Here is a 56,071-nt window from a genome sequence, read left to right as displayed (position 1 = left end):
TTGCTTTTATTGCGCTGGTCATCGTCACGGCGATCAATCTGGTTTCCGTGAAGCTCTTCGGTGAGATGGAGTTTTGGTTTGCCTTGATCAAGGTCCTTGCATTGGTGAGTTTCCTGGTCATCGGCACCGTGTTCCTGGCCGGGTCCTTCCCCGTCGCTGGACAGGTCCCGGGTCTTGGGGTTCTCGAGGCTGGGGGAGGGCTCTTGCCCAACGGCGCGCTTCCATTGATCATCACCGTCTCGGGGGTCATGTTCGCCTACGGAGGCATCGAACTGATTGGTACGGCCGCTGGGGAAGCCAAGAACCCGGAGAACGTCATTCCCAAGGCCGTCAACGCCGTCATCTTCCGCATCGCGGTGTTCTATGTCGGCTCGACCGTGCTACTTGCCCTGCTTCTGCCGTTTACGTCCTACTCCGCCGGTGTCTCACCGTTTGTGACGTTCTTTGCGTCCATTGGTGTCTCCGGCGCAGGGGACGCGATGAATCTCGTGGTGATAACCGCGGCAATGTCCAGTCTCAACGCCGGCCTGTACTCCACCGGGCGGATCTATCGTTCCCTCGCGATCGCCGGTTCGGCGCCTCGGTTCATGAACCGGATGAACAAATCCGGCGTGCCATATGCCGGGGTCCTGTTCACGTCGGCGTTTGCCCTCGTCGGCGTGGCTGTGAACGCCATTGTGCCTAAGGAAGCATTCGAGATCACTCTGAACGCCACCGCACTTGCCATTCTGGCAGTCTGGGCCACCATCATCCTGTGCCAGCTGCGTCTGCATAGCTGGGCCAAACAGGGCCTTGTGACCCGGCCGGCTTTCCGGCTTCCAGGGTCGCCGTGGACTTCTTACCTTGCCCTGGCCTTCCTGCTGGTGGTGCTTCTGATCATTGGGTTGCAATACCCCACGGGAACCTACACAGTAGGTACGCTGGTCATCATTGTCCCGGCGCTCGTACTCGGCTGGTATGCCGTGCGCGGCAGAGTCGGGGACCTCACCCGCCAACAGGAAAGCCAATCTGAGCCGGCGACAGCAGCAGACCTTGCAGGGGAGCCGCGGCAATGAGAATCGCGCTGCTTCAGGCAATGGGAGTCGTGGGAGCGGGACAGGAAAACCGCGAAACCTTGGAAGGAGCGGCCAGGTCAACCGCTAGCGGGGGAGCGGAACTGCTTCTCACGCCGGAGCTGTTCCTCAGCGGATACGATCCGCTGCGTGTCCACCAGGACGACGGAGACAGACACCGTGACTGGATCGCCGGGATCGCCGCCGCGGCAGGTATCCGCATCGCCGCCTCAACCGTGGAGCATGGAAGTGACGGAAGTTATATCTGTGCCTCCATCTTTGACAGGACCGGCCAGGAACTCACCCGCTACCGCAAGCAGCACCTCTTCGGTGCGGCCGAGACGGCGGTTTTCAGGCCAGGCAGATGGCAACCGGAATTGGTCAGAATCGGCGAGTTCACGGCTGCGCTGGGCATCTGCTTCGACGTCGAATTCCCGGAATTCGCCCGGGAACAGGCCCTCCGGGGCGCTGACTTGCTGCTGATTCCTACCGCCGTTCCCTTGCGTGCCGGCGTCGGCGGGGTGCCGCACCCCTTGGACACCACGCTGGTATCGACACTTCTTGTGCCGGCCCGTGCCCTGGAAAGCCAGCTCTTCATCGCCTACGCCAACCACGCCGGACCGAGGTTCTCAGGAACCAGCACCGTCGCTGACCCGTACGGCCGAAGAATAGCCACTGCGGGGGATGCCGGCACGGAAGTCCTTTTCGCCGACCTGGACCACGCTCTCGTCCGCCAAGCCCGGACAGACATCGGCTACCTCAACTACTTTAACCAGTAACCCCCGACCCGCCAGGAAAATGCCATGAACACACAGCCTGTCACGATGCTGACTCCCGACTTTCCCTTCCCTTATGACGAATACCTCCAACACCCCTCCGGCGTTGGATCCATCCCCGAAGCAGCCCGCGGCACCGAAGTAGCCGTCATTGGCGCCGGCCTCGCGGGCCTGGTCGCTGCCCTGGAAATGATGAAAATGGGACTGCGGCCTGTCATCTACGAATCCGGCACCGTCGGCGGCAGGCTCCGCGGTGCCACCCTGCCTGGCACCGACGGACCCGTCGCCGATATGGGAGGCATGCGCTTCCCCGTTTCCAGCCGCGCATTCTGGCACTACGCCGACCTCGCAGGCGTGGACTCGGCCCCGTTCCCGAACCCGCTGGACGCCGCCTCCCCGAGCACCGTGGTGGAACTTGGCGGAGAACAGTTCTACGCCAGCGCCAGCGACAAACTGCCCCCGTTCTTCCAGGAAGTCGCCGACGCTTGGGAACACAGCCTGGAGGAACGCGCAGAATACGCCGCCATGCAGCAGGCCATCGCCGACCGGGACTACGCCACCATCAAACGCATTTGGGCTGGCCTCGTTCCCGTTCTGGACGACACCTCCTTCTCCAACTACCTGGCCAGCTCCAAGGCTTTCTCCGACCTCCCCTACCAGTACCGTGAAGCCTTCGGCCAAATCGGGTTCGGCTCCGGCGGATGGGACGTCAGTTTCCCCAACGCGATCCTGGAAATCCTCCGTGTGGTCTACATGGAATGCGAAAACAACCAACGACGAATCCTCGGCGGGGCACGCGGAATCACTGACGGACTGTGGAACCACGCCCCTGAAAGCATGGTCCACTGGCCGCAAGGCACCACCCTGGCCTCCCTCCACGGCGGCACCCCGCACGGTGCGGTGACCAGCATCCGGCGCGCGGCAGGATCCACGGATCCAGCAGTTACCATCACTGACGCCGAAGGTTCCCGGGACTACGCGGCGGTCATTGTCACGTGCCACAAATGGCTGCTCTCTACGGAAATCGACACGGAGGAAAGCCTGTTCAGCCCGGAGCAGTGGATGGCCATGCGCCGCATCCACTACCTCCAGTCCTCAAAGACCTTCGTGGTCGTCGACCGCCCGTTCTGGCTGGACACCGACCCGAACACCGGTCGCCGTGTGATGAGCACAACCCTGACAGACAGGGTCACGCGCGGGACGTACCTCTTCGACAATGGCCCAGACCAGCAGGCACTGATCTGTCTGTCCTACACATGGAACGATGACGCGCTGAAGTGGCTGCCCCTCACGGCGAAGCAGCGCGCCGATGTCATGCTGCGCACTCTGGGTGAGATCTACCCGGACGTGGACATCAGAAGCCACATCGTGGGCGAACCGTTGACCGTGTCCTGGGAGGACGAGCCCGGCTTCGCGGGTGCGTTCAAAATCAACCTGCCCGGGCACTACCGATACCAGCGCCGGCTTTACACCCAGTTCATGGAACACGCCCAGGGCCGTCAAGCCCAAGGAATCTATCTGGCGGGCGACGACGTCTCCTGGACCGCCGGATGGGCCGAAGGGGCAGTCACCACCGCCCTGAACGCCGGCTGGGCAGTGATGGACCAACTGGGCGGAAGCTGCGCCCCGGAAAACCCGGGCCCCGGCGACAGGTTCGCAGAACTCGCCCCCGTCCCGCTGCCCGAGGCATCCGCGCTGCCGACGTCTTTCACAATCCCTGCCTAGAAGGGCTGGCTCGTGATTCCTGAGGTAGTACTGCACAATGCCCACATCCTCACCATGGACCCCGCCCGTCCAGTGCCTGCGGCATGGGCCTACCGTGCAGCCTCATTCCTCAGGGCCGGCGTCACAGTCGCAGGAAGCTCTGGCCGGCCCGTTGCTGACGTGAACGTACTGCGGGGAATACAGGCGTTCGTAGACCGCCTGACCGCCACCGGCACCGTGTTCGGCCACCCCCGCGAACGGCTCACCCGCCACCGGAGCGGCCCACCACAAGGGATCCCTTACTCCCGGAAAACTGGCCGACGCCGTCATCCTCGCCGGCAACAATTACGGACACCCCAAACCTCACAGATTTGAAGTAGAGGCAACGGTCCTTGGCGGTGCCTTAATACATTCGGCTTTGGAAGGAATCCCAGCATGAACACACCCCGACCGCTCTGCCCCCGGCCACCGCTTCAGCCGGTACGACCCATGGAGAAAACATGATCACCTACTACATCACCGCGGACGGGCCAGCTATCGGCGACATCGTCCAATTGGTCGGCGAAAACAGCGCCGACCATGAAGGCAAAGTTGAGGACGTAACGGTCGACGAAGCGGTCCTCTGGATCGCGGCCACGGCCGACTACCCACGAACGGCCTTCCTGCGCCAGGACGGCCGGAAGGTCTATACGAACAGGTAGTGCCTCATACGCCAACGGGCCGACAGGGCCTCGAGGACCGCTGCGTACAGGCCGCGTCTGACCTGCCTCATGCGGGGGTGGCGTCTGATCACCACTATGCCGACATGGCACTGAGACAAGCCAATTCTGGTCCTGGACGGACTTGAACTGTTAGCCAGATCATAGTGAAACACCCAAACGGCAATCGGTCATCCAACCGTAGTATTCAGCACCCGGGAACGTGCCACGTCTCCCGGCTGCGCCACTTAGCATGTAGACCTGCAACGGCCGCATGACCCCAACACCGCATTACATCCCAGGAGGGACGACATATGACTGTCTCCACGAAATTCACGGCCCAGGCCCTGGCTGTTCTGGTGGCCAGCGCTCTGGCCCTGACGGCATGCACCAACGCCTCCAGCACCGATGCGAACCCCAAACCCGCCAGTACCGGCTCCGCGGCCGCCACGTTTGATCCAGGCACCCTCAAGAAAGACGAAGAACTCGCAGCCCTGGTGCCGGCCGCCATCAAGTCCAAGGGCACCTTGACGATTGGTATCACGCCGACGTACGCACCGGCCCAATTTCTAAGTGGCCCCAACAACAACACTCCAGTGGGTTACGACATCGACTTCGCCAAGGCCATAGGCGCCACGCTCGGGCTGGAAATCGACCTTCGGCCTGCCGATTTCACCAGCATCCTGCCCGCACTGGGCCCCAAGTACGATCTGGGCATCGCATCGTTCACGATCACCCAGAAGCGCCTGCAGGCCGTCAACTTTGTCAGCTACTTCAGCGCCGGCACCACGTGGGCCGTCCAGAAGGGCAACCCGAAGAACTTCTCCCTCGAAGACATTTGCGGCAGGAGCGTCGGAGTCCAGACCGGCACCACGCAGGAAGAGCCGGATCTGAAGGAGCGCAACGAAAAGTGTTTTGCCGAGGGTAAGAAACCGATCGATGTCGTCTCGCTCAAGACACAGACCGACATCACCACCCGCCTGGTCAACGGCAGCATCGACGCCATGAGCGCCGACTCGCCCGTTATCGGCTATGCGGCCCAGCAGACGAAAGGCGCCGTGGAAAAGGTCGGCGACATGTACGGGGCAGCCTTTGCCGGCATCGGCATCGCAAAGGACGACAAAGCCCTCAGCGAGGTCATCCAGAAAGTCGTGACCAAGCTCATGGCCGACGGCACCTACACGAAGGTCCTCGACAGCTGGAGCGTATCCGACGGTGCGATCACTAAGTCCGAGGTCAACCCGTCCGTACCTTCATGAGCAACACATCCTCCGGGGTTCTTGAATCAGCAGAGGCTGCCGACGCCGGGAAAGGGGGCGCTCCGGAGCTGATCAAGGCTGTTCCGGTGCGCCACCCCGGCCGCTGGGTTGCTGCGGCGGTGATCCTCCTGTTCGTCGCCCTGGGTATCCAGAGCGTGGCGACCAACCCGAATTTCCGGTGGGAAACCGTGGCTGCGTACATCCTCGATGTGAACGTCTTCAAGGGTGTGGGGTGGACTCTGCTGCTGACCGTGTTGGCCATGATTATCGCGATCGTACTGGCCGTTCTTTTATCGTTCATGCGCCAGTCGGATAACCCGGTCCTGGCCTGGTCGTCCTGGTTCTGGGTTTGGTTCTTCCGGGGCACCCCCGTGTATACCCAGCTGATCTTTTGGGGCCTGATCACCGTGCTGTATCCGTCGATCTCGCTGGGGATACCGTTCGGCCCCGAACTATTGCACGTGGTCGTCTCCGACCCCACCAAAGGCTTCATCCCGGCCGTGATCGGCCTCGGGCTCAATGAGTCTGCCTACCTCGCCGAGATCTTCCGCGCAGGCCTGAAGTCCGTGGACAAGGGCCAAATGGAGGCGGCTGAGGCCCTGGGAATGGCCCGCCGGAAAGTCATGTGGCGGATCATCCTGCCCCAGGCCATGCGCGTCATCGTGCCCCCGACCGGGAACGAGACCATCAGCATGCTCAAGACCACCTCACTGGTGTTGGCAGTGCCGTTCACCCTCGACCTGACCTTTGTCACAAATGCCCTTGCCAACCGCACATACCAGCCGATCCCGCTGCTCATCGTTGCGGCGACGTGGTACCTGCTCGTCACAAGCATCCTCATGGTGGGCCAGCACCACATAGAGAAGTACTACGGCAAAGGCGTGGACAACATGACCCCCGTCGCCGTCAACCCTGCAGCAGCCAAAGCCGCAGCGGCCCCCACAACAGGAGCTGTCGCTGTCCAACCCATCGCCACCAGAACCGAGGAGGACCAAAAGTGAGCGCACACGCCGCACCCGTGAACGGGCACACCGCCCCCGCTTCCGACAAAGAGCTCGTCCGCATCGAAGGGGTGCACAAGTTCTACGGCAGCCACCACGTGTTGCGCGGGATCGACATGACGGTCAAACAGGGCGAGGTGGCGGTGCTGATCGGACCCTCCGGCTCCGGGAAATCGACGCTGCTGCGGTGCGTCAACCACCTGGAGTCAATCAGCGCCGGCCGGATCCGGGTGAACGACGAACTGATCGGTTACCGGGAGCGCGGCGGCAAGCTCCACGAGTTGCACGTCAAGGAGATCGCCCGGCAACGGCGCAACATCGGCATGGTGTTCCAGCGCTTCAACCTGTTCGGCCATAAGACCGCCCTTGAGAATGTCATGGAGGCACCGATCCAGGTCAAAGGCAAGGACAAGTCTTCGACCAAAAGGCGCGCGCTGGAGCTCCTGGATCGGGTTGGTCTGTCGGAACGTGCCTATCACTACCCGGCACAGCTCTCGGGCGGCCAGCAGCAGCGCGTCGCGATCGCCCGCGCCCTGGCCATGGACCCCGAGCTGATGCTCTTCGACGAACCCACTTCTGCGCTTGACCCGGAGCTTGTCGGCGACGTGCTCAATGTCATGAAGGACCTCGCAAGGTCCGGCATGACGATGGTCGTCGTCACCCACGAAATCGGTTTCGCACGCGAAGTCGGCGACACGCTGACGTTCATGGACGACGGCGTCGTCGTCGAGTCGGGCAACCCCCGTGACGTCATTGCCAACCCGCAGCACCAGCGTACCCAGGGCTTCCTGAGCAAGGTCCTCTAGGAAGCGCGTCCCCCAACCGGGGGTGCCCTGTCGGACAGCGTCAATCCGTAAGCCGGTAAGGCGCCCCGATCGGCCCCATCGGCTGGCCCAGGCGGGCAGAGTCCCGCCTGGGCCAGCCGATATGTTCCACCGTCACGGCCAAGCCATTCCGGCGAGACTTCATGGAAGGATCTACAGTTCAAATGACCCGTCAATCGAACATGAATCTTCGTCGGCTCCAGTACTTCCTTGCTGTTGTCGACGCCAGGACGGTGACGGGTGCCGCGGAGAGCCTGCACATTGCCCAGCCGGCCTTGGGCCGGCAAATCAAGACGCTCGAACGTGAACTGCGACTGCGGCTCTTCGAAGCCCAGGGCAACCGGCTTGCACTGACAGCTGCCGGCCGCGCGCTCGTCCCCATGGCGCGCAGGCTCATGAGGGAAACCCACGGTTTTGAAGAAGCAGCAACCGCGTTGCGTACCGGATATGTTCAGGAACTCGTCGCAGCAACAACGAGCGGCTCACTGCGGATATTCCTGGCGCCCTTCATCGCGACAATGGGGCCGGATGATCCGAGAATCATTCCCCGTGAGATCAACCACTTCGACATGACGGAATCGCTGCGCAATGGCTGCGACTTCGCAATCTCGCCGGCGCCACCGGATCCGGTGCTGCGGAATATACAGCTTGGGCGCGTGCCGGTCAGGGCTTACGTTTCGGCTGGCCACGAGTGGGCCCTCAACGGCGTCGCCGAGCTCCCCATCTCCTCCTTCGCGGGCGTTACGGCTGTTCTTCCTTCACACCACAGCGCGAGCCGCCACATCATCGACGAGGCAGTCAGCCGGGCCGACATGGCTTTCCAAGGTGTGACAGAGTGCGACGATGGGCAGACGATCGTGGCGCTTGCGGCAGCCGGTCGCGGGGTTGGTTTTTCCACAGAACGCCCGTTGTATGGAGCCCACGCGATCATTGTTCGCGAAGCGGGTGCATCCGACGGCAACAGCAACCCCCTGGCATTGCCGCTGCATTTGACATGCACACCGGGCCACTTCGCTGAGGGCGTCATCGCGCAAATCGCCGATCGTATCCGGGACTTCCTCGCCTTGCAAGGCATGGTTATGGCAGCGTGAGGATGGGCGCCCGGACTCAGAATGGCCCACAACCAAATTGTCCTAGACCCTTTCGAGTGGGCGGTCCCGGGCGGCTGGTCCCGATTGAACGGCGCAGGGCTCCGGAAATCAGCGCTCGCTCTCGCCGACGCCGGCACCGACGTCGTGATCACCTACCGATCGAACCACGAAGAAGCCGCTGCCGTCGTCACCGAGATCACCGCCCGCGGACGCCGCGCCGTCGCCCTGAAACCAGACACCACCCAGTACGACACATTCCCGGCATTCGCCATCGAGCTGGCAACCGCGCTCACCGACACCTGGGACCGGAACTCCTTCGACTACCTCGTCAACAACGCCGCGTCGCCGCATGGACCACGGTCGGCCAGACGACCATCGACGACTTCGACACCATGGTCGGCGTTCACTTCAAGGGAGTCGTGTTCCTCACCCAGGAACTGCTCCCTCAGCTCTCGGACGGGGGCCGCATCGTCAACGTCTCGACCGGACTGAACCGCTTCGTCGGCACCGGATTCAGCATCTACGCCTCCGTCAAGGCCGCCATCGACACCTACACCCGGTACCTCGCCAAAGAACTCGGCGAACGCGGTATCACCGTCAACTCGATCGCACCCTGCCCGATCGCCACCGACTTCGGCGGCGGCGTCGTCCGCGACGACGAGAACATCAACACCTACTGGACCTCCCAGACGGCCCTGGGGCGCGTCGGCTTGCCCGCCGACATCGGCGGCGCCATCACCACCCTCCTGGCACCCGGCGCCAGCTGGATCACCGGTTAACGCATCGAAGCCTCAGGCGGCACCCTGCTCTGACCCACAGCGCCATCAAGAAATGAACGCGGCCCATGCACCCACAGCGTATGGGCCGCGTACTTCTTCCCGCACCCCACAAGCCTCATGGCGAACGATTTCACGACCGTTTCCTTCCGACAACGGCCGGCGTCGACCGCCGCGAATACCGCGCCATTTGGCGTTGCGAATACCGCGCCATTTGGCGTTGCGACTCACAGTTGATGGACGCCGTTGCTGGCTTTGTATTGAAGCGCCGCAGTGCCTTGCCCGGGGAGAACCTACCGGGTGTCTTCGACCAATCTGTCGGACGGGAGCAAGCCAAGTGACGGTGCTCCGTTGGCGAAGGAGATGGTTCCTGGTCTCTGTGCTGCCGGGAATGCCCTACGGATCGCGGGGAGGGATGGCCTGCCGGCGAGTGCAGCGTCGAACGTCCGTTGCCCGGTCGTCGGCAGGACCTCTCACCCGGGGCGAGCGTCGATGATCCCGACATCCAAGTGATGACATCGCTGTCCACCCCGCATGGCTGAGCGCGAACGGCTCAACCTTCAGTGCTGCGTCAGTATGTTCGGCGCACCAAGGAGTCGAGTTGGCTCTCTACCGGCCTGCTTGGGCTCGGCCCGGGAGCGTGGCGGTGGGGCGTACAGAGTTTACGCAGCGGTCGTGACCTTGTCGATCAATTCGAGCGTCGAGTAGGCGACACCCCAGGAGGCTGTCACCCCGGATCCGCCATGGCCATAGCTGTGGATCACTGGTCGCCCGTGATCTTCCGTCAGTCCCAGGCGGACCGAGTCCCGCCCTGGTCGGAGTCCCACTCTGCTTCCGAGGAAGACCCCGCCATTCAGCACCGGTTCGAGCGACCGCACAGTGGAAAGAATCCTGTGTTCCGTCGCCGCATCGGGTTCGAGGCTGTTCTCGCCGACCTGTGCGGTGCCGCCGCACACGACTTCGTCTGATCGGGGAATTATGTAGGTGGGGCCCGCGGGGTTGGAGTCATCGATGATCCAACGAGTGGGGCGCGCATTGCCGATCCGGGCAACTTGGCCGCGCACCGGGTAGAGCCCGTCATCTGCATGCAGTCCGAGGCTGTTGAGCCCGGTAGCCAGCACAACCAGGTCGTTGGCAGGGATGTCGGCCAGTGTATGGACTGAGCGCCACTCCCAGCTCACACCTGCGTCTGTGCACTGCCGCTGGAGCCAGGGCAGGTAGCTGGACATGGTTGCAATGGGGACAGTGCAGACGATGCCCGATTCTGTGCCCGGTGGCAGTTCTTCCTCCGTGGCGGGACGATGGCCTTCGACTGAAGCCGGCCACTTAAGGGGTGCGGACCCTGCGCGTACGACGACAACCCCTTCCCGCATCTCCACACCGGATTCCGGTGAGCTGGCGGCGAGCCCGGCGAGTACTTTGAAGGTGACAGCACCCCAGGACCCCACCAATGCTTCGGGTTCCGCGTGGTATGGCGCCCAGATGGCAGCGGCCACCGCGGACACGGTGTCCTCGGGATGATGCGCAGCCGTGACCGTAACGTCGTAGCCTGCGCGAGCCGCGACGAGGGCGGTAGTCAGGCCGATGACGCCGGCACCGATAACTGCTACCTGAGGCCTATCGGAGGGGGTCATGGGTTGCTCCGGATAGCCGTTGCTTCGATTTCGAACCGGAAGGATCCAACGAGCCCGGCAATGATCGAGGTGCGGGCCGGTTTGGCGTCAGGGAACCACTTGATGTATTCGTCATTGAATGCCGCAAGGTATGCGGTGTCAGTCAGGATGCAGAAAGTCCTCATGACGTCCGACAAGGTGCAATCGGCGGCCCGGAGCACTTCCTCGATGTTCCGCAGGGCCTGTCGGACTTCGTCGGTGAAGTTTTCAGGGACGTGCCCGGTGTCGGGATCGGCTCCCACTTGGCCTGATGTCAGCACCAGATCGCCGGCTGCGACTGCCTGGGATAGCCAGGGCAGGGCAGGGGCGTGGGGAGTGTGGACGGTAGAGGAACGGGGCATGGACATCCCTTCATGCTTCTGGCAGTGCACGGTGCAGCTGCGCGTTCTGGAAAGTGAAATGCTGACGGGCACACGGCAGGTTTATGAAGTCATCCCGAGTGGGCAGACAGTAAACGAGACCGCTCGGGGGCGAACTCCTTGAACCAGACAGCGCCATGGGTAAGGGTTCTTTCGATGTGCCATGGAACTATTTCCACTGCACGCTCTCATCACTATCGTGTTCATCGGCTATGCGGTCAAAGACCAAATTGGGCTTGATTCCATGCTCTACAGGCATGGAATCAAGCTGGCGGGCCCGGTGTGGGCGTGCCGAGCCAGGGCACTTGCAGGGGTTCTGGCGCCACCTCCGATGTATCGCCGCCATCGAGACCGTCGGGCACTGTGCCGGATCAGGCTGTCCGGCGCGTCGTGGCGTGGGCATGACCCTCGTTGGCGCCCAACCGAAGCGGACGACGACGGGAACCTCCCGCCGTCGTCCGCTTCCGTTCTGGCAGCCAAAGGCTGGAACCGACAAGAGGGTGACCGGAAGGATGACATGTCGGAGACGATAACGGCCGGGCTGCTGGGCGAAGTGATGGCCGAGCTGGCCGTGCTCGAGGACCCGAAGATGCGCGAGGCGAACCAGAAGCGCGGCGACGACCACGGGGTGAACCTGTCCAAGCTGCGCGCTGTCGCGAAGCGGCTGAAAACGCAGCAGGAACTCGCGCGAGCTCTGGGCGACGAACGACTCTCCGGCGAGGTTGGTGGCGCTGCTGGTCTGCCGGCCGAAGGCCTTCGAACGCGACGAACTGGACACCATGCTCCGCGAGGCGCTTGCGCCCATTGCAATGGCATCCATAATCGGCCGGAACGCCGTGTTATTGCAACGGAACTGCAGCACGGACACCAACGCCGGCAGCATCCGGCGGTAGTGGTTCGAATACGAACTTCGCAACACGATGCGGACCTTGCCCTGGAACACTGTCTCGTTGGCCTTTGCTTCCTTCACGAGTTGCTGCAAAGTCTTCTCGCTCACCACAGGGAACACCGCATCCCGGACTGTCTCATCCGGGTGTTCCACCGCTGTTTCTGCCAGTTTGAACAGCAGCTCCGTCTTGCCCCGCACCCGCTGGAGATCCTGAGTGAGTTCCTTCTCGACTTTCTTCACCGCGCTGGTATTGATCTTCAACACCAAAACCAGGAGCAGATCGACCAGGCTGTCCGTGATCTCCGCTGTCCGTTGATGACACAACGCCGCCAGCAACGCCAGCCGCACAGGTTTAGGCGCGTCCCAGAAATCCGACGGATACATCCGGGAAGCCCGCGCCCTCCAAACTCCTACGACCTTCTCAGACACCCCCGCAGACAGGTCAGCAGGAACCTCCAAAGACTGTGCCGCTGAAAGCTTCTCGACCTCAGCCAGCAAGGATTCCAACCCTGCCGGCCCAGGATCCGCCTTCAACACCGCAAGCAACGAACCTGCTGATCCGTCCGCGATCAAGGCCTCCAGCCTGGCAGCACCATCAGAAGAAAGCCGTTCAACCACGCCCGCGCAAAACTCCTGTTCAAACACATACACTCCCAACGGCCAGTTGAGAGGGGCTTTTTGGCTCCACTGGGAGGCTCTCCCCGTTTTGTCGCATGGCGATCCTGCTATTGCTCTTCGCCGGCTCGTTGGCGGCGTTCCTTGGTTTTCGCCTCGCGGGCTTGGGTTAGTTCGGCGCGCAGTTGGTCGATTTGGCGGCTGTAGGTGTCGTGAAGGTCTTTGACGCGTTGTTCACCATGGATGCGCTCACGCTCGACGTCGGCCCTGGCCGCTTCACGCTCCGCCGTCAGCGCCGCCACGTTGCTGCGCAAATCGGCCGCCGCCTCGCGGACGGCCTCAAGGTCGGCACGGACTCCCGCCAGCTGACCCCGCGCCTCGGCGGCCGCGGACTCCTCGCGGTCAGCGCGCGCCGTCTCCGCCTCAGCGCGGCTCTCGGCCGCTCCCGTGCGCCGCTCTGCCGCAACCCGGGCCCGTTCCTCTGTTCCGGCCCGTTCGGCGGCGGCGTAATGGCGGGCAATCCCCGGCCGCTGGGCTTTTCGAGGACTACATAATCCCGCTGAACCTCTTGAAAATCGGGGCGTTCATCGCCGACACCGGGCTCTCCGACCTCGACGACATCACCAAGATCCAGGCCCACGACGCGGAGCAGCAAACCGACTACCTGGACACCCTGCGGGCTTACCTGGCTTCCAACGGAAATATCTCCACGATGGCAGCACGCCTCCACGTGCACAACAACACCGTCCGTTATCGGGTGGGACGCCTGGCCAAGGACTTTGACCTCGATCTGGACGAGCCGCAGCAGCGGCTCTGGCTCTGGCTGCGCCTGACAACCATGGATCTCACACCTCAGGCAAAACCAACCATGCCGAAGTAGCAGCGGAAATACTCAACTTCTGAGCCGAAAACAGGCCACCCGCCGAGATTCGGATCAGCCCGACTGAGAAATGAATGGTCGAATCCCTGGAACCGTGCTTTCGTGGACATATATGCAACTCCATCTGGGGGTCATATGAGACGCCGTTTGGATCCGAAGAGTGTTCGCCAGATCATTGCCTTCTCGCTCACGATTGCTGTAGCCCTTGTCTTCCTGCTGGTTCCCGTATACAGCGAAGTGAAGCTGATAAATGGCGGGCCAGACCAGGTCACTACCTCGACCCTGCTTGAGACCGTAGGGCCCTCCGTCTTGGTGCCCTTGCTCATCCCCGTGGCTCTGACCGGACTGCCGCTCGTGCTAAGGGGACGGGCACAGGTCTATGCATCCGTCACGACTACCGTTGCTCTCGCCATCTTCACCGTCATCGCTTCCGCAAGCATCGGCTGGTTCTACGTGCCGGCCCTGGCTGCTGCGTTGGCCTCCCTATTGGCCCCATCGAGAAAGCCGTGGAACGCCAAAGGTCAACCCTTCATGGCCGGCCAGCGTTGAACACAAGGCTGCCCAGTAGCGGCGGGGGAAGGAGCAGCCTTACGACGGCGGCCGGTTCCAGCGGTATTCGTTCTCCGGCCGCCCGGGCGCGCCGTAGCGCGCCGTGCGGGAAACAGTTCCGGCGTCGGCGAGGTACTCGAGGTAGCGGCGGGCGGTGACCCGGGACATGCCCAGTGCCTCCATCACCTCGCTGGCTGACACCGCCCCGGTCTGCAGCTTCATGAAGTCCTGAACGGAATCCAGCGTGGACACTGCCAGGCCCTTGGGCAGCGGCAATTCGGATGGTGCCCGCAGGCTCGCAAACGCCTGGTCCACATCACTTTGGGAGGCGCCGGGCCCGGAAGCCCCGGTCCCCGGCGAGGCCAGCTGTTCACGGAACAGCCGGTAGCTGGCAAGTTTGTCCGCAAAAGTGGCGTAGGTGAACGGCTTGATCAGGTACTGGACCACGCCGGTGGCCACCGCGCTGCGGACGATGTTCAGTTCCCGCACGGCGGTGATCGCGATGATGTCCGCGAAGAGTCCGGCCGCCCGCATCCGGCGTGCGATGTCGAGCCCGTGTAGGTCCGGGAGGTTCATGTCCAGCAGCACCAGCTCCACCGGGTTGCCTGCCGCCGAGAATTCCGTCAGCAGGCGCAGGGCCGACTGCCCGTCGGGCGCGGATCCGGCCAGGGTGAATCCGTCCAGCCTGTCGACATAGGCGGCGTGGGCCGCGGCGGCGATAGGTTCGTCTTCTACGACGAGCACCCGGATATCGCTCATGGCTGTCCCTCTGTTGTGACCGGCAGCGTGACGTGGAACAGTGCTCCGGCCGGGCTGGTGATAGTCATGGTACCGCCCAGGCGCTGCACCGCCTGGCGGACCAGGGCCAGGCCCAGGCCCCGCCCGAACGGCCCCGGCGCCTTGGTGCTGAATCCGTGGCGGAAGACGTCCTCCACTGCCTCCGGGTCGATTCCGGGGCCGCTGTCCTCGACCATGATCTCGAGGGCCGCATCGTTGGTCTGGACCGACAGTTCCACGAGCCTGGGTGCCGGTGCTTCGGCGGCGGCGTCGATGGCGTTGTCCAGCAGGTTCCCGAGGATGGCCACGAGATCCTGGACGGCCAATCCGGTCACCGCCGTGGAGCCGCCGGTGGTGAGGATCAGTTCGACGCCGCGTTCGTGCGCTTCGGCGGCCTTGCCCATGATCAGGGCGCCGAGCACGGGTTCCTCGATGGAGCTCACGAGGTCATCCGTCAGCCGCTGGCTGAGCTCGAGGTCTTTGGTCGCGAAGTCCAGGGCCTCCGGCGCCCGTCCCAGTTCCATCAGCGAGACGATCGTGTGGAGCCGGTTGGCATGCTCATGGGTCTGGGCACGGAGGGCGTCGGAGAGCGTGCGCATGGTTTCCAGTTCGCTGCCGAGGGACTCGATTTCGGTGCGGTCCCGGATGGTGGCCACCGTGCCGAAAACCGCAGCGCGCTGGCGGGCCGCGGCGGAGCCAGGGCCCACCGCGGGTCCCTGGTTGACCACCAGGATCCGGGAGCCCGTCAGGTGGATCTCGTCGAGCGCGGTCCGCCCCGACTCGAACAGTTCCTTGAGGCTGGGAGCCAGCGGCAGCTCCGCCAGCGACGGTGCCGCCTGGCGGCCGCCTGCTGCTGTTCCGCCGCCGTCGCCGTACCCGGTGGAGCCCGTGCCGGTAGCCGGAGCGCCGGCAACTGCAGCGCCGTCGGAGGAGCGCTTCGTCAGCCCCAGCAGTTCGGCGGCCTGGTCGTTGTACATCACCACCTTGCCCTTGGAGTCGATCAGGATCACGCCCTCGCGGACTGAATGCAGCACGGATTCGTAATAGGCGAAGAGCTGGGCCAACTGTTCCGGACCCCAGCCGCGGGTGACCCGGCGCAGGTACCGGCCCAGCAGCCAGGATGCCACCGAACCGCCTGCCAGCAGCGCCACGACGATGGCCAGCAGCGCCGGCAGCCTGCCGGAGACCGCAATGTCCACGGTCCGGACCGTCACGCCCGCCGCCACAAGGGCCTGTACGGTGCCGTCGGCATCCTTGACCGGGGCGATGGTGCGGACCGAGGGCCCGAGGGTGCCGGCCACGACCTCCGTGAACACCTGGCCTTTGAGGGCTGCGTCGATGGAACCGATATAGGGCTTTCCCAGTTCCTCATCCCGGGGATGGGTCCACCGCGTGCGGTCCGGGGCCATGATCGTGATGAAATCCGCGTCCGCGTCCTTCATGATTTTCAGGGCATACGGCTGGAGCAGGGCTGACGGATCGGCGGCGCTCGCCGCCTCCAGCACGAGGGGGGTGTCGGCCACCGTGACGGCAATGCCGGCCATCCGGAGGCCGGCCTCCTCGTAGGCATGATCGCGCGCGTCAACGAAGGTGGCCGTGCCGACGATGGCCGTCAGTGCCACCATGAACAGCAGATGGGCCACAAAGAGCCTGCGGGCGATGCTCCAGCGGTGGATCATCAACACCTTCCATGACCAATATGAACGCAACGGTGAGCTAAATCACTTGATCGCTAATGATGGATATCACACCCCATCGACGTGATCAGCTCAGAGCCTGGGCCGCAGCGTCTTCCAGATTATCCCTAAGGAGACAACCATGGCCTCTCAACGAGGAGAGTCAGCGGCACCGGCCGCGACGACGGTCAAGAAGCGCAAGGGGCTCGACAAGTCCCACTACCTGTACATCGCGGTCATCGTGGCCGTGATCCTGGGTGCCCTCGTGGGGCTGCTGTTCCCCGAGGTCGGCAAATCGCTGAAGCCGCTGGGCGACGGCTTCATCAAGCTGATCAAGATGATGATCGCTCCGATCATCTTCTGCACCATCGTGCTGGGTATCGGCTCGATCGCCAAGGCCGCCACGGTGGGCAAGGTGGGCGGGCTGGCCCTGGGCTACTTCATCGTCATGTCCACCTTCGCGCTGGCCATCGGACTGGTGGTAGGCAACCTGATCCACCCGGGAGAAGGCCTGAACCTGACGCCGTACGACCCAAACAAGAAGGCGGCCACTGACAGCACCGTCGACTTCCTGCTGGGCATCATTCCGGGCGACATTCCGGTGCTGCCGACACTCCTGGCCGCCATCCTGGTCGGCTTCGCCCTCCAGAAGATGGGCCCGCAGGGCGCCCCCGATCCTCAAGGCCATCGGCCACGGCCAGGCCCTTGTCTTCCGCATCCTGATCATGATCATGTGGCTGGCCCCGGTCGGAGCCTTCGGCGCGATCGCCGCCGTCGTCGGTGCCACCGGCTTCCAGGCCATTGTCAGCATGTTCACCCTGATGATCGCCTTCTACATCACGTGTGCGCTGTTCATTGTAGTGATCCTCGGCGGATTGCTGCAGGTCGTGGCAGGCGTGAACATCTTCCGGCTGATGAAGTACCTGGCCCGCGAATACCTGCTGATCTTCTCCACCTCATCTTCCGAAGCCGCGCTGCCCCGCCTCATCGCCAAGCTGGAACACCTGGGTGTCTCCAAGCCTGTCGTCGGCGTCACGGTCCCCACCGGTTACTCCTTCAACCTGGACGGCACGGCCATCTACCTGACCATGGCGTCCCTCTTCGTCGCCAACGCGATGGGCACCCCGCTGGATCTCGGTGCGCAGATTTCCCTGCTGATTTTCATGATCATTGCCTCCAAGGGTGCCGCCGGTGTCACCGGTGCCGGCCTGGCCACCCTGGCCGCCGGCCTGCAGGCTCATGCGCCCCAGCTGCTGGGCGGCGTCGGTATGATCGTCGGCATCGACCGCTTCATGTCCGAGGCCCGCGCGCTGACCAACTTCACCGGCAACGCCGTGGCCACCGTGCTGATCGGCACCTGGGTCAAGGAGATCGACGGCGGACAGGTTGAGCGTGTCCTGTCCGGAGCCGAGCCTTTCGACGAGCAGACCATGATTGCGGCCCACGGCGTGCACGAGGCAGCTGAGGAGCCCGCCCGCCCGGTACCGGCGAACGCCTGACCAGCAGCTTCACTGCCGTCACACCGCAGCATCAGCCGCGTTGATCACCGATAAAACCGCCCGGACGCAGACTAGTGTCCGGGCGGTTTTTCGCGGCAAAACGCCAACCTTCGACTTTTACCAGAAGGTTCAGGCTCAAGTAAAGGCCGCTGTCAAGGTCCGCGGAATACCGTGTCGGGCGCTGTAGCCTTGGGAGGAATAAGATCGGCGCTGGGGGTCCAGCGGCAGCAATTTCAAGCACGACAATCACCGTCATCGAAAGTGTGGATAGATACGTGAGCAGCGAACAGGGTTCAGCAACTCTGGAAGGCACCGAACTCGATCTGGAAGACGCCGTCATGGGCCCCACCGGGCGCCCCAAACGCGACTTTCCGGAGCCCGCGCCGCTGTCATCCCACGGCCCTGCGCGGGTCATCGCCATGGTCAACCAGAAGGGTGGGGTGGGCAAGACTACTTCCACCATTAACCTCGCCGCTGCGCTGGCGGAATACGGCCGCCGGGTGCTCCTGGTCGATTTCGACCCGCAGGGTGCGCTGTCCGCGGGACTGGGCATCAACCCCCACGAACTCGATCTCACGGTCTACAACGTGCTGATGGACCGTAAGGTCGACATCCGTGACGCCATCCACAAGACCGACGTCGAGAACGTGGACCTGCTGCCGGCCAATATTGACCTCTCCGCCGCGGAGGTCCAGCTGGTCAATGAGGTGGCCCGCGAACAGGTTCTTGACCGCGCGCTGAAAAAGGTCGAGGACGATTACGACATCGTCCTGATCGACTGCCAGCCCTCGCTAGGCCTGCTCACAGTCAACGCGCTGACAGCTGCCCACGGCGTCATCATTCCGCTGATCTGCGAATTCTTCGCCCTGCGTGCGGTGGCGCTGCTCGTCGAAACCATCGATAAGGTCCAGGACCGCCTGAACCCGCGGCTCCAGGTCGACGGCGTGCTCGCCACGATGTACGACGCCCGCACCCTGCATAGCCGCGAGGTCATCTCCCGTCTTGTGGAGGCCTTCGGTGACAAGGTCTTCGAAACCGTCATCAAGCGGTCCATCAAGTTTGCCGATGCCACCGTGGCCGCAGAGCCCATCACCACCTACGCCGGTAACCACATCGGTGCCGAGGCCTACCGCAACCTCGCCAAAGAACTCATTTCGCGCGGCGGCGCGCCCTAGTCAGGTCCGTGGCAGAGTCGGGTGCTCCCACAGCGGAGCTGAGTGTGCCAGCGGAGCTGAGTGTGCCAGCGGAGCTGCATATGCCGGCGGGTGCGCCGGCGGGGAAAAAGCCCGGCTTTGAAGTCCGGCTGGCCAACTTCACCGGCCCGTTCGACCTCTTGCTCGGCCTGATTTCCAAGCACCAGCTGGACATTACCGAGGTGTCACTGTCCACGGTCACGGACGAATTCATCAAGTACACCAAGGGGCTGCAGCAATTGGGGGAGGAGTGGGCCCTGGATGAGGCCAGCGAATTCCTGGTGATCGCCGCCACCCTGCTGGACCTCAAGGCGGCCCGGCTGCTCCCCGCCGGCGAGGTCGAAGACGATGAGGACATCGCACTGCTGGAAGCCCGTGACCTGCTCTTCGCCCGGCTGCTGCAGTACAAGGCCTTCAAACATGTCGCCGGGATGATGGGGTCCACCCTGGAGCTCGAGGCCTGCCGGTTTCCGCGCCAGGTTACGCTCGAGGAACACTTCGCCGCACTGCTTCCTGAACTTATCTGGCGGCACAGCCCTCAGCAGTTCGCCGCCCTGGCCGAGGCGGCCCTTAAGCCCAAGGCGGCCGCCCCCACCGAGGTGGGCCTGGCGCACCTTCACGGCAGCCCCGTCAGCGTCAAGGAGCAGGCCGAACTGCTGGGCCAGCGCTTGCGCCTCGGCAATCCGCTGACTTTCCGGGCGCTCATCGCCGACGCCGAATCCACCCTTGTCGTAGTGGCGCGGTTTTTGGCGCTGCTGGAGATGTTCCGCGACCGCGCCGTCGCTTTCGACCAGCTGCTGCCGCTGGGGGACCTGACCGTCCATTGGACCGCCGGGGCAGCGGCCTGGAGCAGCGGGAACCTGAGTGAAGAATATGAGGAACAGCCTTGAGTGACATGAGTTCCGGCCCGGCCCGCGAAGAGGCTGCAGCCGAGGGCGCGAGCGACGCCGGACCCGACGTCGCCAGCCTGCCGGGCGGCGCCCGCGCTGCCCTCGAGGCCGTGCTGATGGTGATCGACGAGCCGGCCACGGCCACCGGGCTGGCGGCGGGGCTGAACCTGACGGTCGACGTCGTCGAGGGTCTGCTGGCGGAACTGCAGCGGGAGTATAACGGTTATACTGTTAATGCCCCGGATGTGGACGACGCCAGTTTGAACGGCTTCAGCTCCACCGCCCGGGGTTTTGAATTGCGGAATATCGCCGGAGGCTGGCGGATCTATTCCCGCGCTGAATTCGCCGATGTCGTCGGCGGTTTCGTGCTGGAGGGACAGACAGCCAGGCTGACGCAGGCGGCGCTCGAAACGCTCGCCGTCATCGCTTACCGCCAGCCCGTATCACGGGCGCGGGTGTCTGCAATTCGAGGAGTCAATGTTGACTCTGTCGTGCGGACGCTGACGCAGCGCGGGCTGATCGAGGATTCGGGAACGGATCCCGAGTCCGGGGCCATCCTGTACCGTACGACGTCGTATTTCCTGGAGCGAATGGGAATCGGCTCGGCGGCTGAATTGCCGCAGCTTTCACCCCACCTTCCGGGGCTGGAAGGCATCGAAGAGTTCTACGACGCAGGAAGAATGTAGGCAGGAACAACTGCCTGCGCACGAGTATCCACCGGGGCAGAACCATTTTGCCCTCGTTGGCGGGTGTTGTCGGGAGACAGCGGCCGTTGGCCAATAAACGAAGGACGGGTCATGACACAGGCGGGACGCCAGGGTTCACCACGTAACAGTTCGGGACGTAACAGTGCCGGACAAAACAGTGCCGGACAAAAACCGGCACAGGGTTCAGGTCGCGCGGCGCAGGGCTCAGGCCGCGGCGCACAGGGCGGTTCAGGGCGCCTGGCGCAGGGCGGTGACGGCCGCAGTTTCCAGGGCGGCGGAAGCCGCAGCGGGGGAGCCGGCTTCAAGGGCGGCGGAGACCGCCCCTTCAAGCACCCCAAGCCTCGCGAAGAGGCATTCATCGACCCGGACCTGCAGGGGTCGGACGGCACGCCGTCGGCGAGCCGGCCGGCTTCCGGCGACTGGAAGTCCAAGGCGCCGTCCGGCAAGGAAGCAGCCCGCAAGGCCGCCGCCCGCAAGCCCGGCTTCGGCAAGGCCCCCGGCACTCCCGGCGCCCTCAAGCCCAAGCCGCGTACCGGGGCCGCCAAGTTCGCCGGCCCCCGCGCGTTCGGCAGCGAACGCTTCGGCCAGAACCTGGGTCCCGTGCGCAAGCCTGCCCGCAAGCGCGGACCGCGCGCCGAGGTACCCCAGTCCGAATTGCACGACCAGGACGGCATCCGCCTCCAGAAGGTCATGGCTTCGGCCGGCGTCGCCTCACGGCGTGTCTGCGAGGAAATGATCGCCGAAGGCCGCGTCGAGGTCGATGGCCAGGTCGTCACCGAGCTCGGCGTACGCGTCGATCCGAAGACCGCCGTGATCCATGTCGACGGGCTCCGCATCCAGCTGGACGAGAACATGGTCTACATGGTCTTCAACAAGCCCAAGGGCGTTGTCTCCACGATGGAAGACCCGGACGGCCGTCCCTGCATCAGCGACTTCGTCCGCAACAACCACGGCGAGCGGCTTTTCCACGTGGGCCGGCTGGACGTCGCCACCGAGGGCCTGCTGCTGCTGACGAACGACGGCGAACTCGCCAACCGGCTGACGCACCCCTCCTACGAAGTGCCCAAGACCTACCTCGTGCAGGTCCGCGGGCCGTTCCCGCAGGGCATCGGTGCCGAGCTCAAGGGCGGCGTCGAACTCGAGGACGGCATCGCCTCGGTCGATTCCTTCAAGCTCGTTGACTCGACCCCGGGCCACGTGCTGATCGAGGTCATACTGCACTCGGGCAAGAACCGGATCGTCCGGCGCCTCTTCGACGCCGTCGGCTTCCCGGTGCTGCGCCTGGTCCGCGTCAAGGTCGGACCCATCGGCCTGGGCGACCAGCGCCAGGGCAGTATCCGCAACCTCGGCAAGCAGGAAGTCGGCCACCTGCTGGCATCCGTAGGGCTGTAGGGCATGTCCGCTTTTCGTACCCACGGCCGCGGCCACCTCAACGGCCCGGTGGTGGTCGTTGGAACGGGGCTCCTCGGCACCAGCATCGGGCTGGGGCTGCGGGGTCGCGGGGTCCCGGTGTTCCTCTCCGATCCCTCGCCCACCAACCAGGCCGTCGCCGTCGACATCGGCGCAGGCCTGCCGTTGGCGCGCCTCGACGCCGAGCAGCCTGAACTCGTGGTGGTTGCCGCTCCGCCGGATGTCACCGCGGACGTGGTGGCGCAGGCCCTGACGGACTACCCGCAGGCCGCCGTGATCGACATTGCCAGCGTCAAATCCGGCATCCAGGCCGAACTACGCGCCCGCGGGGCCGACCTCGGCCGCTATGTGGGGACCCACCCCATGGCGGGCCGTGAGAAATCCGGTCCGGTGGCCGCCCGCGGTGAGCTGTTCACCTCGATGCCCTGGGTGTTGTGCCCTTCGGCGGAAACGTCGCCCGAGGCCCTGCAGACGGCGCGCGCGCTGGCAACGGATCTTGGCGCGGTTGTGTCCGAATTCGGGGCCGAGGAACATGACGAGGCCGTGGCGCTCGTCTCGCACCTGCCCCAGGTCATGTCCTCGCTGGTGGCCAGCCGCCTGCAGGGTACGCCTCCGCATGCGCTGTCCCTCGCCGGGAACGGGCTGCGGGACGTGACGCGCATCGCGGCCAGCGATCCCACCCTCTGGGTGCAGATCCTCGGTGCGAACGCGGGCAAGGTTGTCGGCATCCTGAACGGGGTCCGCGAGGACCTCAACCGCCTGATCGGCACGCTCGAGAACCCGGCCGCCCCCGGCGCCCGGCTCGACCTGGCCCAGCTGATCAGCGAAGGCAACGCGGGGCAGTCCCGGATTCCGGGCAAGCACGGCGGACCGCCGCAGGCCTACTCCTGGCTGACGGTCCTGGTGGATGACACTCCGGGCCAGATCGCCAGGCTCCTCACGGAGATCGGCGAGATCGGCGTCAACCTCGAGGACCTCCGCCTGGACCACTCCTCGGGCCAGAACGTGGGCATGGTGGAAATCTCCGTACTGCCGAACAAACATGACCTATTAATCGAAGCCCTCAACGATCGCGGATGGCGGGTACTCCAGTAATGACCCAGGAACTCATAGAAACGGTGGACGTTGTCCGCCCCGGAAAAAACCTTGTCGTGGCTATCGACGGACCGTCCGGATCGGGCAAGTCCAGCGTCAGCAAGGAAGTCGCACGGCGGCTCAGGCTTGCCTATCTCGATACCGGCGCCATGTACCGCGCCCTGACCTGGTTCTGCCTGGATTCCGGGACCGACCTGGAAGACGGGGCTGCGGTTGAGGCTGCAGCCGAGAACCTTCCGCTGGAGATCAGCACCAGCCCGCAGGAAGAGTACGTCCGGGTCGGCGGCGTCGACATCACCCTCGCCATCCGGGAGCCGGCGATCTCCGCGGCCGTGAGTGCCGTGGCCACCACCCTCGGCGCCCGCACCGAACTGATCCGCCGCCAGCGTGAGCTGATCGAGCAGCACCACCGCCGCATGGTGGTCGAGGGGCGTGACATCACCACCGTCGTCGCCCCGGGCGCCGAAGTCCGGATGCTCCTCACCGCGAGCGAGGAGGCGCGCCTGCGCCGCCGGGGGATCCAGCTTGGCGGCAGCCAGAACGCCGAGCAGCTCGCCGCCCAGGTGACCCAGCGTGACGCCAAGGACTCCACCGTGGTGAACTTCACCCAGGCCGCCGACGGCGTGGTGACCCTGGACTCTTCGGACCTGGACTTCGCCCAGACGGTCGACGCCGCCCTCGGCATCGTGGAAAGTGTCATCAACCACACGGTCACCAAGGGTGTCTGAGCCGCAGCAGGCAGTGCCGGGCCGGTGGACGACGGCCTGGAGCCGGCCCGTGGGCTGGCTGCTGGACCACGTCGTGTACCGGACCTCCGTGACGGGGCGCGCCAACGTCCCGGCCTCGGGCCCGGTAATCTTTGCCGGAAACCACATCAGTTTCCTGGACGGACCCGTCATGTTCGGCGCCGCACCCCGGCCCATGCACATCCTGGTCAAGAAGGAGCTGTTCACCGGCTTCCTCGGCCGGGTGCTCACAGCCTCCGGCCAGCTGGCCGTTGACCGTGCGGGCGACCGCGCGGCGCTGCAGAAAGCCAGGAGAGTCCTCGACGCCGGACGGTGCGTCGGGATCCTCCCCGAAGGAACACGGGGGAGCGGCGAAGCCGCGGCGATCAACAACGGAGTCGCCTGGCTCGCGCTGACCGCCGGCGCCACCGTGGTCCCCGTGTCCATCCTCGGCACCCGGATCGGCGCCGAGCACCTGGACGCCGTCCCCGGGCTGCGCCGCCGGCTGCATGTCAGCTTCGGCGGGGCCCTCAATGTCAGCCGCCGGCCGGGTGAGACCGGCCGTGTTTCAATGGACAGGGCGGGAACCGAGATCCGCGCTGCGCTGGCCCGGCATGTCCAAGACTCCATTACATACAGTGGGCAGCCCTTGCCCGACGCGGATTCCCCGCAAGAACGTCATGAAGCAGTAGCCGGGACGCCGGCAGATCACCCCATAAGGAATGTGCAATGAGCGATACGACTCAAACCTCCGGCCAATTTGGCGCCGGCGAAGACGAATACACGCCCACCGGCACGGACCAGGTGGCTGAGCATCTCGCCGCCCTGGACGACGAGGAAGCAGAGGTCCGCGCGGCCTCCCTCCGTGCCGGCCTGGACGACTACGAGCTGGATGAAGACGACGCCGCCCTCCTGAGCGGCGAGTACGACGACGAGGACTTCGACGGTCCGGTCAAGCTTGATCCCGTGCTGGCCATCATCGGCCGTCCGAACGTGGGCAAGTCAACCCTGGTGAACCGAATCCTCGGCCGCCGCGAAGCCGTGGTGGAAGACACACCTGGCGTCACCCGTGACCGTGTCATGTACTCGGCCACCTGGAACGGCCGGAACTTCACCGTGGTCGACACCGGCGGCTGGGAGCACGATGCCCGCGGCATCCACGCCCGTGTGGCCGAACAGGCCGAGATGGCCGTGGAGCTCGCCGACGCCGTGCTGTTCGTCGTCGACTCCGCCGTCGGCGCCACGGCCACGGACGAGGGCGTTGTGAAGATGCTGCGCAAGTCCAAGAAGCCGGTCATCATGGTGGCCAACAAGGTGGACGACTTCGCGCAGGAAGCCGACTCGGCGACGCTCTGGGGCCTCGGCTTCGGCGAGCCGTACCCGGTTTCGGCGCTCCACGGCCGCGGCGTCGCCGACCTGCTGGACCACGTCATGGACACGCTGCCCGAGTTCTCCACGATCGAAGGGCTGGAACGCTCCGGCGGCCCGCGCCGCATCGCCCTGATCGGCCGGCCCAACGTCGGCAAGTCCTCGCTGCTGAACAAGCTCGCCGGATCCGAGCGCGTGGTGGTGGACAACACCGCCGGCACCACCAGGGACCCGGTCGATGAGTTCATCGAACTCGGCGGCCGGACCTGGCGCTTCGTCGACACCGCCGGCATCCGCCGCCGGCAGCACATGGCCCAGGGCGCGGATTTCTACGCCTCGCTGCGGACCCAGAGTGCGCTCGAAAAGGCGGAGGTCGCCGTCGTGCTCCTCGCCGTGGACGAAGTCCTCAGCGAGCAGGATGTCCGCATCCTGCAGCTGGCGATCGAATCCGGCCGCGCACTGGTCCTCGCGTTCAACAAGTGGGACCTGCTCGACGACGAACGCCGCAGCTACCTGGAGCGTGAGATCGAGCAGGACCTGGCCCACGTGGCGTGGGCGCCGCGGGTCAACATTTCGGCGCTGACCGGCTGGCACAAGGACAAGCTCGTCCCTGCCCTCGACACCGCGCTGGAAAGCTGGGACAAGCGCATCCCGACCGGACGCCTCAACGCGTTCCTGGGCGAACTGGTCGCGGCACACCCGCACCCGGTCCGCGGTGGCAAGCAGCCCCGCATCCTCTTCGGCACCCAGGCCTCCAGCCGCCCGCCGAAGTTCGTGCTGTTCACCACCGGTTTCCTGGATCCGGGCTACCGCCGCTTCATCACCCGCCGGCTCCGCGAGACCTTCGGTTTCGAGGGCACCCCGATCGAGGTCAACATGCGCGTGCGCGAAAAGCGTGGCAAGAAGCGTTAATCCCGACACACCGCGCCCGTGGCATTTTCAGAATGTCACGGGCACCCTCCGGGATCGTGTAAGCTTTTGGAGGTGGTTCGGCCGGACTGCTCAGATGGAAATCTTCGGATGACATCGAGGCGGAGAACGGCGGAACCAGCGGGCTGTAGCGCAGCTTGGTAGCGCACCTGACTGGGGGTCAGGGGGTCGCAGGTTCAAATCCTGTCAGCCCGACCAGCAGGAAACCGCTCCATCACCGGGAATCATCCTGGTGGTGGGGCGGTTTTTCTTTTTGCCCTCCGGTCTTCACCCACCGTCTGACATGGCGGCGCGGGTCCACACTGCGGCAAGACCGTCCCTGAAGACCGGAGACGGCGGAATTCTCTTGTAGCATGTGAATTGGTCCCTGCCCGTCCGCGGTGGGATCACTACTTGGGGGAAAAATTGAAGAGAACACTGTCGTGGTCGGCTCCTGCCGTCGGCGCCGCCATTATTCTGGCCACCGTCAGCTTCGCCGGGCCAGCCGAGGCTACTTACGCCTGCTGGAATTCCGCATCCGGACAGCACTGCCGCGAATTCCATGATAATGCCGCGAGCAACGACACCGTTCGGGTAGCCGGCAACCCGATCTTCACCGGCATCCTCAAAGCGGGGCAGATCCTTTCATCCGACCCAGGCGACTGGGATCGGGCCCAAACGCTGAAGATCCAGTGGCTACGCGATGGTGCCGTCATCCCCGGCGAAGAGGGCAAAACCTACGCGATTTCCGCGACCGACACTGGCCATTCCCTGGCGCTGCGGGTTACCGCTTCCGCCGAAGGGCTCAAGGACGGCGTGGCGACCACCCTCCCGTCCCCGAAAGTCAGCGACGGCAACACTACGGAGTACACCGGCCGGCCCGGCTTGACCATCAGCGGCGAGGCTCCGGTGGTGGACGGCTCCTCAAGAGTCGGGTTCACGCTCGAAGTCGATAGTCTCGGCACGTGGTCGCCCGACCGTGTCGCTTTGCAGTGGCAGGCCGACGGCGTGGACATCGAGGGCGCCAACGGGGACGCCTACCGGATCAGGGTGTCCGACCTGGGCAAGAGGGTCACGCTCAAGGTGACCGGCAGTTGGCCGGGACTGGAGAGCGTCTCCAAGTCCAACACCGCCCCAGTGGTCACGCCCGGCTATATACACCCCGGAAACGGCGAGCTGTATCCGGTCGGTGGGACGAAGGTCGGGGACGTCCTCGGCGTGGGACCTTTCGGGTGGTATGCCGACGGCGAACCGATGTCATTCCTCTACCAGTGGAAGCGGGATGGCCAGCCGATAGCGGGGGCCACCGCGAGCACCTACAAAATTGTCGCTGACGACAAGGGCCACCAGATTGCCGTCGTCGTCACAGCAACGGCAGTAGGATATGGGCCGAACCCCCAATCTTCGTTGTATGTGGTGATCGACGGCGACACTGACCCGACGCCTGCCCCTGCAGTCCCGACTGCGACTGCATCTCCGATGGCCACCGCCACGGCGGCTCCAACGCCGTCCGCCACGCCGACGGCCACCGCGTCGCCATCGCCGACGCCGACGGCCACCGCGTCGCCATCGCCGACGCCGACGGCCACCGCGTCGCCATCGCCGACGCCGACGGCCACCGCGTCGCCATCGCCGACGCCGACGGCCACCGCGTCGCCATCGCCGACGCCGACGGCCACCGCGTCGCCATCGCCGATTCCGACGCGGACGGCCGTGCCGGAAGGGTCCTCTGATAACGGTGGCCCGGTGGTCTCCACCGTTCCGGCACCGATCGGTGGCGGAACCATAAAGCCGCAGGCCTCCGGCGCCGCACCGCTGGCCAGGCTTTCGCCCGGTACGGCCTCCGGCACGGACCCTGGCTATTCAGCCGGGGAGTCCCAAGTTGAAGCGGCGCCTTCGGTGATAGCACCGGCGACTCCTGCCGAAGCAATCTCCGCGCCCGCGGTGCCGGTGGCCAAGCCAACCCCCAGCCCCAGCGCAGCGCCGTCCGAACCGGTGACGGTGTCAGCGGAGCAGGCATCTGACGCGGGATCCTTCCGCCCCTTGCCGCTCGTCCTGACGATCGGCGGGGCCATGCTGGCGGCTGCACTGGTGTGGTGTGTCCGCCCGGTCCGTGCCGCGGCTGTCCGGCTCGTGACCAGAAAACGGCCTTCAGGTTCCTGAGGACACCCCCGTCATCCCGCAAAAGGTGTGGCGGGGGTTTCTGCGTCTTCCAAGAGGCGCGGTTCTGCCGCGGCGCCTATTTCAGGAACTTTGACGTCCGGCGGTCGGCCAGGATCTTTCCCTTCGTCTGGCAGGTCGGGCAGTATTGCAGAGCAGTGTCCGCAAAGGAAACCTCACGAATGGTGTCCCCGCACACCGGGCATGCTTCGCCGGTCCGGGCATGGACCCTCAGGTGGCTCCGCTTGGTGTCTTTGAGTTCACTTGGCGGTTTGCCTTGGGCTTCCTGCAGGGCTGTCCCGAGAATGCTGTGGATGGCATCGTAAAGCCGCAGGACCGCGTCACGGTCCAAGGACTTCGCCGTGGCGAATGGTGACGTCTTGGCCGCATGCAGGATCTCGTCGCTGTAGGCATTCCCGATGCCCGCAATCACGCTCTGGCTCCTCAGGAGACCCTTGACTTGCTGGGAACTGGATCCAAGGATCTCCGCCAAGGCATCGACGTCGAACCCGGGGCTGAAGGGATCCGGTCCGAGAGCAGCGATCCCGGGAACGTCGTACGGATCCCGCACCACATAAACCGCCAGGCTCTTTTTCGTGCCGGCCTCGGTCAGATCCAGGCCAAGCGGGCCGGCCGGGCCGGAAAACGCCAGCCGCGCCGCTATGTGTCCCTTGCCCATTTTCAGTTGGATATCAGTGGGGGAGTCGGTGAACCGGACCCAGCCGGCCCTCGCCAGGTGGAAGACAAAATACAGCCCGTCGGCGTCCAAGCTGACAAATTTCCCAAAGCGGCGCACCCCTGTCACGGCCCTGCCCTGAAGTTCGGAGAAGGGGGGATCCGCCGTTTTGAGTACCGCGAACGAGACGATCTGGATCTGCGTCACAACAGCACCGCGCAACTGCTCGTCCAGAAAGTCCGTCAGGCCAGCCACTTCCGGAAGTTCGGGCATCGGCTAGCCGTTATCGCCTTGTTCTGTCATCGCACCATCATGTCAGAACCCACCCCGGGCACCGGCTGAATATGCCTATACTTTCAGCGGCGGGCAGTTCGATTGGCCGCCGTCGACATTGGTGATTGACCCGATGAAAGGCCCGTCATGAGCATCATTCCCGAACAGCTGTCCTACACCGCAGAACACGAGTGGGTTTCGGCCCCGAACGCCGACGGGGTCGTGCGCGTGGGCATCACCGATTTTGCCCAGGACGCCCTCGGAGACGTCGTTTTTGCCCAGATGCCCGAAGTAGGCACCACGATCAAGGCCAACGACGTCGTCGGCGAAGTCGAGTCCACCAAGAGCGTGAGCGACATCTACGCCCCGGTATCGGGCGAAGTGGTGTCCCGGAACGAGTCGCTGGACACCGATTCTGCCCTGATCAATTCGGATCCGTACGGCGAGGGCTGGCTGATTGAAATCAAGCTTGCGGAGGCCGACGCGGTCGAGTCGCTGCTCAGTGCGTCGGAGTACGAACAGCAGGTAGGCTAAAGGAAACGATCTTTCAGGCCGGGCCGTTGGAATACTAACGACGGCCCGCCGGAGGACCGAATACCGGATCTGCCAGGCATTTCCGGACGGCATGCGTTGTTTGCAGGGGGGACACCTGCAACGAATGAGGAGGACTCAATGTTTCGGCACGAACGGAACCACCCCGGTGACGGTCACGGCACGCGTGGAGTGAAAGCTTCGGAGACCACATCGATCAACCTCACGCCGGTCCGCGACGAGCCCCACTTCACACCGAAGCTTTCCACCGAGGAGCGGGCTGCAGTTGAGGCGCTGCCGTACGGCTCTGCCCTGCTGGTCGCCCACAGCGGGCCCAACACGGGCGCGCGCTTCCTGCTGGATTCGGACACCACGGCGGCGGGCCGCCACCCGGACGCCGACATCTTCCTTGACGACGTCACGGTTTCGCGCCGTCACGTCGAATTCCGCCGCACGGCACGCAGCTTCGAAGTCGTGGATACCGGAAGCCTGAACGGCACGTACGTGAATCATGACCGCGTCGACAGCGTGGAGCTGAAGTCCGGCAACGAAGTGCAGATCGGGAAGTTCCGCCTCACCTTCTACCTGAGCCCTGCCCGCGCAGCAGGCAACGTCTGATTCCGGGGTAGCTGCCTGTGGCAATGGCACAAGCGGAACGGCGCGGACCCCAGGTCCTGAACATCGGAGAAGTCCTGGCTCAGTTGAGCGACGATTTCCCGAACATGAGCGCGTCGAAAATCAGGTTCCTGGAGGAAAAGGGACTCATCAACCCGCAACGGACGCCTGCCGGCTACCGGCAGTACGCGGAGAGCGACGTCGAGCGCCTGAGGTTTGTCCTGTCCCTGCAGCGGGACCAGTATTTGCCGCTGAAGGTCATCAAGGACTACCTCGACGCGATCGACCGCGGCGAACGCCCGGACAACCTGCCCCCGGGCGTCACGGTGTCACCCCGGATCGTGTCCGCGGAGCTCGCCTCCGAACTGCAGAACCGGGTGCGGCGGCTGAGCGAGGAACAACTCCGGGCCGAGTCCGGCGCGAGCGTGCCTCTGCTCGAGTCGCTGCTCAGCTATGGCCTGATCGGTCACGTCAACGGCAAGTTCGACGAACACGCCCTCCAGGTGGCGCGCGCCTGCGTGCAGCTGGAGAGCCACGGCCTGGAGCCACGTCACCTGCGGCCCTTCCAGGCGGCCGCGGAACGCGAATTCGGGCTCGTGGAACGCGCGGTGGCAACCCTGACCTCGCGCAAGGACGCCGCCTCCCACGCCCGTGCCGCCGAGGCAGCGCGGGAAATCAGCGAGCTCTGCCTCTCGCTGCACCAGGCCCTGGTCCAGGACCGCATCTCAAGAATGGACATCTGATGATTGAGGTGGAGATTGTCGGCGTGCGGATTGAGCTGCCGTCCAACCAGCCGCTTGTCCTGCTCAAAGAGATCCATGGGGAACGCCACGTGCCGATCTGGATCGGGACGCCGGAAGCCAGCGCCATCGCCCTGGCCCAGCAGGGTGTGGTCCCGCCCCGCCCGATGACCCACGACCTCCTCGTCGACGTCGTCGAATCCCTGGGACACTCCATTGTCAGTGTCAACATCGTGGCAGTGGAAGACAACATTTTCTACGGCCAGCTCCAGTTTGAGAACGGCACCACCGTCAGCTCCCGGGCCTCGGACGCACTGGCCCTCGCCCTCCGCGCGAAATGCCGGATCTGGTGCGCGGACGCCGTCATGGAGGAGGCCGGGGTCCGGATCACCGAACACGACGAGGGCGAGGACACACACCCTGGCCCGGCCGTCGATGAAGAAGGCGAGCTGCGGCGGTTCCGCGAGTTCCTGGACGACGTCGAGCCTGAAGACTTCGCCGGTTGAGCCGGCGGGGGTCACGTTAAGGTTAAAGTCGAGGATTAGAGTTTCGACACGCCCCCCCAATATCGCGAACGTCTTTGACCTTGGGCCCCGGCAGGCCTAACGTCGGAGGTACAAGTTCCCATTGCATACAACAGCCGCGCAAGTCACACTGAAAGTGCGGCCCGGCCGAATTACACGGATGAATTTCGCGGATGAATTTTACTGCTGAATTTCACTCCCTGGCCTGGTTACGTAGCCGGTCAGATGACCGGCGTTGCTGCAACTTCCCTCGGGGAGCCATGACAAGGAGGATCCACGTGAGTCCGAAAGGCGAAGCGGGCGAGCTCAAGCAGACCTCGACGGCTGGTATCGCCGTACCTGCCAGCGGTGCCCAAGGCCTGCTGTTCACCGAGGATCTTCCCGTCCTGGACGAGGACGCAGGCTACCGCGGGCCCACCGCATGCAAGGCCGCAGGCATCACCTACCGCCAACTGGACTACTGGGCCCGGACCGGACTCGTTGAACCTGCCGTGCGCGGTGCCGCCGGATCCGGTTCCCAGCGGCTCTATGGCTTCCGGGACATCCTGGTCCTCAAGGTCGTCAAGCGGCTTCTGGACACGGGCGTCTCGCTGCAGCAGATCCGCGCCGCCGTCGAGCACCTTCGGGAGCGCGGCGTCGAGGATCTGGCCCAGATCACGCTCATGAGCGACGGCGCCAGCGTCTATGAGTGCACCTCGGCGGACGAAGTCATCGACCTCGTCCAGGGCGGACAGGGTGTCTTCGGCATTGCCGTGGGCCGGGTGTGGCGCGAAGTGGAAGGCAGTCTCGCAGCTCTTCCCAGCGAACACGCCGCAGTCCAGTCCTTTCCCGACGATGAACTCAGCAAGCGACGGACCGCGCGCAAGACCGGCTAAGCCCCGGATTAACAGGACCTAGACGAAGGCCGCCTCCCGAAGGGGAGGCGGCCTTTGCCGTCCGGAGGAGGTTGTGCCGGAGCCCCGGATCCTAGCGCTGGCTGCGGTTCCGGACGCTGCCGTTGGACTTCAGCAGGTTCGCCAGCAGCGCATCGAAAAGCGCAGCGGCGTTCTTGGCCGAGTCGCCGGGCCAGTGATGGATGGCGTGGGCCGCACCCTGGATCTGCTGCCAGTTGGCCTGCTCCGGGATGTGCGGGGCCAGGAGAAGTTCACCGAACATGGACTGCATTTCGGAAAGCCTGAAGGTGTGCTCGGCGGAGCCGCTGCGCACCCGGTTGGCAACAATCCCCGCCGGAGACAGGTTCGGGGCGAACTCGTTCCGGAAGAGCTGGATCGCCCGCATCGTGCGTTCAGTGCCGGCAACGGAGAAGAGGCCCGGTTCGGCCACCAGGGTCACCTTGTCACTCGCGGACCATGCCATCCTCGTGAGGCCGTTGAGCGAGGGCGGGCAGTCGACGAGGACCAGGTCGTAGCCTTCGGCCCCGGCCAGCACCGCGGAGAGCCTGCGCAGATCGCGGCGGCCAAGATCCGGACGGTCGTAGATGCCGGTGTACGCGGAACCCACGGCCACATCCAATATAGATACGCCAGAGCCGGCGCGGGAGGAGCTGTTGGCACGCGCCCGTTCCACCCAGCCGCTGGGAACGACGTTTTCGGCCAGGCGTGCGCGCCGGGGTGACCTGAGCATCCTGCCGATGTCCAGCTGGTCTCCGGGCCGGACAGCGAGAGCCGTGCTCGCATCGGCATGGGGGTCAAGGTCGACGACGAGGGTGGGGATGCCGGCGGCCAGGGCCGCGGACGCCAATCCGGTGGTCACCGATGTCTTGCCGACACCGCCTTTGAGGCTGCTGATGCTGACTACTTGCACTTGAAAAACCAATACCTAACGCCGGTTGCCGGGACGGGGTCCTGCCGGCCCCTGCGTTCTGGAGCCGGGGCGTGCATGCGCCACCCACCCACTCATCATATGTTGATGGTCCGCCGAATCCTGTCTCATCGGGTGGAAGTGCGGCAGATCGTCAGGAAGGTTCGGCCGGGCCGCCCGTTCCCCTGCCAGCAGGCGGACTTGCGCGCAGGCGGGCTTGCGCGCAACCGGCATCCGTGACGGACATTGCTGTGACGGTGACCACAATGATTTGTATTTGCCCACGCCGGTCTTAGACACTGTGAGCACTTACCGATACGCCCGCGATGATGCAGGAGAAGTATGTTTTCCAAGATTCTGGTGGCCAACCGCGGCGAAATCGCGATCCGTGCCTTCCGCGCCGGCTACGAGCTGGGTGCCAAGACTGTAGCAGTGTTCCCCAACGAGGACCGTAATTCGATCCACCGCCAGAAGGCCGACGAGGCCTATCTGATCGGCGAAGAGGGCCATCCGGTCCGGGCCTACCTGGACGTCGACGAGGTGGTGCGGGTAGCCAAGGAATCCGGGGCCGACGCCATCTACCCCGGCTACGGATTCCTCTCCGAGAACCCGCGGCTGGCCCGGGCCGCCGCCGCAGCCGGCATCACGTTCGTCGGACCGCCGGCTGAAGTCCTGGAACTCGCCGGCAACAAGGTCGCGGCCCTCGAGGCGGCCCGCAAGGCCGGCGTCCCGGTGCTCAAGTCCAGCCAGCCGTCCAAGGACGTTGACGAGCTGATCGCAGCCGCGGACGAGATCGGCTTCCCTATCTTCGCCAAGGCCGTCGCAGGCGGCGGCGGCCGCGGCATGCGCCGCGTCGACACCCGGGAGGGACTGCCCGAAGCGCTGCAGGCCGCCATGCGCGAAGCCGACGCAGCCTTCGGTGATCCCACCATGTTCCTCGAGCAGGCGGTGCTGCGGCCCCGCCACATCGAAGTCCAGATCCTGGCCGATGCCGAGGGCAATGTCATGCACCTCTTCGAGCGTGACTGTTCCATCCAGCGCCGGCACCAGAAGGTCATCGAGATCGCGCCCGCACCGAACCTCGACGAGGGCATCCGGCAGGCGCTTTACCGCGACGCCGTGAAGTTCGCCAAGGCCCTGAATTACGTCAACGCCGGCACCGTGGAGTTCCTGGTCGACACCGTCGGGGAGCGCGCCGGGCAGCACGTGTTCATCGAAATGAACCCGCGCATCCAGGTTGAGCACACCGTCACCGAGGAAGTCACCGACGTCGACCTCGTCCAGGCGCAGCTGCGTATCGCCGCCGGCGAGACGCTCGCGGACCTGGGCCTCTCGCAGGAGACCGTCCAGCTCAAGGGCGCCGCCCTGCAGTGCCGCATCACCACCGAGGACCCGGCAAACGGCTTCCGGCCCGACGTCGGAAAGATCACCGGCTACCGTTCGGCCGGCGGCGCGGGGGTCCGGCTCGACGGCGGCACCGTGTACTCGGGTGCCGAGATCAGCCCGCATTTCGACTCGTTGCTGGTCAAGCTGACCTGCCGGGGCCGCGACTACCCGGCCGCCGTGGCCCGGGCCCGCCGCGCGCTGGCCGAATTCCGCATCCGCGGGGTGTCGACGAACATCTCCTTCCTGCAGGCCGTGCTGGACGATCCGGACTTCGTCGCCGGCAACGTGGCCACCTCGTTCATTGACGAACGCCCCGAACTGCTGAAGGCACGAGTCTCCGCGGACCGCGGAACCAAGCTGCTGACGTGGCTCGCCGAGGTCACCGTCAACAAGCCCAACGGCGAGCTCACGGTCCACAGCGACCCTGCCCACAAGCTCCCCGCCCTGGACGACTCGGCGGCCCCGGCCGGCTCCCGCCGCCGGCTGCTGGAGCTGGGCCCGGAAGGCTTCGCGAAGGCCCTGCGCGAACAGGCCCCCGTCGCCGTCACGGACACCACCTTCCGTGACGCGCACCAGTCCCTGCTCGCCACCCGGGTCCGCACCCGCGACCTGGTGGCGGCCGGCCCGGCAGTGTCCAAGCTGCTCCCCGAGCTGCTGTCCGTCGAAGCCTGGGGCGGTGCCACGTACGACGTCGCGCTGCGATTCCTGGGCGAGGACCCGTGGGACCGCCTGGCCGCGCTGCGCAAGGCGCTGCCGAACATCTGCCTGCAGATGCTCCTTCGCGGCCGCAATACCGTGGGCTACACGCCGTACCCGGAAGAAGTCACGGTGGCGTTCGTGAATGAGGCGGCCGCGACCGGCATCGACATTTTCCGCATCTTCGACGCGCTCAACGACGTCAACCAGATGGCGCCGGCCATCCGGGCCGTCCGTGAGACCGGCACCGCTGTCGCGGAGGTCGCCCTCTGCTACACCGCGGACATGCTTGATCCGGAGGAAAAGCTCTACACCCTGGACTACTACCTTGAGCTGGCCCAGAAGATCGTCGACGCCGGCGCGCACATCCTGGCAATCAAGGACATGGCCGGGCTGCTTCGCCCGGCTGCCGCCGCGCGCCTCGTGACTGCGCTGCGTGAACGGTTCGACCTCCCGGTCCACCTGCACACCCACGACACCGCAGGCGGTCAGCTGGCGACGCTGCTGGCCGCCGTGGACGCCGGCGTGGATGCGGTGGATGTGGCCTCGGCCTCCCTGGCCGGCACCACGAGCCAGCCCTCGGCCTCGGCCCTCGTCGCCGCGCTGGCCCACACGCCGCGCGACACCGGGCTCAGCCTCGCGAGTGTTTGCGCCCTGGAACCCTACTGGGAGGCCGTCCGCCGGGTCTACGCGCCCTTCGAATCCGGGCTGCCGGGCCCCACCGGCCGCGTCTACCAGCACGAAATCCCTGGCGGCCAGCTCTCCAACCTGCGGCAGCAGGCGATAGCGCTCGGCCTCGGCGAACGGTTCGAAGCGATCGAGGACATGTACACCGCCGCGGACCGGATCCTCGGCCGCCTCGTGAAGGTCACGCCGTCCTCCAAGGTGGTGGGTGACCTGGCCCTGCACCTTGTCGGCCTCAACGCCGACCCCGCGGACTTCAACGAGAACCCGCAGAAGTACGACATCCCGGATTCCGTGATCGGGTTCCTCTCCGGTGAGCTCGGCGACCCGCCCGGAGGCTGGCCCGAGCCCTTCCGGACCAAGGCCCTGCAGGGCCGCACCGTCAAGGTGCGCGACGTCGAGCTCAGCGCCGATGACAGCGCCGCGCTCGGCTCGGATTCCAAGACACGGCAGCAGACGCTCAACCGGCTGCTTTTCGCCGGCCCCACCAAGGACTACCAGAAGAGCGTTGAAACCTACGGAAACCTCTCGGTGCTGGACACCCGGGACTACCTCTTCGGCCTGCAGCGCGGCGCGGAGCACGAGATCGAGCTGGAGAAGGGCGTCCGCCTGATCGCATCCCTCGAAGCGGTCTCCGAACCGGACGAGAAGGGCATGCGCACCGTGATGTGCACGCTCAACGGCCAGTCCCGGCCGGTGGTGGTCCGTGACCGTTCCGTGGTGAGCAACGTGAAGGCCGCCGAACGCGCCGACACCTCCCAGCCGGGCCAGGTGGCCGCACCGTTCGCCGGAGCCGTCACACTGACCGTGAAGACCGGAGACACGGTCAAGGCCGGGGACGCCGTCGCCACCATCGAGGCCATGAAGATGGAGGCCTCCATTACGACGCCGGTGGCCGGCACCGTGTCACGGCTTGCCGTGGGCGCCGTCGAACAGGTCCAGGGCGGGGACCTGCTGCTGGTCGTCGAATAGCAACAACCGTAAGGCAACGCGGGGTCAGATCCGGCCCGTCCGATGGTGGCGGATGGGCGCGGAGTGACCCCGCGTTGCTGTGGAACCGATGATGCTGTGGAACCGATGAGGCTCAGGCGTGGGTGGGACGCTGGGCGCTGTACATATCCTCGATCACGTCCTCGAAGTCCTTCATGACCTGGGCGCGCTTGACCTTCATGGACGGGGTCAGGTGTCCCGATGCCTCGGTGAAGTCGGCCGGCACAATCCGGAAGGACTTGATGGCCTCCGCCTGCGACACCGACTGGTTGGCGTGGTTGATGAGCTCCTGCACTGCCGCTTTGATGGCCGCGTTTCCGGTCGCCTCGTTGAGAGTCGTCGAGACCGGCAGTCCGTGGCGGTGCAGCCAGCCCGGCAAGGCCTCCTCATCGAGGGTGACGAGGGCGCCGATGAACGGGCGGTTGTCACCGACCACGAGCACCTGCGAGACGAGTGCGTCGGCGCGGATCTGGTCCTCCAGCAGGGCAGGCACCACGTTCTTGCCGCCGGCCGTGACAATGATTTCCTTCTTGCGCCCCGTGATGGTCAGGAACCCCTGCTCGTCGAGCTGACCGATGTCACCGGTGCGCAGCCAGCCGTCTTCAAAGGCGTCCCCGGAGAGATCCTCGCGCTGGTAGTAGCCGTGCATGACGCAGACGCCCTTGGCGAGGATCTCGCCGTCGTCGGCAATTCTGACGGCGTTGCCGGGAATCGGGGCGCCGACGGTGCCGATCTTGATCAACTCCGGGGTATTGACGGTGACGGGCGCCGTCGTTTCGGTCAGCCCATAGCCCTCCAGGATCTGCATTCCGATGCCCTGGAAGAAGTGCCCGAGCCGTTCGCCCAGCGGACCGCCGCCGGAAACGGCGTGCGCCACCTGTCCGCCCATCGCGGCGCGGAGCTTGCTGTAGACGAGTTTGTCGAACACCTTGTGCTTGAGCCTGAGCCCGAGGCCTACCTTGCCGGCCTGCCGGGCCCGCGAGTAGGCGATAGCGGTGTCCGCGGCCCGGTGGAAGATGGCCCCCTTGCCGCCGTCCTCGGCCTTGGTCAGGGCCGAGTTGTAGACCTTCTCGAAGACCCGCGGTACCGCGAGGATGAAGGTGGGCCGGTAGCTCTGCAGGTCCGGCAGCAGGTTCTTGATGTCGGGCGTGTGCGCCACGGTCACGCCGGCCGCCACGGCGAGCACCGAGATGAAGCGGGCGAAGACGTGCGCCAGCGGCAGGAACATGATGGTCTTGGCATTTTCGTGGACGACGTTGCCCAGTGAGGTGGCCAGCACATTTTCGGAGAGCTCCACGAAGTTGCCGTGGGTCAGCTCGCAGCCCTTGGGGCGGCCGGTGGTGCCGGAGGTGTAGATGATCGTGGCGATGTCCAACAGGGACGCCTTGCTGCGCCGCGCCTCCAGCTCCTCGTCGCTGATCCCGGCGCCGGCGGCGCGGACCTCGTCCAGGCCGTTGCCCTCAAGCTGCCAGACGTGCGCCAGCGCGGTCAGGCCTTCCGACGCTGCGGCCTGCCGGATGACGTCCTCATGGTGGGCCGATTCGCCGAAGGCGGCCACGGCTCCCGAGTCGCCAAGGTTCCAGGCGACCTGGGAGGGGGAGGACGTCTCGTAGATGGGAACGGAGACGGCGCCGGCGAACCAGATCGCGAAATCAATGAGGGCCCATTCGTACCGCGTGCGGGACATGATGCCGACCCGGTCGCCAGCGGTAACTCCGCTCGCCATCAGGCCCTTGGCGAGCAGCGACGCGTCGGCCAGGAAATCGGTGGCCCGGACGTCCTGCCACTGGCCCGCCGCGTCGAGGCGCGAGAACAGGGCGGGGTTTGACGCCTTGGCGGCCTGGCGCAACACCAGGTCCGTGACGTTCGATTCCGGGGGGACGAACACCTGGGGCGGGACACTGACTTCTCGCACGATAGCTCCTTTGATATCCATAGACCCGCAAGGGGTAGAGGGTACAGCTAAGACTAGTGTGTGGTCCGCATCGAGTGTGTTCCACAACACCTACTGGCGGGTAACTCTATGGTTAAGGCTGCTGCCGCGCCAACCCGGGGGCGCGGCCGGCGCCAACCGGGGGCCGCCGCTGGCTCCCCGGGGGAGCCGGCCTCCGGGGAACCGGGCGGTCCGATGAATAGAATAAGGAACCATGCACACACCGACGCCCGGCCCGCAGCCAGCCCCCTACCGCCGGACGGCCGCGTGGCGGCGCAGGATGCACGGTGGAGCAGGCGCCGGCGGCGGTGCCCCAGCCGCGGGGCAGGGCCTGCGGGAGCACCTGAGGCTGGGGCGCAAGGGCCTGGCGATCGGCGTCGACATCGGGGGCACCAAGGTGGCGGCGGGCGTCGTGGACGCCGAGGGGCGGATCCTGAGCCAGGCCAAGCGCTCCACACCGGGCAATGACCCCCGGGCGGTGGAACAGGTCATCGTGGAACTCGTCGAAGAACTGGGCCAGGGGCACCGCATCTGGTCTGTCGGTATCGGCGCCGCCGGCTGGATGGACCTCGACGGCGGGACGGTGCTGTTCAGTCCGCATCTGGCTTGGCGCAACGAACCGCTAAGGGACAATCTGCAGCGGCTTCTGCGCCGTCCCGTGCTGCTGACCAACGACGCCGACGCGGCCGGCTGGGCCGAGTGGCGCTTCGGGGCCGGCCGGGGGGAGAACCGGCTGGTCTGCATCACGCTGGGCACCGGCATCGGCGGCACCATGGTGATGGACGGACGGGTGGAGCGGGGCCGCTTCGGCGTGGCCGGGGAATTCGGGCACCAGATCATCATGCCGGGCGGCCACCGCTGCGAATGCGGCAACCGCGGCTGCTGGGAGCAGTATGCCTCCGGCAATGCGCTCGGCCGGGAGGCCCGCGAGCTGGCGGCCGCGAATTCCCCCGTGGCCCAGGAGCTGCTCAAGGCCGTCGACGGCCACGTCGAAGGCATCACCGGGGTGATCGTCACCGAACTGGCCGAGGCCGGGGATCCCACTTCGCGCGAGCTCATCGAGGACGTCGGCGAGTGGCTCGGGCTGGGACTGGCCAATCTGGCCGCCGCGCTGGACCCGGGAGCGTTCGTCATTGGCGGCGGTCTCTGCGACGCCGGCGAACTGCTCGTCGCGCCGGCGCGGAAGGCCTTCGCCAGAAACCTGACCGGACGCGGGTTCCGGCCGGCGGCGCGGATTGAACTCGCGGCACTCGGTCCCAACGCCGGACTGATCGGTGCCGCCGACCTGTCCCGGGTCAGCAGCCGGATGCACAGCTAGCGGGAAGCTGCCACCGGAAGGGAACAGGCCTAGACGCGGGCGCCGTCGTCGTGCTCGTCCTTCTCGCCTGGAAGCTTCATGATCAGGAAGACCACTGACGCCGCAAAGGCCGCGACCATGCCCAGGATTGCCGTCAGCGGCGCGGAGCGCCAGAACATGGCGGACATCACGAGCGCAATCGGCCCGCCCACCGCGCCAAGCCAGGCAAGGACCGTCAGCGGGTCAGCCCCCGCCAGGCTGGGCGGATCCTCCGGCACAAATGCTCCGTCGTCCTCGGCCTCGTAGTCCCGGGGCCCGGCAAGAGGCGCTGCATCACCCGCGGCAGCACCCCCGCCCGCGGAACCCGGGGAACCCGCGCGCGGGGCTTCCGGGGGGAGGGCAAGCCGTTCCCGGGCGGAGAGTTCGACCGGCGGGGCGCCGGCGAGGCGCAGCGGGTCGAAGTCGCTGAACGGCCTGGCCGGAGCGGATCCCTCGGCCGGGCCGCCGGTCGCTTTGTCCTTCGGGTCTGCCGGGCTGGAGTCGGCCTCCAGCCTGGCCACCAGGTCCAGCCAGACGGCGTCGTCCTGGTTGGCGCGAGAATCCGATGAATCAGGGTCAGGAGAGTCGGGGTCCGGTCTAGTCATCTGCCGTGTCCTTCCGGCTAGCGTTGGCGGCGTCCTGAGTACCCGCGGCTACCACCGTGCGGATGAACTCGGCCGAGCCGCGGAAGATCTCAGGCGCGTCGTTGTCCATGGTAGCCACGTGGTAGCTGTTTTCCAGCCGGATCACCTCCAGCGGGGCATGGGTCAGCCCGCGGCGCAGGGCGAGCATGCTCGAATCGGAGACCACATGGTCCACTGCGGAGCGGTACACGCGGACCGGAGCCGTGATCCGCGGCAACAGGCGCACCGTGTCTTTGAACATCTTGTTCAGCTCGTGCGCCGCCGCGACCGGCGTCCTGGGATAGGCGCCCTCATCGATGCCTTCCTTGAGGGTGTCATTGGCGATGGCCGGGGTGCTCTTGAGCACGAGTTTGAGGATGCCCGCCAGCGGGGCGCGGCGGTCATCGATGACGAGGCCCGGGTTCACGACAACGACGCCGGCCACGGGACGGGTGGCGGCGATCCGGAGCGCGAGTGCCCCGCCCATGGACAGGCCGGCCACGACGACGTGTTCGCATTCGTCCGCGAGTTCGAGGTAGGCGGCGTCCAGGGCCATGTGCCAGTCCTGCCAGCGTGTCCGGGCCAGCTCCTGCCAGCTGGTGCCGTGGCCGGGCAGAAGCGGCATCCGCACGGCGTAACCGGCGTCCGCGAGCGACCTTGCCCAGTCCCGGACGCCGTGAGGGCTGCCGGTGAAGCCATGGGACACCACGACGCCGGTCCGGGGGCCGGTACCCGTGAACGGGCTGCTGAACGGCGTGTGATCGGGGCTCATGCTCATGGGGTCTCCAGGGCTGTTGTGGTCGACGACGGGGCTTTCGGCACGGCCGGTGCCGGTGCGTGCTGCAGGAAAAAACGGGCGGATCGCTCGAAAATCAGGGGCGCCTCGACGTCGAGCGTGGCCACGTGACCCGCTGTCCCGCAGCGGCACCACGTCCAGCTCGCGGGAGCCCAGGCGGTTCCGCAGCAGCTCCAGGGAGGACGGCGGGACCACGACGTCGGTGTCCGACTTGAAGACGAGCGCCGGCGCCTCGACGCCGGAAAGGTCCCGGACCGTGGCCTTGAACAGCCGGCTCAGTTGATGGACCGCCGCCAGCGGGGTCAGCGAGTAGTCGCCGTCCTCGGTGGGCGACGCGGTCGGGTTCTGTTCCTGGACCGGCACGGTGGTGCGCTGGACATACTTCAGCAGGCCGATGTACCGCACCCGGCGGTCGTAGAAGCTCAAGCCCGGGTTCACGACGGCGACCCCGGCTAGGTTGTGCCGGGCGGCGTTGTGCCGGGCGGCGGTGCGCAGGGCAATCGTCCCGCCCATGGAGAGCCCGGCGACGAAGCAGCCGCGGGTTCCCGCGGCCAGTTCCAGGTACGCGGCCTCGAAAGCCGTGTACCACTCCTGCCAGCCATGGCGGGCGAGGTCGCGCCAGTCGGTGCCGTGGCCGGGCAGCAGCGGTACGGACACGGCGAAGCCTCGGGCGGCGAGGTACTCGGCCCAGGGAAGGACGCTCAGGGGGCTGCCGGTGAAGCCGTGGCAGATCGCCACCCCGATGCCCGCGTTGCCGCCGTGGCCGTGGTAACTGAACGCTGCCGGCGCCACGGGAGTGCTGCTTCCGGTCATGTGCCCATCGTGTCACTGTTCGGCACAAAACTCACTAGAGTAGGGTGTCATTGAAGCCCTGGCCGGACCCGACGGAGGGCCGGCCAGACGCCTTCCGGAGAGGTACACCCAGTGTTCTATTGGTTCATGAAGACGTTCGTTCTCGGGCCGGTGCTGAAGCTGCTGTTCCGGCCCTGGGTCAAGGGTCTGGACCATGTTCCCGCCGGGGGCGCCGCCATCCTGGCCTCGAACCACCTCTCCTTCTCCGATTCCATCTTCATGCCGCTCACGGTGCCCCGTCCCGTGGTGTTCCTGGCGAAGTCGGAGTACTTCACGGGCAAGGGGATCAAGGGCAGGCTGACCGCCGCCTTCTTCCGGCTGACGAACCAGCTGCCGATGGACAGGTCCGGTGGAACGGCCTCGGCGATGTCGCTCAACGCCGGCATGGACGTGCTTAACAACGGATCGCTTCTCGGGATCTATCCCGAAGGCACGCGCAGCCCCGACGGCCGGCTCTACCGCGGCAAGGTGGGTGTGGCACGGCTGGCGCTGCAGGCCCGGGTCCCGGTCATTCCGGTGGCCATGATCGGCACGGACAAGGTCCAGCCGATCGGCAAGCGGCTGCCCAACATCCGGCGCATCGGAATGATCTTCGGGGAGCCGCTCGACTTCAGCCGCTACTACGGCATGGAGGATGACCGGCTGATCCAGCGTTCCGTGACCGACGAGATCATGTACGAACTGATGCGGCTCTCCGGCCAGGAATACGTCGACGAGTACGCCGCCGTCGTCAAGCTCCGGCTGGCCGGAAAAGCAACGGACAAGCCCGACGACGGAGCCGCCGGAGACCCGGCAACACCCGGAACTGTGTGACGGTACCCGTCCTGTCGATGACGGGCGGCTCCGTCGATCACCGCGAAGGCAACTATCCTAAGAAGGTGACTGAGTTATCTGCGCCTTCGGCCTCCCCGTTCACCGGTTCCTCCCTGAGCAGCACTGCCCAGAGTGGTGCCGCCAACTATCCCGGCCTGGACCGCTGGCGGGAGCTGCCGGCCTCCCAGCAGCCAAGCTGGTCGGACGGGGCAGTCTTCGAAGCCTCGGTCAAGGAACTCTCCGTCCTTCCGCCGCTCGTTTTTGCGGGCGAAGTGGACATCCTGCGGGAACGGCTCGCAGCGGCGGCGCAGGGCAAGGCGTTCCTGCTCCAGGGCGGCGACTGCGCGGAGACGTTCGAGGCCGCGACGGCGGACAGGATCAGCGCCCGGGTCCGCACGATCCTCCAGATGGCTGTCGTTCTCACCTACGGCGCGGCCATGCCGGTCATCAAGATGGGCCGCATGGCAGGCCAGTTCGCCAAGCCGCGCTCGTCCAATGACGAGACCCGCGACGGCGTCACGCTGCCGGCGTACCGCGGCGACATCGTCAACGGCTACGACTTCACTCCGGAGTCCCGGGCGCACGATGCCAGCCGGATGCTCAACGCCTACCACACCTCCGCCTCGACCCTGAACCTGATCCGTGCCTTCACCCAGGGTGGTTTCGCGGACCTGCGCCTCGTGCACCAGTGGAACAAGGGCTTCACGGAGAACCCGGCCCATGCCCGCTACGAGTCGCTGGCGCGGGATATCGACCGTGCGATCAAGTTCATGGCCTCCTGCGGGGCTGACTTCGAGGCGCTCAAGCGCGTGGAGTTCTACGCCAGCCACGAGGCGCTGCTGCTGGAATACGAACGCGCCCTCACCCGGATCGATTCGCGCACCGGATTCCCCTACGACACCTCCGCGCACTTCCTCTGGATCGGCGAGCGGACCCGCGAGCTGGACCACGCCCACGTCGATTTCCTGTCCCGGGTGCGCAACCCGATCGGTGTGAAGCTGGGGCCGTCCACGAGCGGCGACGACGCACTGCGCCTGATCGACAAACTGGATCCGGACCGCGAGCCCGGCCGCCTCACGTTCATCACCCGGATGGGCGCGTCCAATATCCGCGAGAAGCTGCCACCAATCGTGGAGCGGGTCACGGCCTCCGGCGCGCAGGTCCTGTGGGTTACCGATCCCATGCACGGCAACACGGTCACTTCGCCCAACGGCTACAAGACCCGCAACTTCGACGACGTCATCAACGAGGTGCGCGGCTTCTTCGAGGTACACCACGCCCTCGGAACCGTCCCGGGCGGACTGCACGTGGAGATGACCGGAGACGACGTGGCCGAGTGCCTCGGCGGGGCGGACCCGATCGACCAGGAAGCCTTCCTGGACCGCTACGAATCCGTCTGCGATCCGCGCCTGAACCACATGCAGTCGCTGGAGATGGCCTTCCTGGTGGCAGGCGCCCTGTCCAAGCGCTAGGGACCCTTCTCAAGCAGCAGAAAGCTCCGCCCGGCTGGTTTCAGCCGGGCGGAGCTCGTTAACTGCTGATCCGGCTCTGGTCAGACCACCTTCAGGGTGACAACGGAACCCTCGGGGGCTTTCTCATTCTTCGGGTCCTGTTCCCGGACCGTGCCGAAGAATCCGCCAAAGATGTTCTCCACGCGGACTTCAAACCCGAGCTCCTCGAGGGCCTCTTGCGCTTCCTTGGCCTGCTTCCCGACGAAGCTCGGGACGTCGACGAGCTTGGGGCCCTTGGAGATCGTGAGGTTCACGGTTCCGCCCTTGGTGAGGTTGCCGGAGGCCGGGTCCTGTGCCACGACGGAGCCCTTCGGGATCTTCCGGTCGTTGACCGTTTCCGGCGAGATCACGGCTTTCAGCCCGGCCGCTTCCAGGGCCTTGACCGCCGCGCCCTGTTCCTGGCCGCGCACATCCGGCACCGGGATGGGCTGGGGGCCCTTGGACACCGTCAGGTCCACGGGGGTGCCGTGCCGCACCGGATTGCTGCTGCGGGGAGCCTGGGCCAGGACAGTGCCGGCGGCTGCCGATTCGTCGAAGGTCTCGGTGATCAGCCCCAGCGCCATCCCGGTGCCGTTGAGGGCCGTCTTGGCCTCGTCCAGGGTCTTTCCGGTCAGCTCCGGTAGGGGGAACAGCTCCGGCCCCTTGGAGACGGCAAGGGACACGGTCTGGAACTTCCGGATGACCTGTCCGGCTTCGGGTTCCGAGCCGACGACGAGCCCTGGCGGGACGTTGTCGTCGTAGACGTCCTTGGTGGTGGACTGGAAGCCGGCCGTCCGCAGCAGCTGCTGCGCTTCCGCCACGGTCCTGTTCGCCAGTTCCGGAATCGTCCCCGGGGCGCCGGGACCCATGCCGAAGAACCAGCCGGCGCCGGCGGCCAGCAACGCTGCAATGACCAGCAGCACAATCCACAGCAGCCCCCGGCGTCGTGCATTGCCCCCGCGCAGGCTCCGGACGGGCGTGGCCGCGGCCCGCTGGCGGGCCCTCTCCTCATCGCGGTCCTGCTTTCGTTGGGCACGCTTGCCGGCGGGGGCCGCCACGGGTTTCAGACCGTCATCGCTGTACGTTTCCCGGTCCGGGAGCTCCTCCGGGGCGGACAGCGGGCCGTAGGACGGGCGCCGGGGCGGCGCGGACATCACGGTGGTGGGATTGCTGCCCCGGGAGATGACTTCGGTAGGCCGTTGGATCCCGCCGATCACCTCGGTCCGGGACTGGGCAGCGTAGTCCTCCGGGGGACCTTCCGAGCGATCTTGCCGGGGGTCCGCGGAGGCGGCGACGCCGGCCGGCGTCGCCGGTGCGGCCGCAACCGCGGGCAGGGCGCTGCGGCCCGCCGGGGGCTGGATATCGAGTTCGGCGTCGCTCAGGTTGGTCCTGATGTGGCGCAGCTCAGACAACAGTGCGTTCCCGTCCACGGGCCGTTTATCGGGATCGTTGGCGGTGCACCACTGCACCAGTTCATCGATTTCGTCGGCCAGGCCCGGCACCAGCTCCGAGGGTGCCCCCACGGTCGAGTTGACGTGCTGGTACGCCACCTGGATGGGAACCTCGCCGTCGAACGGCTGCCGGCCGGTGATCATCTCGTACAGCATGATGCCGACGGAGTAGATGTCGCTGCGGGCGTCAGCCTGCTTGCCGAGCACCAGTTCGGGGGAGAGGTAGGCCACCGTTCCGATCAGCGCGCCGGTGCTGGTCGAGGTGGACACGGCCCGGGCCAGTCCGAAGTCGCCGACCTTGATCCGGCCGTCGTCGGCAATAAGCACGTTTTCGGGTTTGATGTCCCGGTGGATGAGGCCGGCCTCGTGGGCGGCCCCCAGACCTTCCACGACGGGGGCGATCAGTGCCAGGGCGAGGCGCGGCGCGAGCGCACCCTTGTCCGTGATGACGTCCCGGAGGGTATGGCCCTTGATGTACTCCATCACGAGGTAGGCGATCCGGCCGTCCTCGCCCTGGTCAAGGACGCCGACGACGTGCGGATGGGACAGCCTGGCCGCAGCCTTGGCTTCGCGGCCGAGGCGGTCCAGGAATTGGGGGTCGCCGGCCAGATGGGGGTGCAGCACCTTCAGCGCGACGCCGCGCTCGAGGCGGCGGTCCATGGCCAGATAGACCGTGGACATCCCGCCGCTGGCCAATCTGGACTGAATCAGGTACCGGCCATCCACCAAGGTGCCAACGAGAGGGTCCGACGTGTAATCCTGCACCTTACGATCCTAGTCGCTGCACGGAAACGGGTCCGGATCAACATGCGATCCGGACCCGTATCGTTACCCTTCGAGGGCTTGGCGGAGCGCCTTAACACCCCACCGGTTCTGTCCCGGGACTTAGCCGAAGTTCTGCTGGTTGGCCTTGATGGAGGCAACGTACTGCTTGGTGTCCTCGTACATTCCGTACTTGCTCACCGAGTACTGGCCCTGGTAATAACCCGCAATGGCGTCGTCCAGGTCGCTGCTGGTGCGGATGAGCTGGCGGATGATGGCGACGCCGGCGGTGGCGTTGTCATAGGGGTCCAGCAGGTTGAGCTTGCGGCCCACGAGATCCGAGGCCCACTCGCCCGAGGACGGGATCACCTGCATGGTGCCGATCGCGTTGGCGGGGGACACCGAGCGGTGGTTGAAGCCGGATTCCTGAAGGGCAAAGGCCAACGCCAGCGAGACGTCGACGCCCATCCGGCGGGCTGTGTCGGCCACAATCGACTTCATCTGCTCGCGGCTCGGGACCGGGGAAGCGTTCAGGACTGCCTTGTTCTCGTTGGCGGAGCTCACCACGGCGGCCGGGTAAGTGAATCCGAGGAAGGTGCTCGGCACCAGCGGCGTCACCGGGGCCGGAGGCTGGCTCGAAGCCGGTGCGATCGATCCGCCCGGAAGCACCAGCTTCTGGCCGGGGTAGATCACGGTGCTCATGGTCAGCCGGTTGGCGGAGAGGATGTCGGACAGCTTGACGCCGTTCCTGGCCGCGATGCCGGAGAGGGTGTCACCGGCCTTGATGGTGTACGAACCGGAGGCCGGTGCCGGGGCCGTGGGAGTCGAGGCCGGTGTCACCGGAGCCGGCGCGGACGGTGCGGGAGCGGACGGCGCCGTGGTGCCGGAGCCGATCGTGATCTTCTGGCCGGGGTAGATGATGGAGCCCATGTTGAGCCCGTTCCAGCCGAAGACCTCGGAGAGCTTGACGCCGTGGCGGGCTGCGATGGCGCCCAGGGTGTCTCCCGGCTTGACGGTGTAGGACCCTCCGGTGGAGGACCCGCCGGGGGAGGCCGGGGCCGCTGGAGTCGAGGCCGGTGCCACCGGAGCCGGCGCTGCCGGATCGGCAGCGGACGGCGCCGTTGTGCCGGGGCCGACCTTGATCTTCTGGCCCGGGTAGATGATGGAGCCCATGGTGAGCCCGTTCCAGCCGAAGACCTCGGAGAGCTGGACGCCGTGGCGGGCCGCGATGGCGCCCAGGGTGTCTCCCGGCTTGACGGTGTAGGACCCGCCGGCGGAGGCCGGGGTGCTCGGCTGAGCCGCCGGAGCAGGTGCCGGGGCAGGTGGTGTGTTGCCGCCAAGCTTGATCCTCTGCCCGGGGTAAATGATCGTGTTGGCCTGCAGATTGTTCAGCGCCAGGACGGCGTCGGTGTCCAGACCGAATTTGCCGGCGATTCCGCTGACCGTGTCACCGCGCGCGATCGTGTACTCGGCGGGGGCCGTCACCTGGGCCGGGCGGAACGAGCTGGGGATGGCCGCCGAGACGGAGCTGGACGGAATCATGGCGGATGCCGGCAGGGTTGCCGACTGTGCCTGCGCGCGCATGGCAGCTGCCAGCGTCGCCGGGATCGCGCGGCTGCGGACTTCTGCCGACGCCGGCTGGGCGATCGCCAAAGAGGAAAGGACGACGGCAGGCAGGGCGGCGGTCGTGGCCGCAATCATCGGCAGGCTGGGCCTCGCCTGGTGCTTCGGCGAACGTGACGTCGTCATGGGAAAAATCCTCTTCTCAGCGGCGAACGCTGCGGGTCAGGCCGGTGTTACTGGTGTTACCAGTGTGACCAAAGTTATTGCTGTTACAAATGTGATCTATGTGAATCTCTCATGAATTGGGAGTTAGCACAAGAACCCCCGGACATTCTGCAAACAAACACTTGCGGAGTGTCGGTGGAAATGCCGATTCGGATGCGTTGAACAAAGCATGTCGATCCGCGTGAGCGTGGCAAGGGCCTGCCGCCAGGGTCCGGCACCGGTATCAACGACTGCCAAACAGGTGCCCGCAGTAATCGCTCAGCCTCGACTAGGCGCAGAAGCGTCCGCCATGGCAATCTTGATCCGTGAGTACTGTAGAAAGCCTCGTTCTACAATCCCGCCCGGGCCGGGCAACGAAAAAGCGGCACCTGACCAGCGAAAACGCTGATTGGGTGCCGCTTTTTTTGTGCCCAAAAACAGGGCAGGGGCCACAAAAGGGCCGGTTATTCGGGCCTCAGTTTCCGCATCTCTGCCCGTAGCCGCACCACTCCCTCCGGGTCAAACTCAATCTCTGGTGCGTACCGGAAGTATTCGGCCCGCGCCGTCTGGTAGGCCAGGCCGGCGGATAGAGTGGCGATCTGCTGGATGTGCGGTTGCAGGTCCGCTTCGGGCAGCGCCGCGGCGTCCGGCATAACCTCGCCCGCGATCGGCGCGAACTTCTCCGCCCACTGATTCACTTCCCGAGTCGCGTTGCGCAGCACGTCACGTCAGTCATGCCGAGCTCCTAGTTTGTCTTGCGATCGAGAACCGCAGTGTTGTCCTGCGTGAGTTTCTGCTTTTCGATGTAGTGCTTCCTAGTCACGGCGTCGGACGAGTGCCCAAGCTGCCCGGCCGCGGCCTCCGCGCCGGACTCCCTGGCGATCAACGTCGCCACGGCGGTACGGAAGTCCCGCTGCTTCACACCAGCCCATTCCTGCCCGCACGCCTGCCGCCACAACTGCGTCACGTTCGACGGCTCCAACCATGCGCCGAAACGGTTCGGGAACACCATCTCAGCCTTCGCCGCGAGCTTCCGCCTGGCGAGCATCGGCCACACAAAGTCCGGGACCGTGATAGTTCGTTCGCCGGCCTCCGACTTCGGATGATCCTGCCGGTGCAAGCCTTGCACAGTGTCCCGCTTCAACGTCCCGGTCACGGTGAGTGTCCGGGCCTTGAAATCGAAGTCTGTCCACAGCAGCCCCAGCATCTCGCCCGGCCGGAGCCCGGTGGCGATGAACAGGTCCGTCATGTCCGCGAAGTACGCACGCCGCGGATCCGTCTTGGCCCATTCCGCGATGTGCGCCCGCAGCTTCTCGCCTTCCTCAACCGTCATGGCTTTCACCTTGCGCTTCTCCACGGAGACTTTCGTTTCCCGGATCGGGTTCACCTGCACCGCGTCATACCGTGCGGCCAAAGCGAACATGAGGGACAGGACCACCCGCGACTTCACAGCCACGGACGGTGCGTCCTTCTTCCCCTGCAGGAACGCATCGACCCTGCCCACTGTGACCTCGCGGCACCGCAGAGCACCCATGCCGGGGATGATGTGGGACCGGAGGACTTGTGCGTAGGAGTCTTTGGTCTTCTGGCTCGTGGTGAGCGTTGCTTGCCATGCCTGGGCAAGTTCCGTCACTGTCGAGTCTGCAGTCACCACCCCGGCCGTGCCGAGCGCGCGCCCGTCAAGCCTTGCGTCGAGCGCGTCCCGGGCCCGCTGCGCCGACGCCGCCGACGCCTTCACGCGCCGCGTCACCCCGTCAACGTCCCGGTAGTAGCAGTACGCGGTGTGCGTCTTCCCGTCCCGCCGCGTCCACACCTGGCCCTTGGAGCCGATCGGCAGGCTAGGCCGGCCGCGCACAGAACGTGCCTATCTGCTTAAACGTTGCCACTTGGCACGTATCGCTACGCACAACGTCACGCCCGAGCCTTGCGAAGGCGCTCCACGACGGCGGGCGCGAACTCTGCAGCTTCCGGCCGGCTGATGATGGAGCGCAGCAGCGTCTCATACATTGAGTCGTTCTCCGTGAAGTTCTCTCGGACGCCGCGCCGATACTCGGCCGCGTTGCGGTGCGGCTGGCCCTCATAGGTGAGGATGTTCTTCTCCAACTGGCTAAGCATGGATAGTGCCTTTCCCGGCTTCTTCACAAGCCGTGTGTATAGTTGCTTCCTCTTGCGGCGTGAGTGTCCTAATGCGGGCCCTCACGTCATGGATTGTTACGCCTAAATGCTCGGCCAATCCGTGGATGGTCATGGCTGATGCGAACCCAACGATCAATTGGGCCAGAGTGATGTGCATTTTGTGACGGGTCCCCAAGCGTTATCTGGTATTTAATAAGTCTGATTAGATCAGTACCCGTATCCTACGACATCATGCTGACACTTTAGGGCCACCTGGTTTAGAACGGATCCTTGCCGGCCAGGATCTCATCCGCACTCGCCATTAGCTGAGACATGGGCATGTTCAGTGCGATAGCGATGAGCCTGACTTGGTTCAAGTCCGGCTGGCGCTTGCTGTTGACGATCCGGGAGAGCGTGGACCTGGGGATTTCTGTCAGGCGGGCGACGTCAGCGATGTTCAGCTGCAGCATTCCCATCTTGGCGCGGATCACCGTCATGAGAGCGTCTGTGAAGGCGTCTGGTTGGTCTTTTGATCCTGTAGGCATGCGGACAGTCTTACATATCCCGCACGATGCGTGCAATAGGTGGGCAAGCTGGCCCAAGTGGCACACAGCGTACCAAGTAGTACAAACCCAACACTGAGTACACAAACAGGTAATTTCGTAGCGAAACGTGCGTAGTGGGTTGCAATCGTGCCAAGTGGGACGTATTGTTCATGTCATGACCTTCCCAACGATGACCCAAGTCGCCGGCCACTTAGCCGCCGAACGCAACGGGCAAGGGCTCACCAATAAGGACTTAGCAGCAGCCACGGGCATCAGCCCGAGAATGGTTGCCGCGAAGCTCGAAGGTGAGCGACCGATCAGCACAGGCGACCTCGCCCGGCTGACCGAAGCACTAGGCACCACCCCCGGCCAGGTTTACACCGCACTGGCCTAAGACCCGAACAGGGCAAGAATTAGCCACCCGGACACGCTTGACGGCGCGAGGGCAGGCGACCGTTGTTTGAGAACTCAATAGTGAACGCGAACCAAGACATCCATAGTGACCCGCCTGGACGGTGAATGAGGGATGTCACACCCCGCCGCGTCATTTTCCCAGGACGCAGGGCCGCATAGTACGGCGTGCCATATGGCACGGACGGCAGCGCGGCGGGGGCCCTGAGCCGATTTGGCGGTTGACCGGGTTCGATCCCCGGCAGGGCACGAAGTAACCAACAAATCAGGGGGGAACAAATGCAGAAAACACCAACGCAACTCTTATCGGATCTGCTCGCCGCACTCGGCGGGATCCCGGAGGACGCCGCGAATTACCGTTCCGTCAGGGAAGCTACCAAGCTGGCGACAGACGCGCTGGCGCTTCTCACCCCAACCCCCACCACCTAGCAGAAGGAGCGTGCCATATGGCACCCGCAGTAACCAAAGAACAGATGATGACCACCGTGGAGGCGGCACAGTTCCTCTCCCTCTCCCGGAAGACGCTCGAGAAGTGGCGCACACAATTAGTGGGCCCGCCGTACCGGAAGCTCGGCACCGCCGTCCGGTACAAGTACACCGACCTCGAGGCATGGCTGGACGAGTCAGAACAGGCCGGCAACCCGTGAAGGACTGGATAAACATGGACGACCTCTTGAACACCGAAGACGCAGCCCAATACCTGACCGACCTCGGGATCCCTACCGTGCGTCGGACGATGGAGAATTGGCGGTACAAAAATTGCGGGCCAACGTATTTTCGCGTCGGCCGACGCACCGTGTATGCACCTAAAGAGCTCAATCAATGGGCCGAGTTGCAGATCGCGCGGGTAACGCCATGAGAGGCATCGTCCCCCGCCTGTATGACCGCCGCCTCGCACTGGGGCGGGTCCGAGTGTGCCAGTCCCCAGCTAGCGGACTGTGGTGGGCAGAGCGTCGCCTCCCCATCTTTGACGGAGACATAGAAACGCTAGGCACTCACCAATGCAAGGTATTCAACACCCACGCAGAAGCGATCGCCCAGGCGACCGCGTGGGCCCCGAAGAAAGCAGCCAAGCCGTGAACGGCATTTTCGTACTCGTCCTGGCAGTCACGATCATCATCGGCTTCCAGATCATCCCCGCAATCAACCACGACAGGAACAACCGATGAGCACTGCATACACCGAGCCGCCGAAGGTTGCGGCGAAGATGTCCTTCCACTCCGAAGCCGCCGCCGCACGCATGAACTCGGTTCACCCGCCCACGCCGGCGCAGATCGAAGCAGCGAAACGTGTCGTGTTCCGCGAACCCGACGCCGACGTCCTGGGCATGATGATCTTCAACGAGGCGCTATGAGCCTCCACGCCGAGCTCCGCGAACTGATCGCGGCCGCAGACCAGATTGTCACCGTCGCGCATCTGCGTGGCATCCTCGCCCGTCACCCCGAGCCCGCAGTCCCGGATCCGGCCGTGCGTTGGGGAGTGCGCTTCAAGCAGACCGGCAACATGTGGCGCCAGTTCATCCCCGAGTACCAGGCCCGCGACATGTGCGACAACCTGAACAAGATCAGCCACGACTCAGTAGAAGTCGTGACCACCACCCACACCCCCGGCGTCCGCCCGGCACCCTGGGTGCCCGCCTGATGTGCAGCCTCCAAGAGCACATCGAACGCGAACGACGCGCCCGCATCGAACTCGAAGCAGCGGAAGACCCCACACCCCACGGCGGGGAACTCGTCACCGACCCCGGCGACTCACCCAGCTACCAGAACATGAGGACCGAATGAAAGTCCACGAAGCAGTCACCGCCGTCATGGAAGACGTCGGAGCCGTCCGTAAAGACGGCCGCAACACCCAGCAGAACTTCAACTTCCGCGGCGTCGATGCCGTTGTGAACGCGCTCTCCCCGGTCATGCGGAAGCACGGCCTCACCGTCCATTCTTCCCGGGTGACGAAGGAGGCCAGCGGGAAACAGTTATCCGGGGGAAAGTCGGCAACCTCAGTTGATGTGACGGTTGACTACACGTTCACCGGCCCCGAAGGCGACACGTTCACCGCGCAGGTAGTCGCGGAAGCCTTTGACATGGGCGACAAGGCAACAGCCAAAGCGATGTCCGTCGCCTACCGCACATGCCTGCTGCAGACGTTTGTTCTCCCCACGGACGACAAGGACCCGGACGAGCAGAACTACGAGCAGGAACGCCACCCGCAGCAGCGCGCCGACCAGGGCCCGAACCGGGCCGAGCAAGCACTACTGAACGCCGCTGGCGACCTCACGAAACTGCAGGCAGTCCGCAACTGGGCCAACCGCTCCGGCGCACCCGCCGAATACATGGCCCGCCTCGAGAAAGCCATCACCGAAGCCACCCCCGTCGAAGGGAACGTACAGCCATGACCACCTTGAAGGAACAGAACCTCCGCTTCCTACTCATGAAGACCCTGACGGACATGGTGAAGACGGAGACGGACGCCGGCCGCGGCGAACTCATGGAAGTCCTCCTGGCACAGTTCGAGGAAACGGGCACGAAGTCGTTCAGTGTCGGCATCCCGGGCGCGGAGAAGGTGGCGACGTTCACGATCGCGGAACCGAAGCCGGGCCATAAGGTCAACGACGCCGAATTGTTGGAATGGTGCCAGGCGAACCGCCCCGACCTCATTGAGAAGGTGGAGCACCCGCAGATCGACGCATGGACGGAACTGCGGCTCGCTGACCGCACAGAGAAGTGCATCACCACCGAATACAAGCTCGCCAAGGACACGTACATCACGGAGGACGGCGAACCGATCCCCGGCGTCGAGTACATCCCCGCCGGCACCCCCAAATCATTCACCGTCCGGTACGAGAAGGGCGGGCAGGAGCGCGTCATCGAAGCGTGGCGCTCCGGCGAACTCGGCACCATCGAACCCGGGAAAACTCTCCCGCAGATCGGTGGCGCAGCATGAGCGCCATCCATGTAGAAAACAGCGTGACCATTAACCACAAGAAGCTAGGCGCCGAAGTGTGGGAATGGGACGCCGACCAGCAGGCCGATTTCCTGGCTGGATTTGCCAAAGCGTTTCGAGGCGCAGAAGGCACGGGCATCTTCCAGATCAGCTACATAGCGGATGAACTCCACCGCGAACCAAGCAACCTGGAGGCTGTCCGATGGCTGAACGACCGGCTGACCGAATATCTCGCGGAGCCGGTATGAGCCTCCCACGATGCTGCATACAGACCCCGGCCTGCGGCGCGTGCGGTGACGATACCGCGCACGACGGCGACTCGTTCTACTGCGACGACTGCGGCCTTGACTACGGCAACGGAGACGAATCCGACCCTGCCGTATTCCGGGATGAAGAACTCCCGCCATGCGGCGAGGCGTGCGACAACAACTGGCACATCAAGTTCGGGCTCACATGCACCCCATGTGAACTGCCCGCCGGCCACACATCCGACCACTGGACGGACTGCAAATGAGCATGGACACGCTGAATCCGGTAGCGATCGAGCAGCGGATCCGGGACATTAGCAACCGGATCGCACTAAGCGCCGGCGTCTGCAACGACAGGTACGTGGCGGTCCTCCAAACCGATCACACCTACGAGCAGGCTTTCGCCGCCGCCTACATGTCCCATGAGGGCCCGGCGCACGAGAAGAAGTACGCGGCCGAGCTCGCCACGGCGGCCGAGCGCACAGCCAGGGACATCGCAGACGCGGCCTACCGTTACGC

The 56,071-nt window shown here is 65.3% G+C and carries 56 protein-coding genes, 1 tRNA gene and 3 pseudogenes (2 of these 60 cut by a window edge); 44 read left to right on the top strand and 16 right to left on the bottom strand.

What is annotated here, in order from left to right; all coding sequences use genetic code 11:
• From ACVWZ8_RS22105 to ACVWZ8_RS22060, 10 genes are all read left to right on the top strand, one after another.
• A protein-coding gene (locus ACVWZ8_RS22105; protein ID WP_456505865.1) for an amino acid permease crosses the window boundary here: on the top strand, positions 1–1,055 show its 3' portion. It extends 415 nt beyond the left edge of the window; only the last 1,055 of its 1,470 coding nucleotides appear in the window; the start codon falls outside the window, past its left edge; its stop codon occupies positions 1,053–1,055.
• Entirely contained in the window at positions 1,052–1,831 is a 780-nt protein-coding gene (locus ACVWZ8_RS22100; RefSeq protein ID WP_456505864.1) for a nitrilase-related carbon-nitrogen hydrolase, read from the top strand. Before ACVWZ8_RS22105 ends, ACVWZ8_RS22100 begins: the two co-directional genes overlap by 4 nt.
• Before the next feature lie 24 nt (positions 1,832–1,855).
• Positions 1,856–3,553: a flavin monoamine oxidase family protein gene (locus ACVWZ8_RS22095; RefSeq protein WP_456505863.1), complete on the top strand. Its 1,698-nt coding sequence runs from the start codon at positions 1,856–1,858 to the stop codon at positions 3,551–3,553.
• Positions 3,554–4,032: 479 nt separating this feature from the next.
• On the top strand, positions 4,033–4,233 hold the full coding sequence (locus ACVWZ8_RS22090; protein ID WP_456505862.1) for a hypothetical protein: 201 nt from the start codon (positions 4,033–4,035) through the stop codon (positions 4,231–4,233).
• Between the two features lie 311 nt (positions 4,234–4,544).
• Positions 4,545–5,489, top strand: a complete 945-nt coding sequence (locus ACVWZ8_RS22085) for an ABC transporter substrate-binding protein (RefSeq protein ID WP_456505861.1) — start codon at positions 4,545–4,547, stop codon at positions 5,487–5,489.
• On the top strand, positions 5,486–6,490 hold the full coding sequence (locus tag ACVWZ8_RS22080; RefSeq protein ID WP_456505860.1) for an amino acid ABC transporter permease: 1,005 nt from the start codon (positions 5,486–5,488) through the stop codon (positions 6,488–6,490). The genes ACVWZ8_RS22085 and ACVWZ8_RS22080 overlap by 4 nt, the downstream gene beginning before the upstream one ends.
• Positions 6,487–7,296 carry an amino acid ABC transporter ATP-binding protein gene (locus tag ACVWZ8_RS22075; RefSeq protein WP_456505859.1) on the top strand — a complete coding sequence of 270 codons (810 nt, stop codon included), beginning with the start codon at positions 6,487–6,489 and terminating at the stop codon, positions 7,294–7,296. The genes ACVWZ8_RS22080 and ACVWZ8_RS22075 overlap by 4 nt, the downstream gene beginning before the upstream one ends.
• A 182-nt stretch (positions 7,297–7,478) precedes the next feature.
• The gene (locus ACVWZ8_RS22070; protein ID WP_456505858.1) at positions 7,479–8,405 is read left to right on the top strand and encodes a LysR family transcriptional regulator; all 927 of its coding nucleotides are present in this window, start codon (positions 7,479–7,481) and stop codon (positions 8,403–8,405) included.
• A 21-nt stretch (positions 8,406–8,426) separates the two neighbouring features.
• Positions 8,427–8,897 carry an SDR family NAD(P)-dependent oxidoreductase gene (locus tag ACVWZ8_RS22065; protein ID WP_456505857.1) on the top strand — a complete coding sequence of 157 codons (471 nt, stop codon included), beginning with the start codon at positions 8,427–8,429 and terminating at the stop codon, positions 8,895–8,897.
• Positions 8,798–9,184: an SDR family NAD(P)-dependent oxidoreductase gene (locus ACVWZ8_RS22060; protein ID WP_456505856.1), complete on the top strand. Its 387-nt coding sequence runs from the start codon at positions 8,798–8,800 to the stop codon at positions 9,182–9,184. Before ACVWZ8_RS22065 ends, ACVWZ8_RS22060 begins: the two co-directional genes overlap by 100 nt.
• Positions 9,185–9,843: 659 nt before the next feature.
• On the opposite strand, the gene ACVWZ8_RS22055 is transcribed toward ACVWZ8_RS22060, so the two are convergent.
• Entirely contained in the window at positions 9,844–10,815 is a 972-nt protein-coding gene (locus ACVWZ8_RS22055; RefSeq protein ID WP_456505855.1) for an FAD-dependent oxidoreductase, read from the bottom strand.
• Positions 10,812–11,195: a RidA family protein gene (locus ACVWZ8_RS22050; protein WP_157768987.1), complete on the bottom strand. Its 384-nt coding sequence runs from the start codon at positions 11,193–11,195 to the stop codon at positions 10,812–10,814. Before ACVWZ8_RS22050 ends, ACVWZ8_RS22055 begins: the two co-directional genes overlap by 4 nt.
• Positions 11,196–11,730: 535 nt before the next feature.
• On the opposite strand from ACVWZ8_RS22050, the pseudogene ACVWZ8_RS22045 reads away from it, so the two are divergent.
• From ACVWZ8_RS22045 to ACVWZ8_RS22030, 4 genes and pseudogenes are all read left to right on the top strand, one after another.
• Positions 11,731–12,016, top strand: a pseudogene (locus ACVWZ8_RS22045) (DNA alkylation repair protein); the annotation flags it as partial.
• Positions 12,017–12,929: 913 nt separating this feature from the next.
• Entirely contained in the window at positions 12,930–13,271 is a 342-nt protein-coding gene (locus tag ACVWZ8_RS22040; RefSeq protein ID WP_456505854.1) for a hypothetical protein, read from the top strand.
• Between the two features lie 14 nt (positions 13,272–13,285).
• Complete coding sequence (locus ACVWZ8_RS22035; RefSeq protein ID WP_456505853.1) at positions 13,286–13,597, top strand: PucR family transcriptional regulator; 312 nt, start codon at positions 13,286–13,288, stop codon at positions 13,595–13,597.
• Between the two features lie 147 nt (positions 13,598–13,744).
• Positions 13,745–14,146 (top strand): hypothetical protein, encoded by a 402-nt coding sequence (locus tag ACVWZ8_RS22030; RefSeq protein WP_456505852.1) that lies wholly within the window; start codon positions 13,745–13,747, stop codon positions 14,144–14,146.
• Positions 14,147–14,185: 39 nt separating this feature from the next.
• Here the strand turns inward: ACVWZ8_RS22030 and ACVWZ8_RS22025 are convergent, their stop codons facing one another.
• Both ACVWZ8_RS22025 and ACVWZ8_RS22020 read right to left on the bottom strand, forming a co-directional pair.
• Entirely contained in the window at positions 14,186–14,905 is a 720-nt protein-coding gene (locus tag ACVWZ8_RS22025) for a response regulator (RefSeq protein ID WP_456505851.1), read from the bottom strand.
• Positions 14,902–16,602, bottom strand: a complete 1,701-nt coding sequence (locus tag ACVWZ8_RS22020; protein WP_456505850.1) for a sensor histidine kinase — start codon at positions 16,600–16,602, stop codon at positions 14,902–14,904. The genes ACVWZ8_RS22025 and ACVWZ8_RS22020 overlap by 4 nt, the downstream gene beginning before the upstream one ends.
• A 139-nt stretch (positions 16,603–16,741) precedes the next feature.
• On the opposite strand from ACVWZ8_RS22020, the pseudogene ACVWZ8_RS22015 reads away from it, so the two are divergent.
• The 11 genes and pseudogenes from ACVWZ8_RS22015 (at position 16,742) to ACVWZ8_RS21965 (ending at position 28,558) form a co-directional block, all read left to right on the top strand.
• Positions 16,742–18,098, top strand: a pseudogene (locus tag ACVWZ8_RS22015) (cation:dicarboxylate symporter family transporter).
• A gap of 275 nt (positions 18,099–18,373) precedes the next feature.
• Positions 18,374–19,273 carry a ParA family protein gene (locus tag ACVWZ8_RS22010; protein ID WP_456505849.1) on the top strand — a complete coding sequence of 300 codons (900 nt, stop codon included), beginning with the start codon at positions 18,374–18,376 and terminating at the stop codon, positions 19,271–19,273.
• Between the two features lie 8 nt (positions 19,274–19,281).
• On the top strand, positions 19,282–20,181 hold the full coding sequence (locus ACVWZ8_RS22005) for a segregation and condensation protein A (RefSeq protein ID WP_456505848.1): 900 nt from the start codon (positions 19,282–19,284) through the stop codon (positions 20,179–20,181).
• A 5-nt stretch (positions 20,182–20,186) separates the two neighbouring features.
• Complete coding sequence (scpB, locus tag ACVWZ8_RS22000; RefSeq protein WP_456506001.1) at positions 20,187–20,867, top strand: SMC-Scp complex subunit ScpB; 681 nt, start codon at positions 20,187–20,189, stop codon at positions 20,865–20,867.
• A 111-nt stretch (positions 20,868–20,978) separates the two neighbouring features.
• Positions 20,979–22,280, top strand: coding sequence for a pseudouridine synthase (locus tag ACVWZ8_RS21995; protein WP_456505847.1), 1,302 nt, complete (start codon positions 20,979–20,981; stop codon positions 22,278–22,280).
• Between the two features lie 3 nt (positions 22,281–22,283).
• A complete protein-coding gene (locus tag ACVWZ8_RS21990) occupies positions 22,284–23,393 on the top strand; it encodes a prephenate dehydrogenase (protein WP_456505846.1) in 1,110 nt (369 codons plus the stop codon).
• Entirely contained in the window at positions 23,393–24,121 is a 729-nt protein-coding gene (gene cmk / locus ACVWZ8_RS21985) for a (d)CMP kinase (protein ID WP_426976974.1), read from the top strand. The genes ACVWZ8_RS21990 and cmk overlap by 1 nt, the downstream gene beginning before the upstream one ends.
• A 49-nt stretch (positions 24,122–24,170) precedes the next feature.
• Positions 24,171–24,851, top strand: a complete 681-nt coding sequence (locus ACVWZ8_RS21980; RefSeq protein WP_426979865.1) for a lysophospholipid acyltransferase family protein — start codon at positions 24,171–24,173, stop codon at positions 24,849–24,851.
• Positions 24,848–26,398, top strand: a complete 1,551-nt coding sequence (der, locus tag ACVWZ8_RS21975) for a ribosome biogenesis GTPase Der (RefSeq protein ID WP_456505845.1) — start codon at positions 24,848–24,850, stop codon at positions 26,396–26,398. The genes ACVWZ8_RS21980 and der overlap by 4 nt, the downstream gene beginning before the upstream one ends.
• A gap of 139 nt (positions 26,399–26,537) precedes the next feature.
• Positions 26,538–26,614, top strand: a tRNA-Pro gene (locus ACVWZ8_RS21970).
• Positions 26,615–26,821: 207 nt separating this feature from the next.
• Positions 26,822–28,558 (top strand): hypothetical protein, encoded by a 1,737-nt coding sequence (locus tag ACVWZ8_RS21965; protein WP_456505844.1) that lies wholly within the window; start codon positions 26,822–26,824, stop codon positions 28,556–28,558.
• 76 nt (positions 28,559–28,634) lie between these two features.
• Here ACVWZ8_RS21965 and ACVWZ8_RS21960 read toward each other — a convergent pair whose 3' ends face one another.
• Positions 28,635–29,504, bottom strand: coding sequence for an Fpg/Nei family DNA glycosylase (locus ACVWZ8_RS21960; RefSeq protein WP_456505843.1), 870 nt, complete (start codon positions 29,502–29,504; stop codon positions 28,635–28,637).
• A gap of 147 nt (positions 29,505–29,651) precedes the next feature.
• Between ACVWZ8_RS21960 and gcvH the strand changes: the two genes are divergently transcribed.
• From gcvH to ACVWZ8_RS21935, 5 genes are all read left to right on the top strand, one after another.
• Complete coding sequence (gene gcvH, locus ACVWZ8_RS21955; RefSeq protein WP_426976980.1) at positions 29,652–30,038, top strand: glycine cleavage system protein GcvH; 387 nt, start codon at positions 29,652–29,654, stop codon at positions 30,036–30,038.
• 138 nt (positions 30,039–30,176) lie between these two features.
• Positions 30,177–30,653 carry an FHA domain-containing protein gene (locus ACVWZ8_RS21950; RefSeq protein ID WP_426976982.1) on the top strand — a complete coding sequence of 159 codons (477 nt, stop codon included), beginning with the start codon at positions 30,177–30,179 and terminating at the stop codon, positions 30,651–30,653.
• A gap of 23 nt (positions 30,654–30,676) precedes the next feature.
• Positions 30,677–31,393 carry a transcriptional regulator FtsR gene (ftsR, locus tag ACVWZ8_RS21945; protein ID WP_426976984.1) on the top strand — a complete coding sequence of 239 codons (717 nt, stop codon included), beginning with the start codon at positions 30,677–30,679 and terminating at the stop codon, positions 31,391–31,393.
• On the top strand, positions 31,393–31,896 hold the full coding sequence (locus tag ACVWZ8_RS21940; protein ID WP_426976985.1) for a bifunctional nuclease family protein: 504 nt from the start codon (positions 31,393–31,395) through the stop codon (positions 31,894–31,896). The genes ftsR and ACVWZ8_RS21940 overlap by 1 nt, the downstream gene beginning before the upstream one ends.
• 296 nt (positions 31,897–32,192) lie before the next feature.
• A complete protein-coding gene (locus ACVWZ8_RS21935; RefSeq protein WP_426976986.1) occupies positions 32,193–32,789 on the top strand; it encodes a MerR family transcriptional regulator in 597 nt (198 codons plus the stop codon).
• Between the two features lie 91 nt (positions 32,790–32,880).
• On the opposite strand, the gene ACVWZ8_RS21930 is transcribed toward ACVWZ8_RS21935, so the two are convergent.
• The gene (locus tag ACVWZ8_RS21930) at positions 32,881–33,717 is read right to left on the bottom strand and encodes a ParA family protein (RefSeq protein ID WP_456505842.1); all 837 of its coding nucleotides are present in this window, start codon (positions 33,715–33,717) and stop codon (positions 32,881–32,883) included.
• Between the two features lie 339 nt (positions 33,718–34,056).
• On the opposite strand from ACVWZ8_RS21930, the gene ACVWZ8_RS21925 reads away from it, so the two are divergent.
• Entirely contained in the window at positions 34,057–37,452 is a 3,396-nt protein-coding gene (locus ACVWZ8_RS21925; RefSeq protein ID WP_426976990.1) for a pyruvate carboxylase, read from the top strand.
• 112 nt (positions 37,453–37,564) lie between these two features.
• Here ACVWZ8_RS21925 and ACVWZ8_RS21920 read toward each other — a convergent pair whose 3' ends face one another.
• Positions 37,565–39,385 (bottom strand): AMP-dependent synthetase/ligase, encoded by a 1,821-nt coding sequence (locus ACVWZ8_RS21920; RefSeq protein ID WP_456505841.1) that lies wholly within the window; start codon positions 39,383–39,385, stop codon positions 37,565–37,567.
• A 232-nt stretch (positions 39,386–39,617) separates the two neighbouring features.
• On the opposite strand from ACVWZ8_RS21920, the gene ACVWZ8_RS21915 reads away from it, so the two are divergent.
• Positions 39,618–40,721 (top strand): ROK family glucokinase, encoded by a 1,104-nt coding sequence (locus ACVWZ8_RS21915; RefSeq protein WP_426976994.1) that lies wholly within the window; start codon positions 39,618–39,620, stop codon positions 40,719–40,721.
• 29 nt (positions 40,722–40,750) lie between these two features.
• Here ACVWZ8_RS21915 and ACVWZ8_RS21910 read toward each other — a convergent pair whose 3' ends face one another.
• From ACVWZ8_RS21910 to ACVWZ8_RS21900, 3 genes and pseudogenes are all read right to left on the bottom strand, one after another.
• Positions 40,751–41,344, bottom strand: coding sequence for a hypothetical protein (locus tag ACVWZ8_RS21910; protein WP_456505840.1), 594 nt, complete (start codon positions 41,342–41,344; stop codon positions 40,751–40,753).
• Positions 41,337–42,140: an alpha/beta hydrolase gene (locus tag ACVWZ8_RS21905; protein ID WP_426976997.1), complete on the bottom strand. Its 804-nt coding sequence runs from the start codon at positions 42,138–42,140 to the stop codon at positions 41,337–41,339. Before ACVWZ8_RS21905 ends, ACVWZ8_RS21910 begins: the two co-directional genes overlap by 8 nt.
• Positions 42,137–42,971, bottom strand: a pseudogene (locus tag ACVWZ8_RS21900) (alpha/beta hydrolase). Before ACVWZ8_RS21900 ends, ACVWZ8_RS21905 begins: the two are co-directional and overlap by 4 nt.
• A gap of 111 nt (positions 42,972–43,082) precedes the next feature.
• Between ACVWZ8_RS21900 and ACVWZ8_RS21895 the strand changes: the two are divergent.
• The gene (locus ACVWZ8_RS21895; protein WP_456505839.1) at positions 43,083–43,823 is read left to right on the top strand and encodes a lysophospholipid acyltransferase family protein; all 741 of its coding nucleotides are present in this window, start codon (positions 43,083–43,085) and stop codon (positions 43,821–43,823) included.
• A gap of 65 nt (positions 43,824–43,888) precedes the next feature.
• Positions 43,889–45,295: a class II 3-deoxy-7-phosphoheptulonate synthase gene (locus tag ACVWZ8_RS21890; RefSeq protein ID WP_456505838.1), complete on the top strand. Its 1,407-nt coding sequence runs from the start codon at positions 43,889–43,891 to the stop codon at positions 45,293–45,295.
• Positions 45,296–45,375: 80 nt separating this feature from the next.
• Here ACVWZ8_RS21890 and ACVWZ8_RS21885 read toward each other — a convergent pair whose 3' ends face one another.
• From ACVWZ8_RS21885 to ACVWZ8_RS21860, 6 genes are all read right to left on the bottom strand, one after another.
• Positions 45,376–47,529 (bottom strand): protein kinase domain-containing protein, encoded by a 2,154-nt coding sequence (locus ACVWZ8_RS21885; protein WP_456505837.1) that lies wholly within the window; start codon positions 47,527–47,529, stop codon positions 45,376–45,378.
• A gap of 120 nt (positions 47,530–47,649) precedes the next feature.
• Positions 47,650–49,275 (bottom strand): LysM peptidoglycan-binding domain-containing protein, encoded by a 1,626-nt coding sequence (locus tag ACVWZ8_RS21880; protein ID WP_456505836.1) that lies wholly within the window; start codon positions 49,273–49,275, stop codon positions 47,650–47,652.
• Between the two features lie 482 nt (positions 49,276–49,757).
• Positions 49,758–49,991, bottom strand: a complete 234-nt coding sequence (locus tag ACVWZ8_RS21875; RefSeq protein WP_456505835.1) for a hypothetical protein — start codon at positions 49,989–49,991, stop codon at positions 49,758–49,760.
• Between the two features lie 47 nt (positions 49,992–50,038).
• Complete coding sequence (locus ACVWZ8_RS21870; protein ID WP_456505834.1) at positions 50,039–51,148, bottom strand: site-specific integrase; 1,110 nt, start codon at positions 51,146–51,148, stop codon at positions 50,039–50,041.
• Positions 51,149–51,204: 56 nt separating this feature from the next.
• Entirely contained in the window at positions 51,205–51,408 is a 204-nt protein-coding gene (locus ACVWZ8_RS21865) for a DUF3263 domain-containing protein (RefSeq protein ID WP_456505833.1), read from the bottom strand.
• A gap of 278 nt (positions 51,409–51,686) precedes the next feature.
• Positions 51,687–51,953, bottom strand: coding sequence for a helix-turn-helix domain-containing protein (locus tag ACVWZ8_RS21860; RefSeq protein WP_456505832.1), 267 nt, complete (start codon positions 51,951–51,953; stop codon positions 51,687–51,689).
• 175 nt (positions 51,954–52,128) lie between these two features.
• On the opposite strand from ACVWZ8_RS21860, the gene ACVWZ8_RS21855 reads away from it, so the two are divergent.
• The 10 genes from ACVWZ8_RS21855 to ACVWZ8_RS21810 form a co-directional block, all read left to right on the top strand.
• Positions 52,129–52,347: a helix-turn-helix domain-containing protein gene (locus tag ACVWZ8_RS21855; protein WP_456505831.1), complete on the top strand. Its 219-nt coding sequence runs from the start codon at positions 52,129–52,131 to the stop codon at positions 52,345–52,347.
• 296 nt (positions 52,348–52,643) lie between these two features.
• Entirely contained in the window at positions 52,644–52,793 is a 150-nt protein-coding gene (locus ACVWZ8_RS21850; RefSeq protein WP_456505830.1) for a hypothetical protein, read from the top strand.
• Positions 52,794–52,810: 17 nt separating this feature from the next.
• Positions 52,811–53,011 (top strand): helix-turn-helix transcriptional regulator, encoded by a 201-nt coding sequence (locus ACVWZ8_RS21845; protein ID WP_456505829.1) that lies wholly within the window; start codon positions 52,811–52,813, stop codon positions 53,009–53,011.
• Between the two features lie 518 nt (positions 53,012–53,529).
• Positions 53,530–53,718, top strand: coding sequence for a hypothetical protein (locus ACVWZ8_RS21840; protein ID WP_456505828.1), 189 nt, complete (start codon positions 53,530–53,532; stop codon positions 53,716–53,718).
• Positions 53,715–54,005 carry a hypothetical protein gene (locus ACVWZ8_RS21835; RefSeq protein ID WP_456505827.1) on the top strand — a complete coding sequence of 97 codons (291 nt, stop codon included), beginning with the start codon at positions 53,715–53,717 and terminating at the stop codon, positions 54,003–54,005. Before ACVWZ8_RS21840 ends, ACVWZ8_RS21835 begins: the two co-directional genes overlap by 4 nt.
• Positions 54,005–54,148 carry a hypothetical protein gene (locus ACVWZ8_RS21830; protein ID WP_456505826.1) on the top strand — a complete coding sequence of 48 codons (144 nt, stop codon included), beginning with the start codon at positions 54,005–54,007 and terminating at the stop codon, positions 54,146–54,148. Before ACVWZ8_RS21835 ends, ACVWZ8_RS21830 begins: the two co-directional genes overlap by 1 nt.
• Positions 54,145–54,756 carry an ERF family protein gene (locus ACVWZ8_RS21825; RefSeq protein WP_456505825.1) on the top strand — a complete coding sequence of 204 codons (612 nt, stop codon included), beginning with the start codon at positions 54,145–54,147 and terminating at the stop codon, positions 54,754–54,756. The genes ACVWZ8_RS21830 and ACVWZ8_RS21825 overlap by 4 nt, the downstream gene beginning before the upstream one ends.
• The gene (locus ACVWZ8_RS21820; RefSeq protein WP_456505824.1) at positions 54,753–55,304 is read left to right on the top strand and encodes a hypothetical protein; all 552 of its coding nucleotides are present in this window, start codon (positions 54,753–54,755) and stop codon (positions 55,302–55,304) included. The genes ACVWZ8_RS21825 and ACVWZ8_RS21820 overlap by 4 nt, the downstream gene beginning before the upstream one ends.
• On the top strand, positions 55,301–55,552 hold the full coding sequence (locus ACVWZ8_RS21815) for a hypothetical protein (protein WP_456505823.1): 252 nt from the start codon (positions 55,301–55,303) through the stop codon (positions 55,550–55,552). Before ACVWZ8_RS21820 ends, ACVWZ8_RS21815 begins: the two co-directional genes overlap by 4 nt.
• Before the next feature lie 262 nt (positions 55,553–55,814).
• A protein-coding gene (locus tag ACVWZ8_RS21810) for a hypothetical protein (protein ID WP_456505822.1) crosses the window boundary here: on the top strand, positions 55,815–56,071 show its 5' portion. The gene runs 100 nt beyond the window's last position; only the first 257 of its 357 coding nucleotides appear in the window; its start codon is at positions 55,815–55,817; the stop codon falls past the right edge of the window.

The organism is Arthrobacter sp. UYCu723, from assembly GCF_054059215.1.
The sequence above is the reverse complement of the archived record's forward strand: the minus strand, read 5'-3'. Positions and strand labels throughout refer to the sequence as shown.

Excerpts from the sequence above, each read along its gene's own strand:
- ACVWZ8_RS21825 (WP_456505825.1), top strand. The coding sequence starts at position 54,145 with ATGAAAGTCCACGAAGCAGTCACCGCCGTCATGGAAGACGTCGGAGCC.
- ACVWZ8_RS22055 (WP_456505855.1), bottom strand. The coding sequence starts at position 10,815 with ATGACCCCCTCCGATAGGCCTCAGGTAGCAGTTATCGGTGCCGGCGTC.
- ACVWZ8_RS21850 (WP_456505830.1), top strand. The coding sequence starts at position 52,644 with ATGCAGAAAACACCAACGCAACTCTTATCGGATCTGCTCGCCGCACTC.
- scpB (WP_456506001.1), top strand. The coding sequence starts at position 20,187 with ATGAGTTCCGGCCCGGCCCGCGAAGAGGCTGCAGCCGAGGGCGCGAGC.
- ACVWZ8_RS21840 (WP_456505828.1), top strand. The coding sequence starts at position 53,530 with ATGAGCACTGCATACACCGAGCCGCCGAAGGTTGCGGCGAAGATGTCC.
- cmk (WP_426976974.1), top strand. The coding sequence starts at position 23,393 with ATGACCCAGGAACTCATAGAAACGGTGGACGTTGTCCGCCCCGGAAAA.
- ACVWZ8_RS22025 (WP_456505851.1), bottom strand. The coding sequence starts at position 14,905 with ATGAGCGATATCCGGGTGCTCGTCGTAGAAGACGAACCTATCGCCGCC.
- ACVWZ8_RS21820 (WP_456505824.1), top strand. The coding sequence starts at position 54,753 with ATGACCACCTTGAAGGAACAGAACCTCCGCTTCCTACTCATGAAGACC.
- ACVWZ8_RS21835 (WP_456505827.1), top strand. The coding sequence starts at position 53,715 with ATGAGCCTCCACGCCGAGCTCCGCGAACTGATCGCGGCCGCAGACCAG.
- ACVWZ8_RS21905 (WP_426976997.1), bottom strand. The coding sequence starts at position 42,140 with ATGAGCATGAGCCCCGATCACACGCCGTTCAGCAGCCCGTTCACGGGT.
- der (WP_456505845.1), top strand. The coding sequence starts at position 24,848 with ATGAGCGATACGACTCAAACCTCCGGCCAATTTGGCGCCGGCGAAGAC.
- ftsR (WP_426976984.1), top strand. The coding sequence starts at position 30,677 with ATGGCACAAGCGGAACGGCGCGGACCCCAGGTCCTGAACATCGGAGAA.
- ACVWZ8_RS21915 (WP_426976994.1), top strand. The coding sequence starts at position 39,618 with ATGCACACACCGACGCCCGGCCCGCAGCCAGCCCCCTACCGCCGGACG.
- ACVWZ8_RS22100 (WP_456505864.1), top strand. The coding sequence starts at position 1,052 with ATGAGAATCGCGCTGCTTCAGGCAATGGGAGTCGTGGGAGCGGGACAG.
- ACVWZ8_RS21925 (WP_426976990.1), top strand. The coding sequence starts at position 34,057 with ATGTTTTCCAAGATTCTGGTGGCCAACCGCGGCGAAATCGCGATCCGT.
- ACVWZ8_RS22060 (WP_456505856.1), top strand. The coding sequence starts at position 8,798 with ATGGTCGGCGTTCACTTCAAGGGAGTCGTGTTCCTCACCCAGGAACTG.
- ACVWZ8_RS22065 (WP_456505857.1), top strand. The coding sequence starts at position 8,427 with ATGGCCCACAACCAAATTGTCCTAGACCCTTTCGAGTGGGCGGTCCCG.
- ACVWZ8_RS21960 (WP_456505843.1), bottom strand. The coding sequence starts at position 29,504 with ATGCCCGAACTTCCGGAAGTGGCTGGCCTGACGGACTTTCTGGACGAG.
- ACVWZ8_RS21995 (WP_456505847.1), top strand. The coding sequence starts at position 20,979 with ATGACACAGGCGGGACGCCAGGGTTCACCACGTAACAGTTCGGGACGT.
- ACVWZ8_RS21855 (WP_456505831.1), top strand. The coding sequence starts at position 52,129 with ATGACCTTCCCAACGATGACCCAAGTCGCCGGCCACTTAGCCGCCGAA.
- ACVWZ8_RS21950 (WP_426976982.1), top strand. The coding sequence starts at position 30,177 with ATGTTTCGGCACGAACGGAACCACCCCGGTGACGGTCACGGCACGCGT.
- ACVWZ8_RS22070 (WP_456505858.1), top strand. The coding sequence starts at position 7,479 with ATGACCCGTCAATCGAACATGAATCTTCGTCGGCTCCAGTACTTCCTT.
- ACVWZ8_RS21910 (WP_456505840.1), bottom strand. The coding sequence starts at position 41,344 with ATGACTAGACCGGACCCCGACTCTCCTGACCCTGATTCATCGGATTCT.
- ACVWZ8_RS22085 (WP_456505861.1), top strand. The coding sequence starts at position 4,545 with ATGACTGTCTCCACGAAATTCACGGCCCAGGCCCTGGCTGTTCTGGTG.
- ACVWZ8_RS22080 (WP_456505860.1), top strand. The coding sequence starts at position 5,486 with ATGAGCAACACATCCTCCGGGGTTCTTGAATCAGCAGAGGCTGCCGAC.
- ACVWZ8_RS21880 (WP_456505836.1), bottom strand. The coding sequence starts at position 49,275 with ATGACGACGTCACGTTCGCCGAAGCACCAGGCGAGGCCCAGCCTGCCG.
- ACVWZ8_RS22020 (WP_456505850.1), bottom strand. The coding sequence starts at position 16,602 with ATGATCCACCGCTGGAGCATCGCCCGCAGGCTCTTTGTGGCCCATCTG.
- ACVWZ8_RS21845 (WP_456505829.1), top strand. The coding sequence starts at position 52,811 with ATGGCACCCGCAGTAACCAAAGAACAGATGATGACCACCGTGGAGGCG.
- ACVWZ8_RS21830 (WP_456505826.1), top strand. The coding sequence starts at position 54,005 with ATGTGCAGCCTCCAAGAGCACATCGAACGCGAACGACGCGCCCGCATC.
- gcvH (WP_426976980.1), top strand. The coding sequence starts at position 29,652 with ATGAGCATCATTCCCGAACAGCTGTCCTACACCGCAGAACACGAGTGG.
- ACVWZ8_RS22090 (WP_456505862.1), top strand. The coding sequence starts at position 4,033 with ATGATCACCTACTACATCACCGCGGACGGGCCAGCTATCGGCGACATC.
- ACVWZ8_RS21860 (WP_456505832.1), bottom strand. The coding sequence starts at position 51,953 with ATGCCTACAGGATCAAAAGACCAACCAGACGCCTTCACAGACGCTCTC.
- ACVWZ8_RS22050 (WP_157768987.1), bottom strand. The coding sequence starts at position 11,195 with ATGCCCCGTTCCTCTACCGTCCACACTCCCCACGCCCCTGCCCTGCCC.
- ACVWZ8_RS21940 (WP_426976985.1), top strand. The coding sequence starts at position 31,393 with ATGATTGAGGTGGAGATTGTCGGCGTGCGGATTGAGCTGCCGTCCAAC.
- ACVWZ8_RS21815 (WP_456505823.1), top strand. The coding sequence starts at position 55,301 with ATGAGCGCCATCCATGTAGAAAACAGCGTGACCATTAACCACAAGAAG.
- ACVWZ8_RS21865 (WP_456505833.1), bottom strand. The coding sequence starts at position 51,408 with ATGCTTAGCCAGTTGGAGAAGAACATCCTCACCTATGAGGGCCAGCCG.
- ACVWZ8_RS21990 (WP_456505846.1), top strand. The coding sequence starts at position 22,284 with ATGTCCGCTTTTCGTACCCACGGCCGCGGCCACCTCAACGGCCCGGTG.
- ACVWZ8_RS22095 (WP_456505863.1), top strand. The coding sequence starts at position 1,856 with ATGAACACACAGCCTGTCACGATGCTGACTCCCGACTTTCCCTTCCCT.